The organism is Streptomyces sp. NPDC051315, from assembly GCF_044455165.1.
Lineage (GTDB): Bacteria > Actinomycetota > Actinomycetes > Streptomycetales > Streptomycetaceae > Streptomyces.
In genome coordinates this window covers 1-53,266 of the sequence record NZ_JBITEN010000031.1, presented here as the reverse complement: position 1 = coordinate 53,266, position 53,266 = coordinate 1, and the positions used below count along the sequence as shown (strand labels likewise).

Below are 53,266 nucleotides of genomic sequence, written 5' to 3'. Positions count from 1 at the left end.
CTTCTGACGCTCGTAGGACAGCCCCGGCAGGTAGGGGTGGTGGAGGGTGTGGTTGTTCAGGCCCACTCCCCCGTCCCGCATCTTCTTGAAGTAGCCGTAGTCGTCCTTGATGAGGTAGTCGCTGAGGAAGGCGGTGTACGGGATCTTCAGCTCGGTCGTCATCCGCAGGAACGCCGGGTCCTTCTCGGCGCCGTCGTCGATGGTGAGGAAGACGACCTTGTGCCGGGTGGGGACGGTGGTGAAGACCGGGGGGAGGCCGAGGTCCTCGTGGTCGTCGACCTCGAAGCCGTCGCGGGTGGGGATGTGCGGTTTCCTCGCGGGGGGTGCGGGGGCCCTCAGCGGGACCTTTCTGAGGCCCCAGCGTTTCGCCGCCGCGACCCGGTCCGCGTAGTCGGCGCGCAGCTTGTCCGCGTACGAGTGCAGGGCGCCCTCCGGCAGGTCCTGGCCGGGCTGCTGACCGGGGGCGGGACGGGCGCCGTCGGGGCCGGGGCCGCCGCCCTGTGCACAGCCCGAGGCGATGGCGGTCAGGGCCAGGACGGCGATGCCACCCCTGAGCCTCACCCGCCGTACGGTCTTTTTATCGTTTTGTACTACTGATCTCATGGCGCCGGATCCTCGCAGTCCCCGCCCAGGAACCCCGCCCGACACCGTGAGCGGAGGCGCACCATCCACCGACTGGCCGACAATGAGCCGGTGAACGACCTCGCTCCCCTCCTCACCCCCGAGGGCCGCGCCCTCCTCGACGCCGTGCGCGGCACCGCCGCCGCCGACGAACTCGCCGTCGCCACCCGGCTGCGCCGCGAGCACCCCGCCGAGCTCGTCTCGGCCGCCCTCGGGCAGGCGCGGCTGCGGCAGCGGGCGGTGGCGAAGTTCGGGGCGGACGCCGAACGGATGTTCTTCACGCCCCACGGGGTCGAGCAGTCGACGCGGGCGAGTGTGGCGACCTATCGGGCCGAGTGCTTCCGGTCGCTGGGCATCCGGTCCGTCGCCGATCTGTGCTGCGGGATCGGCGGTGACGCGATCGCGTTCGCCCGCGCCGGGATCCGGGTGCTGGCCGTCGACCGGGATCCGCTGACCTGCGAGACGGCCCGCGCCAACGCCGCCGCGCTCGGCCTCGCCGATCTGATCGAGGTGCGCGAGGCGGATGTGACCGAGGTCGACACGTCCCCGTACGACGCCGTGTTCGTCGACCCTGCCCGGCGTTCCGGCGCGCGCGGCCGGATCTTCGACCCCGAGGCCTACTCCCCGCCCCTGTCCTGGGCCGTCTCCGCCGCGCTCCGGGCCCCGTTCGCCGCCCTGAAGATCGCGCCCGGCATCCCGCACGAGTCGATCCCCGCGGAGGCCGAGGCCGAGTGGATCTCGGACGCGGGGGACGTGAAGGAGGCCGTGCTGTGGTTCGGCACGGGCCGGACGCCCGGGGCGCGGCGGGCGGTGCTGCTGCCCTCGCACGCCGGCATCCTGGCCACGCCCGACGCCATGCTGCCCGACCCGGACGTACGCCCCCTCGGGCGGTACCTGTACGAGCCCGACGGCGCCGTCATCCGGGCCCACCTGGTCGCCGAGGTGGCAGAGGAGCTGGGGGGCGGGCTGATCGACCCCACCATCGCCTACGTGACCGCGGACGAGCTGCGGCCCACGCCGTACGCCACCGCCTACGAGATCACCGACCAGCTCCACTTCAACGTGAAGAAGTTGAAGGCGCTGCTGCGGGAGCGTGAGGTGGGGATCCTGACCGTGAAGAAGCGGGGGTCGGCGGTGGAGCCGGAGGAGCTGCGCAGGAAGGTCAAACCGCAGGGGCCGAACTCGGCGACCGTGTTCCTGACCCGGGTGGCGGGGGCGCCGACGATGCTCGTCGGTCACCCGGCCTGACCGCTCATCCCCTCCGATCCGTCACCTGCCCGTGCGCTCACCCGCCGGACCCGTCACCCGCCCGAACCCTCACCCGCCGGACCCGTCACCCGTCCGAGCCCTCAGCCACTGACCCGTCCCCCGCTTCTGCCGCCCGGCGCAGCAGCAGCTGCCGTTCGCGTTCGTTGGCGGTCAGTTCGGCCGCGCGGGAGAACTCCGCCCGCGCCTGCGCCCTACGGCCCAGGCGCAGCAGCAGGTCGCCGCGGACGCTGGGCAGGAGGTGGTAGTCGCGCAGGGCGGGTTCACCGGCGAGCGCGTCGACGATTTCCAGGGCCGGGGCGGGGCCCTGCACCATGGACACGGCCACCGCGCGGTTGAGTTCGACGACCGCGGACCGGGTGCGGGCCGCCAGGAGGCCGTAGAGGGTGGCGATGGTCGGCCAGTCGGTCTCCTCGTAGGTGTACGCGTGCGCGTGGCAGGCGGCGATGGCGGCCTGGAGGACGTACGGGCCCGGGGCGCCGGATGGGGGTCCCCCCGCCCGAGCGGAGCCGGGGGCGGGGGAAGTGGCCTCGGCGCGGGCCAGGGCGGTGATGCCGCGGGCGATGAGCATGCGGTTCCAGCGGCGGCGGTTCTGGTCCCTGAGGAGGACGGGCGTGCCGTCGGGGTCGGTGCGGGCGGCCGTGCGGGACGCCTGGAACTCCAGCAGCGCCGCGAGGGCGTGCACTTCGGGCTCCTTCGGCATCAGCGCCGCGAGCTGCCGGGCCAGCCGCAGGGCGTCCTCGCACAGCGCGGGACGCAGCAGGTCGTCGCCCGCGGTGGCCGCGTACCCCTCGTTGAAGATCAGGTAGATGACGTCGAGGACCGAGCCGAGCCGGGCCTCGCGGTCCGGGCCGTACGGCACCTCGAAGGCGACGTTCCTCGTCGCGAGGGTGCGCTTGGCGCGGACGATGCGCTGCGCGACCGTCGGTTCCGGCACCAGAAAGGCGCGGGCGATCTCGGCCGTGGTGAGGCCGCCGAGCAGGCGCAGGGTGAGGGCGATGCGGGCGTCCGCGGACAGCACCGGGTGGCAGGCGGTGAAGACGAGGCGCAGGAGGTCGTCGTCGATGTCGTCGGGGGCGGCCGGCTCCTCGAACGGGACCGCCGTCTCCAGGTCGCGTCCGATCTCCGCGAGCTTGCGGGCGTACGCCTCCCGGCGCCGGACCAGGTCGACGGCGCGGTGCTTGGCGGTGGCGGTGAGCCAGGCGCCGGGGTTGTCGGGTACGCCGTCGCGCGGCCACCGCTCCAGGGCGGCGACCAGGGCGTCCTGCGCCAGTTCCTCGGCGAGGCCGACGTCCCGGACGACGCGGGCGACGGCGGCGATGACGCGGGGGGATTCGAGGCGGAAGACGGTCTCGATGGCGGCGCGCGGGTCGGGTCGGGCGGTGGTTCGCGGGTCCGGCCCGGCGTCGGTGGCGTGCGGGTCCGCTGCCGGGGCGGCGCGCCGGTCGTCGTCGTGGGGGCCGGTCCGGGGGCCGGTGGCGGGCTGTTGTTCCACAGCCCACCATCGAACACCCCGGACGGCCTCGGGAGAAGGAACCCTCAGCCTTCCTCGATCTCCCGCACCTCGAGGGTCAGGGTCCACTCGTCGCCGTGCACCTTGAGGAAGCGCTTGGCCCACTCGAGCGCCTCGGCCTTGTCCTTGCACTGCATGATCGCGTAGCCGCCGACGACCTCCTTGGTCTCGGTGAAGGGCCCGTCGGTGGAGGAGATCTCGCCGCCCTTCAGGTGCAGCCGGGTGCCCTGCGCCGTCGGGAGCAGCCCGGCGGTGTCGAGCATGACGCCGGCCTTGGTGATCTCCTCGATCAGCTCGCCCATCCGCTGCATCAGCTCTGGGCTGGGGCCGCCGGCGGGGATGTCGGACTCGTCGATGCGGACGAGCGACAGGTAACGGGGCATGGTGACTCCTCGTGTGCCGTGGCCGGGCTGTCCCCGGCCTCTCACCCTTACGTCGAGTGGGACACGGCCGGATCGACATCCTCACCGGAATCCGCCGAAGGTTTTTTCCGGCGGTCCGCCGCTCCGGGTGTCAGCTCCGGTTCCATGGGCGTTTTTGCAGGTCGTGGGTGTTTCCCGTGGAGCGCACCGGCCGCCAGCGCGCCCGCCGCGAGCAGCGCCGCCGACACCCAGTACGCCGCCGCGTAGCCCTCGACGAGCCCCTGCCGCCCGCCCGCGCCGTCGTGGGCGGCCGCGACCGTGACCAGCACGCCGAGGCCGACCGCCCCGCCGACCTGGCGCGAGCTGTTGAGCAGACCCGACGCCATGCCCGTCTCCTCACCGGCGACCCCGTCCGTGGCCGCCGTGCCCAGCGGTACGAAGCACATGCCGATGCCGACGCCGGCGACGGCCGACGGCAGCAGTACGGAGAGGAGGAAGCCGCCGTCCACCGCGACCGTCGCCGCGAACAGGGCGATGCCGGCGGCCCCGAGCAGTCCGCCGGCCGTCAGCAGCGTCCCGGCGCCGAGCCGGGCCGTCGCCCGGGTCGCGATCACCGTTCCGGCCACGACACCGGCGCAGAACGGCAGGAACGCGGACCCGGCGGCGGTCGGCCCGTAACCGAGGACCTGCTGGAGGTAGAGCGAGGTGAAGTAGAACGCGGCGAACTGGCCGGCCGACATCAGCAGCGCGAAGACGTTGGCCGCGAGCACCGGGCCCCGGGCCAGCAGCCCGAGCCGCAGCAACGGCTGCCGCACCCGGGTCTCGGTCACCGCGAACGCGGCCAGCGAGACCGCCGCGGCGGCCAGCACCCCGGCCGACTGCCAGGCCGTCCAGCCGTACGTCTCCGTCCGCACCAGACCGAACACCAGCAGGGCCGTCCCGGCGGTGACGAGGAGAGCGCCCGCGAGGTCGAGGCGGGAGCCGGAGGAGCGGGGAGCGTCGGCCGGGACGGCGGGCCGGGCGAGGGCCAGGGCCGCGGCCACCACCGGCACGTTGACCAGCATCACCGAACGCCAGCCCGCCCAGTCGGTGAGCAGGCCGCCCGCGAGGACGCCGACCGCTCCGCCCGCCGCGCCGGCCGCGCCCCACAGGCCGAGCGCCCGGGAACGGGCGGGACCGGCCGCGTAGGTGACGGTGACGAGGGCGAGCGCGACCGGCGCGAGCGCGGCCGCGCCGACGCCCTGCACGGCCCGCGCGGCGATCAGCTGGCCCGGTGTCTGCGCGAGCCCGCCGGCCAGGCTCGCGACACCGAACACGGCGAAGCCCGCCACCAGGACCCGGCGCCGCCCGGCGACGTCGGCGAGCCGCCCGCCGAGCATGAGCAGCCCACCGAAGGTCAGCGCGTAGGCGTTGACGACCCAGGCCAGCGACTCGGCGCCGAAGCCGAGCCCGCGCCCGATGTCCGGCAGGGCGACGTTGACGACGGACACGTCGAGGGAGACGAGGAACTGCACGGTGAGCAGCACCGGCAGTAACCAACGAGAGGGCAGGGACCGGGAGTTCATCGGGGAGTCCACCATGCCCGGCAGATTAATATACGCGTACGGAAACTGGCTATACGCGTACGGAAAATCGGGGCGGGAAGGGGGGAGAATGCACCCGTGACAGGCAACGGGCAGAAACGGGCGGTGGGCAGGCCCCCGCGCATCGAGAAGCAGCGGATCGTGGACGTGGCGCGGCGCATCCTCGAGGAGGAGGGCGTCGAGGCGGTCTCCATGCGCCGGATCGCCAAGGAGGTGGGCGCGACCCCGATGGCGCTCTACCACCACGTACGCGACAAGGACGAGCTGCTGATGCTCACGCTGGCGGGCATGGCGTCGACCGTGCCGCGCCCGGAGCTGCCCGATGACCCGCGCGACCGCATCGTCGCCACCGCCGTCCACATGCACGCCGTGCTGAGCGACATGATCTGGGTCATCGACGTGCTGAGCAGGGGCGACCTCACCGACAAGGGCGCCCTGTGGATGGCGGACGAGATCGTCGACTCGGCCATCCGCTGCGGACTGACCCCCCACCAGGCGATCCACGCGTACCGCACCATCTGGTACCTCGTCTACGGCGCCCTGGTCTTCCGGCGCGCCGACGCCCGCCGCGCCGCCGACCCCGGCCGCAAGCCGTTCTTCCCGTCCCTCCTCACGCAGGACGACGCCGGTGACCTCCCGCGTCTGGCGGCCCTGTCGGAGCAGTGGGAGGAGGTGACGGCCGCCTACGACGTGGCCGCGCAGCTGGAGGCGGTGGTGGACGGGCTGCTCGCCCGTGCGGTCAGCCCCGGTTGAGCGACTCCCACAGGTCGCTCGCCGCGGGCTCCCGGGCCACCACCCGGTTGGGGTCCGACGGGGCCGTCACCACCGGCAGGGTCACGGTCGTGACGTTCCGGGCGGACAGGTCCTTCAGGCTCCGGCCGAGTTCCATCAGCTCGGCGAGGGAGTCCAGGCCGGTGTCGGTGGTGAGGCCGCCGGTGACCGCGTCGGCGACCTGGTAGAGCCGGGTGGGGCTGGTCAGCAGGTCGGTGGAGGAGATCTGCTCCAGCAGGGCCTTCACGAGGGTCTGCTGGAGACCTATGCGGCCGAGGTCGCTGCCGTCGCCTATGCCGTGCCGGGTGCGGGCCAGGGCGAGGGCCCGGGTGCCGTCGAGGTGGTGGGTGCCGGCCGCGAGGTGCAGACGGCTGTCCTCGTCGTCGATGTCCTCCTCGGTGGTGACGGTGACCCCGCCGAGCGCGTCGACGAGCCGGGCGAAGCCCGAGAAGTCGACCTCGACGAAGTGGTCCATGCGGACGTTCGTCATCGACTCGACGGTCTTGACCGCGCAGACCGGACCGCCCACCGCGTAGGCGGTGTTGAACATCGCGCCGTACGCCACCGCCGTCGTACCGCCGGAGGGCAGCGGGCAGGACGGGCGGGTGACGAGGGTGTCGCGCGGGATGCTGACGACGGTGGCGCCGGTGCGGCCGGCGTCGATGTGCACGACCATGGCGGTGTCGGAGCGGGCGCCCTCGCTGTCACCGCCGCCGAGCTCCTGGTTCCGCGCGCCGCTGCGCGAGTCCGAGCCGAGGACCAGGATGTTGACGGCCCCCGTCGGCAGCGGGGTCGCCGAGGCGGTGCCGGACGGGGCCGGGGTGGTCACCGCGCGCGCCGGACGGTCGTCGCCGAGCGCGTTGTCGATGTCGACGCCCGTGATGTTGTCGTTCAGGTGCCGGTAGGCCCAGCCCGCCGCGGCGGCGCCCAGCACCAGCGCGCCCGCGAGGGCGAGGCCGACGGCCCTGAGCGCCGCCGACCGCCGGCCCCGTCGTCTGTCCCCGTGCCCGTTCGCCTCGGGCCCCGTCACGTCGTGTCCCGTCACGGGGGAGAACGTAAGTCCGAACCATGAGGGTCTTGTGAGGAACCGGGGCCCGAGGCGGATTTCTTCGGAATTTCTCACCCTGCGCGGCGGCCGGCAGCCCGCGGCCTCAGCCCAGCGTCACCGTCGGCACCGGATTGCTGCCGCTCCACGACCCGTTGAACCCGAAGGTCACCGCACCGCCGTCGGAAACCGTCCCGTTGTACGGGGCGTTGGAACAGGTGACCGTCGCCCCCGACTGGGTGCAGTTCGCGTTCCAGGCCTGCGTGATCCGCTGCCCCGCTCCGTACGTCCAGCTCACCTTCCACGACGTCAGCGCCGCCCCCGAGCAGGCGATCCGCACCTGCCCGGTGAAGCCGGTGTTCCACTGGCTGCCGATGCTGTAGGCCGCCGTGCACGCGTCCGTGGGCGGCGGGGTCGTGGTGCCCCCGAGCGCCTCGGCGATCGCGTGGTACGCCGGTTTCGGCGCGTAGTTCTCGTCGTACGGCGTCGCCGCGCCCTGCCCGGGGAAGGTGCTCGGGATCCAGGAGTCGGAGTCGGTGAAGCCCCAGACGGTGACGCCGGTGCAGCGGCTCACGGCCAGGCAGGCGTTCATGACGGCCTTGTAGTCGGCGGCCTGCTGGGTGAGCTTCGCGCTGTCCGAGGGCAGCTGCATCCGGATGTCCAGCTCGGTGATCGCGACATCGACGCCGAGGTCGGCGAAGCGCTGGATGTTCTGCTGGAGCGTGGACGGGACCTGACCGAGGATCAGGTGGGCCTGGAGGCCGACGCCGTCGATCGGGACGCCCCGCTCCTTCAGGGACCTGACCAGGTTGTACAGGGCGGTGGACTTCGCGTTGACGCCCTCGACGTTGTAGTCGTTGATGTACAGCTTCGCGGCCGGGTCGGCGGCCCGCGCCCGGGTCAGGGCGGTCGCGATGTAGTCCGCGCCGAGGTTGTCGTACCAGAGGGTGGAGCGGTAGGTGCCGTCCTCGTCGAAGGGCTCGTTGACGACGTCCCAGGCGGCGACGCGGCCCTTGTAGCGGCCCACCTCGGTGTCGATGTGGTTCTGGAGCAGGGTGTTCAGCTGGGCGGGCGTCCAGCTGCCGTTGGTCAGCCAGCTCGGGTTCTGGCTGTGCCAGACCAGGGTGTGGCCGCGCACCTCCTGGCCGTGGGCCTCGGCGAAGTCCACGATCTGGTCGGCCTCGGCCCAGTTGAAGCTCCCCTGGGCCGGCTCGACCGAGCCCCACTTCATGGCGTTGCCGGGGGTGAGCCAGTTGAACTCGCGTCCCGCGATGTCGCCGTAGGTCCCGGTGAGCTTGGAGCCGGTGACCGCGGTGCCCATGACCCTGCCCTGGGCGGCGGCGAGGTCGCGCAGTGGTGCGTCGGCGGCGTGGGCGGTGGTGGTGCCGGCGGTGAGCAGGGCACCGAAGGTGGCCGCTCCGGCGAGCAGCGCCCGCACGGTCCTGGATGATCCCGGGGTTCGGGAGGTTCGGGAGGTTCTCATGGCGGGGGGCCTCCGAAAGTTTCGGTTGTGCAACCGATTGACTTCGGAGGAGTGTGGAGGCGTCCTCCACACCCGTCAATACGTCACCTTTCGGCCAGGGGCGGCGCTCCCGTGCTCGTCCGCACCACCAGACTGGTCGCCAGCTCCACCCGGGTCGCCGTCGGCGCCTCGTCCGACCGGCCCAGCTCCAGCACCAGCCGGGCCGCCGCCTCCGCCATCTCCGTCAGCGGCTGGCGCACGGTCGTCAGCGGCGGGCCCACCCAGCGGGCCACCGGCAGGTCGTCGAAGCCGACCACGCTGACGTCCTCGGGAATGCGCAGACCCAGCTCACGGGCGGCCTCGTAGCAGCCCAGGGCCTGGAGGTCGTTGCCGGCGAAGACGGCGGTGGGCCGGTCGGGGCGGGCGAGCAGCTCGCGGCCGAGCCGGTAGCCGGTCTCGTGGTGGAAGTCGCCGGTCTTGATCAGCTCCGGGTCGACCGGCAGCCCGGCCGTCTCCAGGGCCGCGCGGTAGCCGTCGACGCGGGCCCGGCTGCACATCATCTGCGGAGGCCCGCTGATCGCCCCGATCCGCCGGTGCCCCAGTTCGACCAGGTGCCGGGTGGCGGCGAGGCCGCCCTGCCAGTTGGTGGCGCCGATCGAGGGCACGTCGGCGCCCGGGTCGCCCGCCGGGTCCATCACCACGAACGGGATGGACCGGCTGGTGAGCAGCGCGCGCTGGGACTCGTCGAGCCCGGACAGCACCAGCACCACGCCGTGCGGACGGCGGGCGGCGACCTGGTCGGCCCAGGTGCGCCCCGGGGTGAGCCGCCCGGCGCTCTCGCTCAGCACGACGCTCAGCCCGGCGTCCCGCGCGACGTTCTCGACCCCCCGGATGACCTCCATCGCCCACGCGCTCTCCAGTTCGTGGAAGACCAGGTCGATGAGGGGCGAACGGGTCGCCTCGGCGCGCCGGCGCCGGTAGCCGTGGGCGCGCAGCAGCTCCTCTACGCGGGTGCGGGTCGCCGGGGCGACGTCGGCGCGGCCGTTGAGGACCTTCGAAACAGTCGGCGCCGAGACGCCGGCCTCCCGGGCGATCTCCGCGAGCGTCGCGGTCTGCGCCGATCTGGCTTCCATCCGCGCCTTCGGCCCGTCGTTCGGGGTCGTCGGCCGGTCTTCCGTCCGCGTCTCCGCGGGCTCCGAGGGTGTCATGGCGGCGATCGTATCCCCGCACGACCTCTTGACGAACCCATCACCGAGCCATAGGTTCCCGGAACATTCGGAGCTAAGCTCGAAACATTCGTACGGTTGGATTCCCGACTGGTGGCTCACCGACCCCTGACAGGAGTTTCATGACCACCGCCCCCTGGCGTGACCCCGCCCAGCCCGCCGCCGCCCGTGTCGACGACCTCCTCTCCCGGATGACCCTGGAGGAGAAGACCGCCCAGCTGTACGGCGTGTGGGTCGGCGCCGAGACGGACGGCGACGGAGTCGCCCCGCACCAGCACGACATGACCGCCGACTACGACTGGGACGAGCTGATCACCCGGGGGCTCGGCCAGCTGACCCGTTCCTTCGGCACCGCACCCGTGGACCCGGCGCTCGGTGCGCGCGCCCTGGCCCGCGCCCAGCGCCGGATCGCCGAGGCGGGCCGCTTCGGCATCCCGGCCGTCGCGCACGAGGAGTGCCTGGCCGGCTTCACCGCCTGGCGGGCCACCGCCTACCCGGTCCCGCTCGCCTGGGGCGCCGCCTTCGACCCGCCGCTGGTGGAGGAGATGGCCCGGCACATCGGCCGCGACCTGCGCGCGGTCGGCGTCCACCAGGGTCTGGCCCCCGTCCTGGACGTCGTCCGCGACCCGCGCTGGGGACGGGTCGAGGAGACGATCGGCGAGGACCCGTACCTGGTCGGCACGGTCGGCGCGGCCTATGTGCGGGGCCTGGAGTCGGCGGGGATCGTCGCCACGCTCAAGCACTTCGCCGGGTACGCCTCCTCGGCGGGCGCCCGCAACCTGGCCCCCGTCCGGGCGGGCACCCGCGAGTTCGCGGACGTGACGCTGCCGCCGTTCGAGATGGCGCTGCGCGAGGGCGGGGCGCGCTCGGTGATGGCCGCGTACACGGAGCGGGACGGCGTCCCGGCCTCCGCCGACCCGGAGCTGCTGACCGAACTCCTCCGCGAGGAGTGGGGGTTCACCGGCACGGTGGTCGCCGACTACTTCGGCATCGGTTTCCTCCAGACCCTGCACCGGGTGGCGGGCACCCCCGCGGAGACCGCCCGCCTGGCCCTGCACGCCGGCATCGACGTGGAACTGCCGACGGTGAAGTACTACGGCGAGGCCCTGGTCACGGCCGTGCGGGAGGGGCTGGTTTCCGAGGACCTGGTCGACCGGGCGGCCCGCCGCGTGCTCCTCCAGAAGTGCGAACTGGGCCTCCTGGACGAGGACTGGCGACCGGAGCCCGCCGAGTCGGTGCCGATCGACCTGGACTCGGCGGCCAACCGCGCCCTGGCCCGCCGTCTGGCGGAGGAGTCGGTGGTCCTGCTGGACAACCCCGACGGCCTGCTCCCCCTGTCCCCGGACGGCCGGATCGCCGTCGTGGGTCCCAGGGCGGCGGACGCGCTCGCGATGCTCGGCTGCTACTCCTTCCCCTCCCACGTCCTCACCCACCACCCGGGGGTGGAGCTGGGCATCGGCATCCCGACGCTCCTGGAGTCCCTGCGGACCGAACTGCCCGACGCGAAGGTGACGTTCGCGGAGGGCTGCCCGGTCTCCGACCCCGACCCGACGGGCTTCGAGGAGGCGGTGGCGAGGGCCGCGGAGGCGGACGTCTGCGTGGCGGTCCTGGGCGACCGGGCGGGCCTGTTCGGCCGGGGCACCTCGGGCGAGGGCTGCGACGTGGCGGACCTGCGCCTTCCGGGCGTACAGGGCGATCTGCTGGACGCCCTGGTGGCGACGGGCGTCCCGGTGGTGCTCGTCCTGCTCACCGGCCGGCCCTACGCCCTCGGCCGCTGGCAGGGCCGCCTGGGCGCCGTCGTCCAGGCCTTCTTCCCCGGCGAGGAGGGGGGTCCGGCGGTCGCGGGGGTGCTGTCGGGCCGTGTGAACCCCTCGGGCCGTCTGCCCGTGAGCGTGCCCCGCGTGCCGGGCGGCCAGCCGTGGACGTACCTCCAGCCGCCGCTGGGCCTGGCCGGGGAGGTCAGCAGCCTGGACCCGACCCCCCTGTACCCCTTCGGACACGGACGCTCGTACACGAGCTTCGCCTGGGAGGACTTCTCGGCCGGGGACGGGGAGACCGACCTCCCGACGGACGGCTCGTACGACGTGTCGCTGACCGTCCGCAACACCGGCGACCGCCCCGGCTCGGAGGTCGTCCAGCTCTACCTCCACGACCCGGTGGCCTCGGTGACCCGCCCGGACGTCCGCCTCGTCGGCTACCGGCGCGTCACCCTCGAACCGGCCGAGTCGGCCCGTCTGACGTTCCACTTCCACACCGACCTGTCGGCCTTCACCGACCGTGAGGGCCGACGGGTGGTCGAACCCGGGGCGCTGGAGCTGCGGCTGGGCACGTCCAGCGCGGAGGTACGGCACACGGCACGACTGCGGCTCACGGGGTCCGTACGGAAGGTGGGGGCGGACCGGAGGCTGCGGTGCGAGGTGTCACTCGGCTGACCCGCCGCCCGCTTCCTCCGCCACCGCCTCGAACCGCCACCGGTGCACCGCCCGCGTCACCAGTTCCCCGTCCGGCTCCGGCAACTCGGGCAGTACGGCGTCGTAGGCCGCGTCCCACCAGGTGATGACCAGGACGCGGTCCTGCGGGGCCCGGAAGGTCTCCCGGCGCAGGGGGGCGGGGGTGAGGCGCTGCCCGCGGGTCCACGCCAGCAGTTCCTCGCCCCGGCCCCGGGCCGCCCGGGCCTCCCACATCAGCGCGACCGTCATGAGTAGAGGTTGTCCTCGCCGACCTCGTGGACGTGGTCATGGCCGCGGCCGGGGACATGGGGGTCCGTCACCGGCAGGGACGAGTCCGCCGAGAGGTCCCAGTCGGAGGCGGCCCGGCCGCGGGCGACCATCTCCGCGCCCAGGGCGGCGACCATCGCGCCGTTGTCCGTGCACAGCTTGGGGCGGGGGACGCGCAGGCGGATGCCGGCCGCCTCGCAGCGCTCCTGGGCCAGGGCGCGCAGCCGGGAGTTGGCGGCCACCCCGCCGCCGATCATCAGGTGGTCGACGCCCTCGTCGCGGCAGGCCCGTACGGCCTTGCGGGTCAGGACGTCCACGACCGCCTCCTGGAAGGAGGCCGCCACGTCACGCACCGGCACCTCCTCCCCCGCCGCCCGCTTGGCCTCGATCCAGCGGGCGACCGCCGTCTTCAGACCGGAGAAGGAGAAGTCGTACGCCGGGTCGCGCGGGCCGGTCAGGCCGCGCGGGAAGGCGATCGCCTCCGGGTCGCCCTCGCGGGCGTAGCGGTCGATGACCGGGCCGCCCGGGAAGCCGAGGTTCAGCACCCGGGCGATCTTGTCGAAGGCCTCGCCGGCGGCGTCGTCGATGGTGGCGCCCATCGGGCGGACGTCGGAGGTGATGTCCGAGGAGAGCAGCAGGGAGGAGTGGCCGCCGGACACCAGCAGCGCCATCGTCGGCTCCGGCAGCGGGCCGTGCTCCAGCTGGTCCACGCAGATGTGGGAGGCGAGGTGGTTCACGCCGTACAGCGGCTTGCCGAGCGCGTACGCGTACGCCTTCGCCGCCGACACGCCGACCAGCAACGCGCCGGCCAGACCGGGGCCCGCCGTCACCGCGACGCCGTCCAGGTCCTTCGCCGAGACGCCCGCCTCCTTCAGCGCGCGGTCGATGGTCGGGACCATCGCCTCCAGGTGCGCCCGGGAGGCCACCTCCGGCACGACCCCGCCGAAGCGGGCGTGCTCGTCGACGCTGGAGGCGACGGCGTCGGCCAGCAGGGTGGTGCCGCGGACGATGCCGACGCCGGTCTCGTCGCAGGAGGTCTCGATGCCCAGGACGAGCGGTTCGTCAGCCATTGATCTCGGTTCCTTGCACTGATGTCGATTCGGCGGCGGAGCCGCTCTTGGGTGCTGTGGTCAGGCGCATCACCAGGGCGTCCACGTTCCCCGGCTGGTAGTAGCCCCGCCGGAAGCCGATGGGTTCAAAGCCGAAGCGCTCGTACAGCCTCTGGGCGCGGACGTTGTCGACCCGGCACTCCAGCATGACCTCGGAGCACTCGAAGGCGGTCGCCGCGCGCAGCAGTTCGGTGAGCAGACGGGAGCCGAGGCCCGTGCCCTGGTGGTCGCGGGCCACGGCGATGGTCTGGATGTCGGCCAGGTCACCGGAGGAGGCCAGGCCCGCGTAGCCGACGATCCGGTCGCCGGTCTCGGCCACGACATAGCGGCGGGTGGCCTCGGGGCCGCGGGAGTGCGCCAGCTCGGACCAGAACATGCCGCGCGACCAGGCGTCCTCGGGAAAGAGGTTCTTCTCGAGTTCCAGGACGGGGTCGATGTCCCACCAGCGCATCTCGCGCAGCTCGGGGACGGCGGGCGCGGGAGTGTGGGACTCGGTCACTTGGGGGTGACCACCTTGTAGTTCTTGGGGACCTGGGCATCCGGCCGGCGCAGGTACAGCGGGCGCGGCGCCGGGAGGTCCTCGCCGGCCGAGAGCCTCTCGGCTGCCAGCGAGGCGAGGGCCGCGGCGGACACGTGCTCCGGCTCGTGCGCCTTCGGGAAGGTGTCGGGGTAGAGCAGCGCGCCCGCACCGACGGCCGGCAGGCCGGCGACCCGCTCGGCGATGTCCGCGGGGCGGTCGACGGCCGGGTCGGTGACCCGGGTGCGGGAGTCGGCGTAGCGCGCCCAGTAGACCTCCTTGCGGCGGGCGTCGGTCGCCACGACGAAGGGGCTGTCGAGGTCGGTGGCGTAGGCGAGGCCGTCGAGGGTGCACAGGCCGTGCACCGGCACGCCGAGCGCGAGGCCGAAGGTGTCGGCGGTCATCAGGCCGACGCGCAGCCCGGTGTACGGGCCGGGGCCGATGCCCACGACGATCCCGGTGACGGCGTCGAGCGCGTGGCCCGCCTCGGCGAGGAGGCGGTCGACGGCCGGCAGCAGCAGCTCACCGTGTCGGCGCGCGTCCACCTGGCTCGACGAGGCGATGACGTCCGTGCCGTCGTGCAGGGCGACGGTGACGGCGGGAGTGGCGGTATCCAGAGCGAGCAAGAGCACGCCAACAGCCTACGGCTCCGCGGGCCCCTGCCGGACGTCCAGCCACTCCCGCCCGCGGGCCCGGCCCCGCCCCGGCCCCGGCCGCCCGACACGGTCCCCCACCCCGGCCCCGGCCGCCCCGGACGGGGCCCCGCCGACTGCTAACGTCACCGCGAAGCCGACACGCGAAGTACGACGTACGGCAAAGAAGTATGACAAACAGGTACGACAATCAGTACGGCGGTCGACAGGACAGCCAGTACGGCAAAGGAGTGGTCGCCGGTGGCAAGCAGCAGCTCGACTCTCGTGGCCGGGCTCACCGCGGCGGCCGTCGGCACGGTCGGGTTCCTCGCCTACCAGGCGTCGGCGAACGCGCCCGCCACGTTCGGCAGGCCGCAGGCGATCGCGGCCGCGGCCGCGTCGAAGGCGCCCCGCGACAAGAGCAACCCCACCGCGCTGCCGGCCGGCTCCGGCGAGGGCGAGCGGGTGGTGTACTCGATCGACGACGACCGGGTGTGGCTGGTCGGCGAGGACGGCAAAGTCCAGCGGACGTTCAAGGTGACCCCGGGCAGCGTCGACCCCCCGCCGGGCGCCTACGTGGTCACCTCCCGCTCGAACACCACCACCGGCACCGACGGCACCCCCATCGAGCACGTGGTGCGTTTCACCACCGTGGGTGAGGTGGTCATCGGCTTCAGCGCGGCCGTGAACGGCTCGACACGGATGCCCGACCCGGCGGTGCGCACGGGCGGCATCCGGCAGTCCCGCGCGGACGGCAACGCCATGTGGCGGTTCGCGACGATCGGGGAGCGGATCATCGTGATCCGGTAGCCGTGCCGCCTCGGCCGGGCTCCGTTGACCGGGCTCCGTTGACCGGGCTCCGTTGGCCGTGGCCCGGCAGTCGTGATCCCGCAGCCGTGACCCGTTGGCCGGTACGGCCGACCCGGAGGGGCTCGCGGTGCCGGCCGGCAGGAACGGCCGGCGGCGCTCGGGTGCCGCGATGCCGGGACACCTCAGCGGTTTGTCATGTCCGACGTTCGCATGAAGGTTCCGACAAGACGTCGGCAACATGTTGCGTTCGGCGTCCCGGGCGTGGTCACATGGTATCCAGTCCGTAGTTAGGTGTACCTAACTACGCCCGCCCCGGCCCCCAGGAGGCGTCCATGTCGGCCACCGAGCCCAAGGTCCAGCCGCGGCCGTTCGCACTCGCCGGGGTGTCCATGCGCGATCTGCTGGCGTCCTGCGCGGCCGCCGAGGCCGTGTCCCGGCCGCCGCGCGAACCCCACCCCACGGCGCCCGCGCCCGTGCGGCCCACGGCTCCCGGGGAGCCGGTCGCGCACCGGGAAGCCGCGTAAGCGTACGGCCGTCAGGCCGTCAGGCCGCCAGCACACTCAGGTCGGCCGACGCCCACCGCTCCCCGAGCCCGGTGACCGTCACCTGCCGCACCTCGTCCGTCGTGTCGCCGACGGCCCGGTGGATCCGCACCTGGAGCCGCTCGTCCGCCAGTTCCTCGACCTTGCCCTCGCCCCACTCCACGACCACCACCGACTCGGGCAGCGACACGTCGAGGTCGAGGTCCTCCATCTCGTCGAGCCCGCCGGACAGGCGGTAGGCGTCGACGTGGACGAGTGGGGGGCCGTCCCCGAGGGACGGGTGGACGCGGGCGATCACGAAGGTCGGGGAGGTGACCGCGCCCCGCACCCCGAGCCCCTCGCCGAGCCCGCGTGTCAGAGTCGTCTTGCCCGCGCCTAGCTCCCCGCTGAGCATCACGAGGTCGCCGGCGCGCAGCAGCTTGGCCAGGCGACGGCCCAATTCCCGCATCTGGTCGGGAGAGTTGACGATCAGCTCGGTCTCAGCCGGGTTGTGCGGTGCCGCTGGTGCTTCCATAGCCACCCACGGTAGCTCCTGCGGGCACGGCACCCGCGCGGGTGAGCAGGTCGGCGAGGCGGTCGGTGACCACTTCCGGGTGCTCCAGCATCACCAGGTGCCCGGCGTCCGGGACCAGCACCAGTTCGGCGTCCGGCAGCAGGTCGGCGATGGCCTCACTGTGCTCGCTGGGCGTGACCAGGTCCCCGATCCCGGCCAGCACCAGCACCGGCATGTCCTGGAAAAGGCCCAGCGCCTCCGTCTTGTCGTGGTCGTTGAAGGCCGGGTAGAACTCGGCGACCACGTCGATCGGCGTCCCCTCGATCATCCGCTCGGCGAACCGGGCCACGGCCGGGTCGACGTCCCGCGACGCGAACGAGTACCGCTTGATGACCCCGGCGAAGAGATCGGCGGTGGCCCGCCGCCCCTTCTCCACCAGCTCCGCCCGCTGCCCCAGCGCCCTCAGCACACCGGGAAGCACCCGCCGCACGACGTTGACGCCCGCGACCGGAAGGCCGAAGTTGACCTCGCCGAGCCGCCCCGACGACGTACCGACGAACGCGGTGGCGACGACCCGCTCGCGGATCAGCTCGGGGTACTGCGCGGCCAGCGCCATCACCGTCATCCCGCCCATGGAGTGCCCGACGAGCACGAGCGGTCCCTCGGGCGCGGCCGCGTCGATCACGGCCTTCAGGTCGCGCCCCAGCTGGTCGATGCTGACCGGCGCGCCGTCCTGCACCTGGGCGGCCCCGCGAGCGGAGCGGCCGTGGCTGCGCTGGTCCCAGTACACGGTCCGTACGACACCGCGCAGGGCCGCGCGCTGGAAGTGCCAGGAGTCCTGGGTGAGGCAGTAGCCGTGGCTGAAGACGACGGTGACGGGCAGGGGTGCCTTGCGGCCGAAGAGCCGTCGGCGGCGGGGAGCCGTGCCGCCCTCGGGCTCGACGTCGTCGAGCTCGTAGTACAGCTCGGTGCCGTCGTCGGCGTACGCCTTCCCGGGGTTGCCGCGCAGGGCGCCGTACGGACCCGCCGCGTCGAGGGCGAGGCGGGCCTTGGCGCGTATGCCGCGGCCCACCGTCATCCGTTCCAGGGCGACGCCGGCCGCGGCACCCGCGGCGATCACGCCTATCGCGGCGCCGGCGACACCGGTCGCCCGGCGCCACCCCCCGGCCGCCCCCGTGGCGGAGGCGGCGACGGCCGCCGAGGCGGCACTCGCCACTGCCTCCGCACTGCTCTCGCTCACGTACCGCTCCTCTTCGGCCGACGCCTGTGATGCGTGGTCACTCGTGTTGCTGGTGGTGCACGTGGTGCCGATGGTGCGGGTGGTGGGGCGCACGGGTCAGAGTGCACCCGGTCGACGAGTGCTGCTGGGACGCTCCCCCCCCCCCGCTTGCGGGTTACCCGTCCTGTTCCCCATTCACATAGACGCGAGGAACCCGCGCTCCGATGCGCGTGACGATCTCGTACCCGATGGTGCCGGCGGCCTGCGCCCAGTCCTCCGCGGTGGGCTCCCCGCGGTCGCCGGGTCCGAAGAGCACCGCCTCCGCGCCCGGACCGGGCTCGTCGCCGCCGAGGTCGACGACGAACTGGTCCATCGCGATCCGCCCCGCGGCCGTACGCCACTTGCCGTCGACGAGCACCGGGCCGGTGCCGGAGGCGTGCCGCGGGACGCCGTCCGCGTACCCGAGGGGCACGAGGCCGAGGGTGGTAGCGCCGGGGGTCGTGTAGTGGTGGCCGTAGCTCACGCCGTGCCCGCCCGGGACCTGCTTCACGAGGGCCAGGGAGGCGGAGAGGGTCATCACCGGGCGCAGACCGAAGTCGGCGGGGGAGCCCAGCTCGGGGCTGGGCGAGACGCCGTACATCGCGATGCCCGGGCGGACGAGGTCGAAGTGGGTCTCCGGGAGCGTCAGGGTGGCCGGGGAGTTGGCGATGTGCCGCACCTCGGGCCGCACGCCCTGCCGCTCGGCGTACGCCACCATCTCCCGGAAGCGGGAGAGCTGGGCGGCGACGGACGGGTGCCCGGGCTCGTCGGCGCAGGCGAAGTGCGACCACAGCCCGGTGATCCGGACGAGGCCCTCGCGCTCGGCGCGCAGTGCCTCCGCGACCAGTTCGGGCCAGTCGGCGGGCTGGCAGCCGTTGCGCCCCAGACCGGTGTCGGCCTTGAGCTGCATGCGGGCGGTCCGCCCGGCGAGCCGGGCGCCCTCGACGGCCTCGCGCAGCGCCCACATCCCGCTCACGGACACGTCGAGACCGGCCTCGACCGCCTCCCGCCAGGGCCCGCCCGGCGTCCACAGCCAGCACATGATCCGCACGTCCGCCGGCAGCCCGGCCCCGGCGCGCAGCGCGAGCGCCTCCTCGGGCGTGGCGGTGCCGATCCAGGTGGCGCCCGCCTCGACGGCGGCACGCGCACACGCCACCGCGCCGTGGCCGTACCCGTCGGCCTTCACCACGGCCATGAACGCCGCACCCGGGGCCTTGGCCCGCAGGGTCCGCACGTTGGCCCGCAACGCGGCCAGGTCGATCTCGGCGCGGGCGCGCGACGGGTGGGCGGTCGGCTGTGCAGTCTCACTCATCGTGCCCAGTGTCTCAGAGCCCCCGGACACCCCCTAAGAGCCGGGCCAGCGGCCCCGCACATCCACCCGGTCACCCGCCCCCGGGCTCCCTCACCACACGAACACCCCACGCCCCATCACCCCTCCCGCCTCACGCCCCCGCCGCCCCTCCGTCTCACAGGCCTCCGGCACCGCCCCGCCTCACACCCCCGCCACCCCTCGGCCTGACAGGTCGCGGCACCGCCCCGCCTCTCACGCCGCCGGCCCCGCCCCCGCCTCACCCCCGCACCACATCCCGCCAGGCCTCCGCCACGGCCGTGGCCACCTCGTGGGCACCCACCGGTGCGCCGTCCGCCGCGAACCGACCCGCCAGGCCGTGCAGGTACGCCCCCGCGCTTCCCGCGTCCAGCGCGGACAGGCCCGCCGCCAGCAGCGATCCCGCCAGCCCCGACAGCACGTCCCCGCTCCCGGCCGTGGCCAGCCACGACGTGCCCGTCGCGTTCACCCGCACCGCCCCGCCCCCCGCGTCCGCGACCAGGGTCGTCGATCCCTTCAGCAGCACCGTCGCCCGGTACCGCCCGGCCAGCTCCCGCACCGCGGCCAGCCGCCCCGCCTCGACCTCCTCGCGCGCCACCCCCAGCAACGCGGCCGCCTCCCCCGCGTGCGGGGTCATCAACGTCGGCGCCGTCCGCCCGCGCACCGCCCCGGTCTCCGCCAGCCGCAACGCGTCCGCGTCGATCAGCACCGGCACCTCGGCGGCCAGCACCTCCGCGACCGTCCCGGCGTCGTCCCCGACCCCCGGCCCGACGACCCAGGCCTGCACCCGCCCGGCGTGCTTCGGTCCGTGGTCGGACACCAGCGTCTCCGGGAACCGGGCGATGACCGCCTCCCCGGCGGGACCGACGTACCGCACGGCGCCCGCCCCACCCCGCAACGCACCCGCCACGGCCAGCACGGCGGCCCCCGGGTAGCGCGCGGACCCGGCGGCGATTCCCACGACCCCCCGCCGGTACTTGTCGCTCTCCGCGGCCGGCACCGGCAGCAGCGCCGCCACATCCGCGTGCTGCAGCGCCTCCAGCTCGGCCCGCTCGGGCAACTGCAGCCCGATGTCGACCAGCCGCACCGACCCGGCGTGCTCCCGCGCCGGATCGATCAGCAGCCCCGGCTTGTGCGTGCCGAAGGTGACGGTGAGGTCGGCCCGGACGGCCGCTCCCCGCACCTCCCCCGTGTCCGCCTCCACCCCGCTCGGCAGGTCGACGGCGACGACGGCGGCCCCCGACTCGGCGGCGAGCGCCGCCAGCGAGGCCGCGTCCTCCCGCAGGCCACCACGCCCCCCGATGCCGACGATGCCGTCGAGGACGAGGTCGGCCCGCCGCACCGCCTCCCCGGCGGCCCCCGGCGGTACCGTCCGGCCGCCCGCCCGCCGCAGGGCCGCCAGCCCTCCGGCATGGGTCCGCCCGGGCGCGAGCAGCACGGCGGTCACCCCCGCCCCCCGCCGGGCCAGCCGAGCACCGGCGTACAGGGCGTCGCCGCCGTTGTCCCCGCTGCCGACCAGCAGCACGACACGGCGCCCGTACACCCGTCCCAGCAGCTCCGCGCACGCGGCGGCGAGCCCGGCGGCGGCCCGCTGCATGAGCGCGCCTTCCGGAAGCCGCGCCATCAACTCCCGCTCAGCGGCCCTGACGGTGTCCACACAGTAGGCAGTACGCATGGCTCTACCCCTACCCCCACACCTACCCCTCCGCCACCACCACCGCCGAGGCCACTCCCGCGTCATGGCTCAGCGACACGTGCCAGGACCGCACGCCCAGCTCCGCGGCCCGCGCGGCGACACTCCCCTTCACCCGCAGCCGGGGCTGCCCGCTGTCCTCCACGTACACCTCGGCGTCCGTCCAGTGCAGCCCCGCCGGCGCCCCCAGCGCCTTGGCCACCGCCTCCTTCGCCGCGAACCGCGCCGCCAGCGAGGCGACCCCCCGCCGCTCGCCGCTCGGCAGCAGCAACTCGCTGTCCAGGAACAGCCGCCGCGCCAGCCCGGGCGTCCGCTCCAGCGACGCCGCGAACCGGTCGATCTCGGCCACGTCGATGCCGACCCCGATGATGCTCATGCCGAGCACCCTACGGCGGCCCCCCGCCGCCCCGGCCGCCCACACGGCTGTCGGAGGTGACTGCTAGCCTGCGGCGACTCGATCACACCTGTCACAGCAGTCACACAAGTAACCGCCGCGCGCCCTGGGGGGCCAGCCCGCGCGCCGCGGACGGCAACGCCGGGGGGCGGAGGAATGAGCAGTACCAGCAGCGGCAGAACCACAAGCTCCGCGGGACCGACGTTCGATCCGTACGACAACACGCCCGAGCTGATCCCGCTGCGCACCGCCGCGCGGGCCGGTGACTGGCCCGCCGTCCGGGCCTTCATCGCGGGCCTGGACTCCGTCGAGAAGGTCTGCTCGGCCTCGTCCCTGCTGGCCGACATCGCCGACGTCGAGAACGTCCTGGAGCGGGCGGCCGCCGAGCTCCCCGGCGACCCGCTGCCCCGCACGCTGCTCGCCCACCGGTACGTCTACATCGGCTGGGACATCCGCAGCGACGCCCGCGCCAAGCACGTGTCGCGGGACCAGTTCGACCAGTTCCACGCCTGGCTGCGCCGGGCCGAGCAGCTGCTGATCGAGGTGTGCGCCGAGCAGCCGTCGTACGCCCCCGCCTGGGTGGTGCGGCTGATCACCGCGCGCGGTCTCGAGCTGGGACAGGCCGAGGCGCGCCGGCGCTACGACCGGCTGTCCGTCCACCACCCGCACCTCTACCACGCGCAGACGCAACTGCTCCAGCAGGTCTGCCCCAAGTGGGGCGGCTCCTGGGACGCGGCGCACGGCTTCGCCCGGGAGTGCGCGACCGCCGCACCCGACGGTTCGACCGCCGGTGCCGTGGTCGCGCTCGCCCACATCGAGCACTGGCTGGAGCTGGAGGGCAGCGAGCGCGGCGCCTACATGCGGGGCGTGCCGGTCCGCGACGACCTGCGGTTCGCCGCCCAGGTCTCGGTGCTGCACCCGTCCCACCGGCCCGAGTGGAACTCGATCGGTGCGCACAGCGCGTTCGCGTTCGCCTTCTCGATCGGCGGGCACTTCGCGGACGCCGCCCCGCACTTCGCCTTCCTCGGCGACCGCGCCTCGGAGTTCCCGTGGCAGTACATGAACGACCCGAGGGCCTCGTTCCTGAAGTTCCGCACGTCCGCGATGGAAGCCTGAGGGAGCGGGGCACATGACGACCGAGCTGCACGACCACAACGACCTCGCCGCCCTCGACGGCCTGCTCTCCCACACCACCGTCCAGGGCATCCCGACCCTGTACGCCCCCGCCTCCGGCAACGAGATCACCGCCGGTCTCTTCTTCCGGGTGGGCCGCGCCGACGAGACCCTGGCCACCGCCGGGATCACCCACCTCGTCGAACACCTGGCCCTGCACCGCCTCGGCCTGTCCGACCTGCACTACAACGGCGCCACGGCGAACGCGTACACGCTCTTCCACGTCACCGGCGGCGAGGAGGAGGTCGTCTCCTACCTCAACAGCGTGTGCGCGGGCCTGCGGGACCTGCCCATGGACCGGCTGGAGACCGAGAAGGAGATCCTGCGCACGGAGGCGGCGGGCCGCGGTGGCGGCCCCAACTCCCAGCTCCCGCTGTGGCGGTACGGAGCCCAGGGCTACGGCCTGTCCAGCTACAACGAGCTCGGCACCTGGGGTCTGACCCCCGACCAGGTACGGCAGTGGGCGCAGTCCCGCTTCACCCGGGACAACGCGGTGCTGTGGATCACCAGCGGGCACGTGCCCGAGGGTCTGGACCTCACCCTGCCCGGGGGCCGCCGCTTCCCGGCGCCGGCCGCGACCAGCGCGCTGCCCGTCACCCCGGCCTACATCCACGGCGACGACGGTCACGTCGTGCTCACCTCGGTGCTGCGCCGCTCGACCGCCGCCTCCGTCTTCGCGGACGTCCTCGGCCGGGCCCTCTTCCAGGACCTGCGCCAGGAGGGCGGCTACTCGTACTCGGCGGAGGCCGACTACTCCCCGCGCGACGCCGGCTTCGCCACCCTCACCGCGTACGCCGACTCCCTTCCGCAGAAGCAGGACGCGGTGGTCGGCGGCTTCGTCGACACCCTGGCGCGCCTGCGCGCGGGCCGTATCGAGCAGTCGGAGCTGGACTCCGTCCGCGCCAAGCTCCTGAAGCGGTACGACACGCCCGACCTCGGGGCCGCCTCGCTCCCGTCGTACGCCCTGAACCTGCTGCTCGGCCACCGCGTCCTCTCCCCCGAGCAGCACAAGGCCGAGCTGAACGCGGTGACCGTGGCCGACCTGCGCGAGGTGGCCCGGGAGGCGTGGGACACCGCCCTGCTCCAGGTGCCGGGCCGCGGGGTCGACTGGGCGGGGTTCACCCTGGCCCCCCAGTTCTCCCCGACCGCCGTCACCGGCACCCGCCACCAGTCCCTGGAGGACGAGCGGGTCACGCTGGTCATCGGTGCCGAGGGCGTCACCCTGACGACCCCGAGGGGTCCGGTCACCGTCCGCTACGACGCCTGCGCCGCGATGACCACCCGCCCGGACGGCGCCCGTGGCCTCACCGGCCACGACGGTTTCACGGTCACCGTGGAGCCGACCCTCTACCGGGGCGTCACCCCGGAACGGATCGCGGCCCTGGACGCGGCGGTCCCGCCGGTGGCGGTGGTCCGCATGCCCGCCCGCGAACCGGACCACGTCCCGCAGCCCCGCCCGCGCACACCCGCCTCCTCCACCCCCGCCCGCACGACCTGGCCCTGGACCCTGGCCCTGTGGCTCGTCGGCCTCCTCGCGGCGGTCTGGGGCCTGTTGTGCGCGGTGATCACAGCCGACGAGGCGAGCGCCCCCGCCCCGGAGTGGGGCGCGGTGACCGGCGTCTGGATCCTGGAGCTCCCGCTGCTCCTGGTGACCTGGAAGCTGTACACGGCCCGCAGGCGCAGACGGGGCTGAGGAGGGCGGACGCCCGGTCGCCATGGACGATCACGGCCCGGGCGCCCCCGATCGCCGCAGGCGATCAGGGGCGCGGGGAACCGCGCGACCGGCCCCACCCACCCGCACCCGCTCATCTCCCCCACCCCCACCCTCCTGGACGCCCCCGGAAAAGCCCCCGCTCACTCCACCGTGACCGACTTGGCCAGGTTCCGCGGCTGATCCACCTCGTTGCCCCGCGCCGTCGCCAGCTCACAGGCGAACACCTGCAGCGGAACCGTCGCCACCAGCGGCTGCAGCAAGGTCGGCGTCACCGGAATCCGCACCAGATGGTCGGCGTACGGCACGACCGCCTCGTCGCCCTCCTCGGCGATCACGATGGTGCGGGCGCCCCTGGCCCGGATCTCCTGGATGTTGGACACGATCTTGTCGTGGAGGACGGACCGGCCCCGCGGGGACGGCACGACCACGACCACCGGCAGGTCCTCCTCGATGAGCGCGATCGGCCCGTGCTTCAGCTCGCCCGCCGCGAAGCCCTCGGCGTGCATGTACGCCAGTTCCTTCAGCTTGAGCGCGCCCTCCAGCGCGACCGGGTAGCCGACGTGCCGCCCGAGGAACAGCACGGTGTTCTTCGCGGCGAGCGACCGCGCCAGCTCCCGTACCGGCTCCATGGTCTCCAGCACCCGCTCCACGTCACCGGAGATCCGCGCGAGGTCGCGGACGACGGCCCGGATCTCGTCCGCCCACTTGGTGCCCCGCACCTGTCCGAGGTACAGCGCCACCAGGTAACAGGCCACCAGCTGCGTCAGGAACGCCTTCGTCGAGGCGACCGCGACCTCCGGCCCGGCGTGCGTGTACAGCACCGCGTCCGACTCGCGGGGGATCGTCGAACCGTTGGTGTTGCAGATCGCCAGCACCTTGGAGCCCTGCTCACGGGCGTGCCGCAGCGCCATGAGCGTGTCCATGGTCTCGCCTGACTGCGAGATGGCGATGACCAGCGAGCGCGGGCCCAGAATGGGATCCCGGTACCGGAACTCGCTCGCCAGCTCCACCTCGCACGGAATCCGCGTCCAGTGCTCGATGGCGTACTTGGCGATCATCCCCGCGTGGAAGGCCGTACCGCACGCGACGATGACGACCTTGTCCACCTCCCGCAGCTCGGCGGTGGAGATACGGACCTCGTCCAGCGTCAGCGAGCCGGACGCGTCGATGCGCCCCAGCAGCGTGTCGGCGACCGCCTTGGGCTGCTCCGCGATCTCCTTGAGCATGAAGTAGTCATAGCCCCCCTTCTCCGCGGCCGACGCGTCCCAGTCGATGTGATAGGACCGCACGTCCGCCGGCCGGCCGTCGAAGCCGGTCACCGTCACACCGTCCCGGCGCAGCTCCACCACCTGGTTCTGACCCAGCTCGATCGCCGACCGTGTGTGGGCGATGAACGCGGCGACGTCCGAGGCGAGAAAGGCCTCGCCCTCTCCGACGCCCACCACGAGCGGCGAGTTGCGCCGTGCCCCCACGACCACGTCCGGCTCGTCGGCGTGCACCGCCACCAGCGTGAACGCGCCCTCCAGCCGCCGGCACACCAGCCGCATGGCCTCCGCGAGGTCGGCCGTGGCGGAGTACTCCTCGGCGAGCAGATGGGCCACCACCTCGGTGTCGGTCTCGGAGGCCAGTTCGTGCCCCCGCTCGGCCAGTTCCGCCCGCAGCACCGCGAAGTTCTCGATGATCCCGTTGTGCACGACGGCGACGCGCCCGGCGTTGTCGAGGTGCGGATGCGCGTTGGCATCCGTGGGACCTCCGTGAGTGGCCCACCGCGTGTGCCCGATGCCCGTCGTGCCGCTCGGCAGCGGCCGCTCGACGAGTTCCTTCTCCAGGTTGACGAGCTTGCCCGCCTTCTTGGCGGCGGCGAGCCCTCCGTCCGCCGGCACGGCGACACCCGCCGAGTCGTACCCCCGGTACTCCAGCCGCTTCAGCCCGGCCATCACGATCTCGAGCGCCGACTGCGACCCTACGTATCCCACGATTCCGCACATGCGCGGCAGCCTACGACCGAACCGCGCCCCGAAAGGGCCTTCACGTGCCCGATTTCGGAAATTCCCGCCGTGATACGCACGGGTACGCGCGCCCTGCGGCCGACCGCCACGAAAAGCGGTGCGTGACGGAGCCCACCCGCCACGCCGTTCGAACTCCGTTAACAATGGACTGTGATCTCTCCGGTCTCCCCGATGCCCCGGAGCGCCCACCGGCACAGGCCGGAGGCGACTCCCTACGTCGACCTCACCCGCCGCGAGTGGAGCGCGCTGCGTGACAAGACGCCGCTGCCGCTGACCGCCGACGAGGTCGAGAGACTGCGTGGCCTCGGCGACGTCATCGACCTGGACGAGGTACGGGACATCTACCTTCCGCTGTCCCGCCTCCTCAACCTCTACGTCGGCGCCACCGACGGTCTGCGCGGCGCCCTCAACACCTTCCTGGGCGAGCAGGGCTCGCAGGCCGGCACCCCCTTCGTCATAGGAGTCGCCGGCTCCGTGGCGGTGGGCAAGTCGACGGTCGCCCGCCTCTTGCAGGCCCTGCTGTCCCGCTGGCCGGAGCACCCCCGCGTCGAACTGGTCACCACCGACGGCTTCCTGCTCCCCACCAGGGAACTGCAGGCCCGCGGCCTGATGTCGCGGAAAGGTTTCCCCGAGTCCTACGACCGCCGCGCCCTCACCCGCTTCGTGGCCGACATCAAGGCCGGCAAGGCCGAGGTCACGGCCCCCGTCTACTCCCACCTCATCTACGACATCGTCCCCGACCAGCGGCTCACCGTCCGCCGTCCGGACATCCTGATCGTCGAGGGCCTGAACGTCCTCCAGCCCGCCCTCCCCGGCAAGGACGGCCGCACCCGCGTCGGCCTCGCCGACTACTTCGACTTCAGCGTGTACGTCGACGCCCGCACCGAGGACATCGAGCGCTGGTACCTCAACCGCTTCCGCAGGCTGCGCGAGACGGCCTTCCAGGACCCGTCCTCCTACTTCAGGAAGTACACCCAGGTCTCCGAGGAGGAGGCCCTGGACTACGCCCGCACGATGTGGCGCACCATCAACAAGCCCAACCTGGTGGAGAACATCGCCCCCACCCGCGGCCGCGCCACCCTCGTCGTCCGCAAGGGCCCCGACCACAAGGTGCAGCGACTCAGCCTCCGCAAGCTGTGAGGAGGCCTGTTAGAAAGGCGTCATGCTGCATCTGCGCCTGATCACTCCGGCCGAGACGACCGACGACGTGGTCCGCCTGATCGAGAACACCGTCGGCACCACCCACCTGGTGGTGGTGCCGGGCGCCGCCCGCACCCCTCCCGGCGACGTGGTCCTGTGCGACGTGGCGCGCGAGGCGGGTGACGAACTCCTCGGCCGCCTGCGGGAACTGGGTCTGGACGAGAGCGGTTCGATCGCCGTCGAGAACATCGACCTGTCGCTGTCCCAGCGCGCCGACAAGGCCCAGGACGAGGCACCGGGCGAGGGCGCGGACGCGGTCCTGTGGGAGCACCTGACCGACGCGACGCACGAGGAGTCGACGCTCTCCGTCACCTACCTCGCGTTCATCACGCTGGCGACGATGATCGCGGCCTGCGGTGTCGTGCTCGACAACGCGGTCCTCATCGTGGGCGCGATGGCGGTCGGCCCCGAGTTCGGTCCGCTGGCCGGCATCTCCACGGCGGTCGTGCGCCGCGCCCCGCGCCTGGCGATACGCTCGCTCGTCGCCCTGCTGGCCGGCTTCGCGCTGGCCATGGCGGTGACAGTGGGCTTCAGCCTCTTCATGGACTGGATCGGCCTGTTCAGCGAGGAGCAACTGGAGGCGGACCGCCCGCAGACGAGCTTCGTCTACGCCCCCGACGCGTTCTCCTTCATCGTGGCCGTCCTGGCGGGCGCCGCCGGCACCCTCTCCCTGACGTCGGCCAAGTCCGGGGCCCTGGTGGGCGTGGCCATCTCGGTCACCACGGTCCCGGCAGCCGCCAACGCCGCCGTGGCCCTGAGCTACGGCGACACCGGACAGACCTGGGGCTCCACGGAACAACTCCTGCTGAACCTGCTGGGCATCATCCTGGCCGGCACCCTGACCCTGCTGGTCCAGAAGTGGCTCTGGTCGAGGCAGCCGACGCGATCCGCCGCCGGGTAGAACAGCTCGCCTCCAGCGGCGCGGGGAACCGCTCGAGGAACCACGACGAGCCCGGAGTCCGGAGCCCACGGCCCGCAGCCCGCAGCCCCCGACCGACAGCCCGCAACGCACAGAACCCCAGCACCCGGAACCCCGGAACCGCCAAACCCCCGACCCGAGCCCGCCCCCGCTCTCAGCCCAGCGCGGACTTCACCGCATCGGCCAACCGACTGGCGACAGACCGGGCCTGATCGATGTCCGCCGCCTCGACCATCACCCGCACCAACGGCTCGGTCCCGGACGGCCGGAGAAGAACCCGCCCGGTCGCCCCCAGCTCCCGCTCCGCCTCGCCCACGGCGGCGGCGAGCTCGGCCGACTCCCCGACCCGGGACCTGTCCACGTCCGGCACGTTGATCAGCACCTGCGGCAACCGCTCCATGACGGACGCCAGTTCGCGAAGCGTCTTCCCGCTCTGAGCGACCCGGGCCGCGAGCATCAGGCCCGTCAGCGTGCCGTCCCCGGTCGTCGCGTGATCGAGGATGATCACGTGCCCGGACTGCTCGCCACCGAGCGCGTACCCGTGCTGCTTCATCTCCTCCAGCACGTACCGGTCGCCGACGGCGGCCTGGACGAGGTGAATGCCCTCCCGCTCCATGGCCAGCTTGAAGCCGAGGTTGGACATGACGGTCGCGACGACGGTGTCCGAGCGCAGCGCGCCCCGCTCCCGCAGGGCGAGGGCGAGCACGGCCAGGATCTGGTCGCCGTCCACTTCCTCACCGGTGTGGTCCACGGCCAGGCACCGGTCGGCGTCGCCGTCGTGCGCGATGCCGAAGTCGGCCCCGTTCTCCACGACCGCGGCCTTCAGCTTGTCCAGGTGCGTGGAGCCGCAGCCGTCGTTGATGTTCAGCCCGTCCGGCGACGCGCCGATGGTGATGATCTCCGCGCCGGCCCGCGTGAACGCCTCCGGCGAGACCCGGGCGGCCGCGCCGTGCGCCTCGTCGAGGACGATCTTCAGCCCGTCGAGCCGGTTGGGCAGGACGGCGATGAGGTGGGCGACGTACCGGTCGAACCCCTCGTCGTAGGACCGCACCCGCCCGACGTCCGCGCCGGTCGGCCGCTCCCACGGCTCACCGTGGCGGTGCTCGTCGTAGACGGACTCGATCCTGTCCTCGAGGTCGTCGGCGAGCTTGTGGCCGCCGCGGGCGAAGAACTTGATGCCGTTGTCGGGCATGGCGTTGTGGCTGGCGGAGAGCATCACGCCGAGGTCGGCGCCGAGCGCGCCGGTCAGGTACGCCACGGCCGGGGTGGGCAGCACACCGACCCGCAGCACGTCGACGCCGGCACTGGCCAGACCGGCCACCACGGCGGCCTCCAGGAACTCCCCGGACGCGCGCGGGTCCCGTCCGACCACCGCCACCGGCCGGTGGCCCTCGAAGGTGCCCGCCTCGGCCAGCACATGCGCCGCCGCGACGGAGAGGCCGAGCGCCATCTCGGCCGTGAGATCCGCGTTGGCGACACCGCGCACGCCGTCCGTGCCGAAGAGTCGTCCCACTTGTCCTCCTGAGGAAGCGTCGGTTTCGGTAGCCGTGCGGGCGTTCCGGATGGTCGGCGCGGCTCCCGCGTTCAGGCATTTGATGCCCTGAACATCCGATCACACAAGCCTTTGAGCACCTTGTGCCGTTATACGCCCACGGCTGCGAGAAAACGAACGCCCCGACGGCACTGTGGCGTGCCGCCGGGGCGTTCGGAGTACGTACGAGGCGAGCCGACCGCCCGCCCTACGTACGAGCAGGCAGCGAAGCTTAGCGCTTGCTGTACTGCGGAGCCTTGCGGGCCTTCTTGAGACCGGCCTTCTTGCGCTCGACCGCACGGTCGTCACGCTTGAGGAAGCCGGCCTTCTTCAGCGGGCCGCGGTTGTTGTCGACGTCCGCCTCGTTCAGCGCGCGGGCGACACCGAGACGGAGCGCACCGGCCTGACCGGAGACACCGCCACCGGCGATGCGGGCGACGACGTCGTAACGGCCCTCGAGCTCGAGAACCTTGAACGGCTCGTTGACTTCCTGCTGGTGCACCTTGTTCGGGAAGTAGTCCTCGAGGGTGCGACCGTTGATCTTCCACTTGCCGGTGCCCGGGACGATCCGGACGCGGGCGATGGCGTTCTTGCGGCGGCCCAGGCCGGCGGCCGGCTGGGGCTCACCGAAGCGGGAGGCCAGGGACTCCGAGGTGTACTCACCCTCGACGGGGACCTCGGACTCGGTGGTGTAGCTGTCGATGTCAAGCTCTTCGAGCGGCTGCTCGGCAGTGGTCTCGGCCACGGTTCTCCTCAGATTCTCTTCAGCTCGGGGTGGTGTGGCCGGACTTACTGCGCGACCTGGGTGATCTCGAACGGCTGCGGCTGCTGCGCGCCGTGCGGGTGCTGGTCACCCTTGTAGACCTTCAGCTTCGAGAGCATCTGACGGCCCAGCGAGTTCTTCGGGAGCATGCCCTTGACGGCCTTCTCGATGGCCTTCTCGGGGTTCTTGTCCAGCAGCTCGTCGTAACGGACGGAGCGCAGACCACCCGGGTAGCCGGAGTGGCGGTACGCCATCTTCTGGGTCCGCTTGTTGCCGGAGAGGTGCACCTTGTCGGCGTTGATGATGATGACGAAGTCACCAGCGTCGACGTGCGGCGCGTAGATCGGCTTGTGCTTGCCGCGGAGCAGGGTGGCGGCAGTGGTGGCCAGACGGCCCAGGACGACGTCCTGAGCGTCGATGACGTGCCACTGGCGCGTCACATCGCCGGGCTTGGGGCTGTACGTACGCACGGTTCGTAGCCTTCGCTTCGAGTGAGTGGTCCTGACAAGGTCACCGAAGACGATCACGACAGCCCTGACCGCACTGCGGTGACGCAAACCGCGTGCTGGTCGCTGGTCATCGGCCCGGTGGACCGGTGTAAGGGCCCGTCCCGTGAGAATGAGCAAGCCAATACACAACGAAGATGCAGGATACCTGCGGTGCGGCGACCGGGTCAAAACGAGGTCGGCCGACACCGGGGTCCGCCGCTCTTCTCACCCAGTGTAGGCGGGGCCGTCGCCGGGGGCCGCCACCCTCGGACCCCCGCCTCGGCCCTGGACGGGCCTCGTCCTCAGCCGCCGGACGGACCGGGACGCCACCGTCACCGCCAAGGCGCACAGGGTGAACGCGTCCTTGAAGGCCCGCCGTCGTCCCGTCTCCAGATAGGGCCAGGTCAGCCCCGGAAACTGCGGCACCAGCGCCAGCCAGAACCACGGTCCCCGCGCCACCGCCCCCGGGTACGTCAGCCCGGCCAGCAGCAGCGGGACGACGACCAGCAGGTAGTGGTCGTACGACGGCCGGGAGACCAGGAACGCCGACAGCATCAGCCCGGCGGCGGTCTCGGCGAGCCGCAGCGGACCGGGGTCGGCGCGGCGCCAGCGCCGGTAGGCGCAGGCCACCCCGGCGGCGCAGCCCGCCAGCGCGAGGGCCCGGGCGGCGGGCGACGGCACCCCCAGCCGGGGCAGCACCGCCCCCGGCGAGGCCTCGTAGAGCCGTACGAAGCTGTCCTGGCCGTGCAGCAGGAAGGGCAGGGTCCGGGTGAGGAAACCCGCCGGGTCGGGCAGCAGCAGGGCGCAGGCGCCGGAGGCCAGCACCGGCACCCCGGCCAGCACGGCCAGCGCCCGCCAGCGGCGGGCGAAGAGGAACAGCAGCGCCAGCGGGGCCAGCAGCGGTTTCAGGGCCAGGGCCGCGCCGAGCACCGCGCCCGCCGCCGTCCACCGGCCCCGGCTCACCAGCAGCAGCGCCAGCGGCAGGGCCAGGACCGCCGTCGCCGTCCAGTTGCCCAGCCGGACCAGGTGCCCGAAGGGCGCGAAGCCGGCCGCCAGCCCGGCCAGGCCGAGGACCGCGAGCCTGCTGTCCCACGGCACCCGGTGCAACCGCAGCGCGCACGCCCAGCCGACCGCCAGGCAGGCCGTCATCGCGAGCGGCACCAGCACGCGCAGTACCGCCTGCGGCAGGAGCGCCTGCGGGGCGGCGGCGAGCACCGCGCTCGGCAGATAGAGGAAGTGCGGATCGTCGTACGGGGAGCGGCCCGCCAGCCAGGCCCGCGCCGCCCCGACGACGATCGCGTTGTCCATCCCGCCGTCCGAGGTGGCCCGCGCCACATGCCCCACCGTGGCACCGAGCACCGCCGCGAGCCCCCACCACAGTGGCCAGGGAGAACGCCGCACCAACCACCCGGAGATGTCGTGTTTGCCCGTACTCATTCCTGGAACGCTAGGCGCTCCGGCCTCCGTTGAGGCGGAACAGCACACCCGTCGCCGCGTCTAAGATGCGGCCCATGAGCTATGGGCAGGGGGGACCTCAGTCCCAGTGGGATCCCTGGAAACCGAACTCCGAGCAGCCGTGGAGCAGCGGCGCCACGGACGCGTCTCCCGACTGGGCCGCGCTGGCCGAGGCGTCCGAGACGCGCAACAGGCGCCGCCGCCTGCTGTTCATAGGCGGGGGCGCGCTGGCGACGATCGCGGTCGGCACCGCCGTGGCCATGGCCGTGGTGTCGGCGAACGGCGAGGACGAGGCGAGCCGCCCCACCTCCTCCCTGCCCGCCACCGCCGACCTGCCGAGCGCGTCCGCCACCCCGTCCTTCGCCCCGACCAGCGCCCCGCCGCCGCTGGATCCGAAGGAGTTCATCTCCAGCAAGGCCAAGGACACGGCCCCCAACGGGCCGGACCTCCTCTTCCCGGGCCGGCAGCTGACGATGGGCTCGACCGTCTACCAGAAGGTCACCAAGGCCGACACCACCGACTGCTCCACCGGCGTGCAGGGCACCCTGCCCAAGGTCCTGGCCGCCAACGACTGCACCCGCCTGATGCGCGTCACGTACGTCAAGGACACCATCGCGGTGACGGTCGGCGTGGCCGTCTTCGACACCGAGGCCCAGGCCCTCAAGGCCAAGGAGCAGGCCGACAAGAAGAGCTTCGTCAAAGCCCTCACCGGCGAGGGCGCCAAGACGTTCTGCAACGGCGCGGTCTGCCGCTCGACGACCAACTCCTACGGCCGCTACGCCTACTTCACCATCACCGGCTTCACCGACGGCAAGGACGTGACGACGAAGGACACGCAGGTCTTCACCACCGGTGACGACCTCGCCGGGTTCACGTTCCAGCAGATCCAGCGCCGGGGCGAGGCCCAGGCCTCGGCCGCAGCGAACGGCTGACCGCACGGACAGGCGCGTGAGAGTCCCCCGTTCCGATCACCGCTGATCCCTGGGGGACTCGTCATGAGCGGCCCGCCCCGCACCTCCGGACGCCACCTGCTCGCGGGTGCCGCGAGCGGTGACGTGACCGATCGTCGAACCCGTCGACCAGGGTCCGCCCCGGCGAGGGGTCAGCAGCACCCGGCCGTCCCGGGCAGCGTCCGCTTGTTCCGCGCCTCCCTGGTGCGGGCGGCGAGCAACTCGTCGGCCGGGTAGCCGACCTCCTCCAACGTCAGCCCGTGCGGCCGTACGACGTGCACGGCCGAGTCCCGTACACCCGCCGCGAGCACCTTCCCCGGCCACTCCGGCCCCCGGTGCCCGTCCCCCACGAACAGCAGCGCCCCGATGAGCGAACGCACCATGTTGTGGCAGAAGGCGTCGGCCCGCACGGTCGCGGTGATGATCCCGTCGTCGCCCTTGCGCAGACTCAGCTCCTGCAAGGTACGGATCGTCGTCGCGCCCTCCCGCTTCTTGCAGTAGGCGGCGAAGTCGTGCTCGCCGAGCAGCCGCCGCGCGGCCTCGTTCATGGCGTCGACGTCCAGCGGCCAGTCGTGCCACAGGACGTGGTTGCGCAGCAGGGGGTCCACGCCACCGGGATTGTCGGTGACCCGGTACGCGTACCTCCGCCAGATCGCCGAGAAGCGGGCGTTGAAGCCGCTGGGAGCCTCCCGCAGCGCCCACACGCGCACGTCCCTGGGCAGCCGCCCGGCGAGCCGCTTCAGCAGCTTCTCGTGGTGCTCGGCCCACACCTCGCGCGGCAGATCGACATGGGCGACCTGTCCTCGCGCGTGCACCCCGGCATCGGTACGCCCGGCCACGGTCAGCTCGTACGTCTCCGTCGACCGCGTGACCGTCCGCAGGGCGTCCTCGATCTCCCCCTGCACGGTCCGCCGTCCGCCGGCCTGCTTGGCCCACCCGGAGAACTCGGTGCCGTCGTAGGAAAGGTCCAGCCGCACCCGTACGCACCCGGGCCGTACTTCGTCACTCACCCCTAGATCCTCTCAGCAACGCGAGAGCGGGCCCGCCCCAAAAGGGCGGACCCGCTCGACGCAAGGCAGTGCCTCAGGCGTCCTTCGACTCCTCGGCGGGAGCCTCGTCGGCCTTGGCGTCCTCGGCCGGGGTCTCCTCGGCCTTGGTCTCCTCGGCGGCCTTGGTCTCCTCGGCCTCCTTGACCGCGCGCTTGGTGGCGGCCTCGGCCTCGCCGGTCGCCTCCTGCGCCACCGTCAGCGCCTCGACCAGCTCGATGACGGCCATGGGCGCGTTGTCGCCACGACGGTTACCGATCTTGGTGATGCGGGTGTAGCCACCCGGACGGTTCTCGTAGCGCGGGCCGATCTCGGTGAAGAGCGTGTGGACGACGCCCTTGTCCGTGATGACCTGGAGCACCTGGCGGCGGTTGTGAAGGTCGCCCTTCTTCGCCTTGGTGATCAGACGCTCGGCGTACGGGCGCAGGCGGCGGGCCTTCGCCTCGGTGGTGGTGATACGACCGTGCTCGAACAGCGACTTCGCGAGGTTCGCGAGGAGCAGCTTCTCGTGCGCGGCACTGCCGCCCAGACGGGCACCCTTGGTGGGCTTCGGCATGGTTCTTCTCCTGTGTGTCTGCCCCGGCCGTATCAGGTACCGGGGTCAGTATCCGAGCAGGCGGTCGCCTGTCGGAGATCCGGGGCGTCCCCGAAGGGAGCCCCGGAAGGGGCGCGGAGAGCCGGGCGGCAAGCCACGGCCCACCCGCACCCGAGTAAGGACCGTCCGGTCCGAACTCTCAGTACTGCTCGGTCTCGACGAATCCGGCGTCGGCGTCGTCGTCCGCGCCGAACGCGTCCGCGGCGGCGGTCGGGTCGAATCCGGGCGGGCTGTCCTTCAGGGCCAGGCCCATGCCGGCCAGCTTCGCCTTGACCTCGTCGATGGACTTCGCACCGAAGTTGCGGATGTCCAGCAGGTCGGCCTCGGAGCGGGCGACGAGCTCACCCACGGAGTGGATGCCCTCACGCTTGAGGCAGTTGTACGACCGAACGGTGAGCTCCAGCTCCTCGATCGGCAGCGCCAGGTCGGCGGCGAGCGCGGCGTCCGTCGGGGACGGACCCATGTCGATGCCCTCGGCGTCGATGTTCAGCTCACGGGCGAGACCGAACAGCTCGACCAGCGTCTTACCGGCGGAGGCCATGGCGTCACGCGGACGCATCGCCTGCTTGGTCTCGACGTCGACGATCAGCTTGTCGAAGTCGGTGCGCTGCTCGACACGCGTGGCCTCGACCTTGTACGTGACCTTCAGGACCGGCGAGTAGATCGAGTCGACCGGGATCCGGCCGATCTCCTGGCCGACCTGCTTGTTCTGCACGGCGGAGACGTAGCCGCGACCGCGCTCGACGGTCAGCTCCATCTCCAGCTTGCCCTTGCCGTTGAGCGTGGCGAGGACGAGGTCGGGGTTGTGCACCTCGACACCGGCCGGCGGCGCGATGTCGGCGGCGGTGACCAGACCCGGGCCCTGCTTGCGCAGGTACATCACGACCGGCTCGTCGTGCTCCGAGGAGACGACCAGCTGCTTGATGTTGAGGATCAGGTCGGTGACGTCCTCCTTGACGCCCGGCACGGTGGTGAACTCGTGCAGGACACCGTCGATGCGGATGCTGGTGACAGCCGCACCGGGGATGGAGGACAGAAGGGTCCGGCGCAGGGAGTTGCCGAGGGTGTAGCCGAAGCCCGGCTCCAGCGGCTCGATCACGAACCGGGAGCGGAACTCGTCGACGACCTCTTCGGTCAACGAGGGACGCTGAGCGATCAGCATGTGTGGATCAGATCCTTCTTTCGTGGACGCCCGCTATTTGACGCCCGACGGAAACCGCACCCTGAGAGGTACGGGTACTGCAAGGGTACGGGCGGCACGGCCCGAAAGAGCCGTACCGCCCGGACAACCGTGGTGCCGTGAAGGCGACGCGTCAGACGCGGCGGCGCTTCGGCGGACGGCAGCCGTACTGCGACATGTGGGGGACGACCCCCACACCCCCAGCCGGAAGCCGAGCCGCCGTGGGCCGGTGCGTCAGACGCGGCGGCGCTTCGGCGGACGGCAGCCGTTGTGCGGGGTCGGGGTGACGTCCTGGATGGAGCCGACCTCGAGGCCCGTGGCCTGCAGGGAACGGATGGCGGTCTCACGACCGGCGCCCGGGCCCTTGACGAAGACGTCGACCTTGCGCATGCCGTGCTCCTGAGCGCGACGGGCAGCCGACTCGGCGGCCATCTGCGCGGCGAACGGCGTGGACTTGCGCGAGCCCTTGAAACCGACGTGGCCGGCGGAGGCCCACGAGATCACGTTGCCGGCCGGGTCCGTGATGGACACGATCGTGTTGTTGAACGTGCTCTTGATGTGCGCCTGGCCGTGCGCGACGTTCTTCTTTTCCTTGCGGCGCACCTTCTTGGCAGCGCCCTGACGTCCCTTGGGGGGCATCTATTTACTCCTACGGGAGGTGGTCGGTCCTACAGCGAAGACCGCTGATGAGCGTCCGCTGAGGACTACTTCTTGCCCGGCTTCTTCTTGCCGGCGATGGCGCGACGCGGGCCCTTGCGGGTACGAGCGTTCGTGCTGGTGCGCTGACCGCGGACGGGCAGACCACGACGGTGACGGAGACCCTGGTAGGTGCCGATCTCGACCTTGCGGCGGATGTCGGCCTGGATCTCGCGACGGAGGTCACCCTCGGTCTTGATGTTGTTGTCGACGTACTCGCGGATCGCGACGAGCTGCTCTTCGGTGAGGTCACGAACACGGGTGTTCGGGTCCACGCCGGTGGCAGCGAGCGTCTGCTGCGAGAGGGTCCGGCCGATGCCGAACACGTAGGTGAGGGCGATCTCCACGCGCTTTTCGCGCGGGATGTCAACACCGGAAACGCGTGCCATTCAATGGCTCCTGGTGATCTTCGGAGGTCTTCCACAGAACCGGCTCCCAGCCGCCGTACCAGGTACGAACTGGGTCCCCGGCCTCCGAACCGGGGGTGTCAGGCGCGATGAAACGCCTGGGTCCTGCGTATGAACATATTCAGCTCGCGTCGCGCGAAGTCTCTGCGATATCGATGCAGAGGGTGTGATCCGTGTGCGATCAGCCCTGGCGCTGCTTGTGGCGCGGGTTCTCGCAGATGATCATGACCCGACCGTGACGGCGGATCACCCTGCACTTGTCGCAGATCTTCTTGACGCTCGGCTTGACCTTCATGGGATGTGAGGTTCTCCGGGTCAGTTGCCGGCAACCCCGTGCACAGGGAGAGCACGGGGTTCGGGCAAGATCTACTTGTACCGGTAGACGATCCGGCCACGCGTCAGGTCGTACGGAGACAGCTCCACCACGACCCGGTCGTCAGGGAGGATGCGGATGTAGTGCATACGCATCTTGCCGCTGATGTGTGCCAGGACCTGGTGGCCGTTCTGGAGCTCGACCTTGAACATGGCGTTCGGAAGAGACTCGACGACAGTGCCCTCGATCTCGATGGCACCTTGCTTCTTGGCCACGCTTCGCCCTTCGAATCGACTACCTTGATCGACTCCTGGGCTTTCCCTTACGGGCGCATGCAGACATGCGGGTGCACAAGAGCCGACGAGTCAGTCTACGTCAGCGCACCCGGAAAAACGAATCGGGGAAGCCTGCCCCACGGGGGAGATCATCATGCGACCGCGCACAGGAGCCCGGTCCCGGCCGACCCAGCCCGCCCGCACTGGAGGACGAGGCCCGTTCAGGGCCGAAGCGCGGCGCCGGGGCGGCAACACCCGGGCTTACAGGACGCGAAGGAGCGGCGGGTGGCGAGATCCCCCGCAGCCCCCGCAGCCCCCGCCGGGAGAACCTCAGGCCAGCGGATCCGGCGCCGCCACGATCCCGTGCTCCGCCAGCTTCGCCTTACCGCCGTCGGGGGCGGTGAGCACCAGCGGGCCCTGCTCCGTCAGCGCCACCGAGTGCTCCCAGTGGGAGGACCACGTGCCGTCCGTCGTGATGACCGTCCAGTCGTCCTCGAGGACCTCGGTCCGGGGAGTGCCGAGGGACACCATCGGCTCGATGGCCAGGCAGAAACCGGGGACCAGCTTGGGCCCCTTGCCGCGGCGACGGTCGACGTAGTTCAGCAGGTGCGGGTCCATGTGCATCTCGGTGCCGATGCCGTGGCCGCCGTAGTCCTCGATGATGCCGTAGCGGCCGCCGCCGGGCTTCGGCTGGCGGCGGATGTACGTCTCGATGGCGCGGGAGACGTCCACGAGCCGGTTGCCCTGCTTCATGGCCGCGATACCGGCCCACATCGACTCCTCGGTGACCCGGGAGAGCTCGATGAGCTCCGGGGAGTGACCGGAGCCCACGAAGGCCGTGTAGGCGGCGTCACCGTGCCAGCCGTCGACGATCGCGCCGCAGTCGATGGAGATGATGTCCCCGTCCTTGAGGACGACCTCGTCGGAGGGGATGCCGTGGACGACGACGTCGTTCACGGAGGTGCAGATCGTCGCGGGGAAACCGCCGTAGCCGAGGAAGTTCGACTTGGCGCCGTGCTCCGCGAGCACCTTGCGGGCGACCTCGTCCAGGTCCTTCGTCGTCGCCCCCGGCACGGCCGCTTCCCGTGTCGCCGCGTGGATGGCGGCGACGACCAGCCCCGCCGCGCGCATCTTGGCGATCTGCTCGGGGCTCTTGATCTGCACCATGGGGACTACGGCCTTTCTTGGACCGGCGACACGACGAAACGAACGCTTCAACGATACGGGGGAAACGACCACCCCCACACAGCGGCCGCGGTCCCCCGAGAGGAACCGCGGCCACGGAGACGTACCCGACTACTGGTCGTCGCCCTCGCGCTTCAGCGCGGCCAGCGCACGGGCCGTGACCTCGTCCACCGGGCCCATGGCCTCGATGGTCACGACCAGGCCCTGGGCCTTGTAGTAGTCGATGATCGGCTCGGTCTGCGTGTGGTAGACCTCAAGCCGCGTACGGACCGTCTCCTCGGAGTCGTCGTCGCGCTGGTACAGCTCACCGCCGCAGACGTCGCAGACGCCCTCCTTCGCCGGCTTCTTGTACGTCACGTGGAAGACGTGCGAGGAGTCGTTGCGGCAGATGCGCCGGCCGGCGATCCGCTTGACGACCTCCTCCTCCGGGGCCTCCAGGTCCAGTACCGCGTCCAGTGTGATGCCCTCGGTGGTGAGGAGCTCGTCCAGCGCCTCGGCCTGCGAGACGTTGCGCGGGAAACCGTCCAGCAGGAAGCCGCCCTCGGCGTCCGGCTGCTCCATGCGGTCCTTGGCCATGGCGATGGTCACCTCGTCGGGGACGAGGTTGCCGGCGTCCATGTAGGACTTCGCGAGTTTCCCGAGCTCCGTCTGCTGGCTGATGTTGGCGCGGAACAGGTCGCCCGTGGAGATGTGGGGTACGCGCAGCTTCTCGGCAAGGCGAGTGGCCTGCGTTCCCTTACCGGCACCCGGCGGCCCGACGAGGACGATACGCATCAGCGGAGGAACCCTTCGTAATTGCGCTGCTGGAGCTGGCTCTCGATCTGCTTCACCGTCTCGAGGCCCACACCCACGATGATGAGGATGCTGGTGCCGCCGAACGGGAAGTTCTGGTTTGCCCCGAAACCAGCCAACGCCATCGTCGGGACGAGAGCGATCAGGCCCAGATACAGCGAACCCGGCCAGGTGATCCGGTTGAGTACGTAGCTGAGGTACTCAGCGGTCGGTCGGCCAGCCCGGATGCCCGGGATGAAGCCACCATACTTCTTCATGTTGTCCGCGACTTCCTCGGGGTTGAACGAGATGGCCACGTAGAAGAACGCGAAGAAGACAATCAGGAAGAAGTAGAGAGTGATGTGCGCCGGCGCCGCCGTGTCGGCCAGGTTCTGCGTGATCCAGGTCGCCCAACCCGCCTGCGAGTTGGAGAACTGGACGATCAGAGCCGGGATGTAGAGCAGCGACGAGGCGAAGATGACGGGGATCACACCCGCCTGGTTCACCTTCAGCGGGATGTACGTCGAGGTTCCGCCGTAGGAGCGGCGGCCGATCATGCGCTTCGCGTACTGCACGGGGATACGGCGCTGAGCCTGCTCGACGAAGACCACCAGGGCGACCATGACCAGACCGACGGCGATGACCGTGCCGAACTCGATCCAGCCGCCCGCCAGGGAACCCTGCTTCTTGATGGCCCACAGCGCGGAGGGGAAGGTGGCGGCGATCGAGATGAACATCAGGATCGACATGCCGTTGCCGATGCCGCGGTCGGTGATGAGCTCACCGAGCCACATGACGACGGCCGTGCCGGCGGTCATGCAGATGACCATGGTGATGGTCGTGAAGATCGCGCGGTCGGGGACGATGTTCGACGCGACGGTGCAACCGGAGAAGAGGGCGCCGCTGCGGGCGGTGGCCACCAGGCCGGTGCCCTGCAGGATGGCGAGCGCCACCGTGAGGTAACGGGTGTACTGCGTGATCTTCGCCGTGCCGGACTGGCCCTCCTTCTTGAGGGCCTCCAGGCGCGGGATGACCACGGTCAGCAGCTGAAGGATGATGCTCGCCGTGATGTACGGCATGATGCCCAGCGCGAAGACCGTGATCTGCAGCAGCGCACCGCCGCTGAACATGTTGACCAGACCGAAGAGGCCCTGGTTGCCGGAGGCCTCGTCCACACAGATCTGGACGCTCTTGTAGTCGACACCCGGGATCGGGATGTGGGTGCCGACCCGGTAGACCACGATGATGCCGAGCGTGAAGAGCAGCTTCTTGCGCAGGTCGGGCGTCTTGAACGCCCGGGCGAACGCGGTGAGCACGGTGCCTCCTGCGACCCCCGCGCATCTGCGTCAAGGGTGACGGTCTTGAGGGATAAGAACAACGACATGTGTAACGGTCCACTGCCGCTCAAGGTGCCCCATGGGAAGCATCTTGTGAAAGTGGGCAGTGGAGGTCACCTTACCGGCGACACCACCGCCCTAGGAACGACCGACCGGGGATACCCCATTTGTGGGGTATCCCCGGTCGGGATCGCTCACGTCATCGAGGCGCCTGTGGTGTTCAGACGAGCTCGGTGACCGTACCGCCGGCGGCGGTGATCTTCTCCTTGGCGGAGCCGGAGACGGCGTCGACCGTCACCTGCAGCGCCACGGAGATCTCGCCCTGGCCGAGGACCTTGACGAGGCTGTTCTTGCGCACGGCACCCTTGGCCACGAGGGACTCGACCGTGACCTCGCCACCCTCGGGGTAGAGCGCGGCCAGCTTGTCGAGGTTCACGACCTGGTACTCGGTCTTGAACGGGTTCTTGAAGCCCTTCAGCTTCGGGAGGCGCATGTGCAGCGGCATCTGGCCGCCCTCGAAGCGCTCCGGAACCTGGTAGCGGGCCTTCGTGCCCTTGGTACCACGACCGGCCGTCTTACCCTTCGACGCCTCACCACGACCCACACGGGTCTTGGCGGTCTTGGCGCCCGGGGCGGGACGGAGGTTGTGGATCTTGAGCGGGTTGTTCTCCGCCATGATCAGTCGACCTCCTCGACCGTCACGAGGTGGCGGACGGTGTGCACCATGCCGCGGAACTCGGGGCGGTCCTCCTTGACGACCACGTCACCCAGGCGCTTGAGGCCCAGGGAACGCAGGGTGTCGCGGTGGTTCTGCTTGCTGCCGATGTAGGACTTCGTCTGCGTGATCTTGAGCTGCGCCATGATTACGCACCCACCCCGGCACGCGCACGAAGGAGAGCCGCGGGGGCGACGTCCTCGAGCGGCAGACCACGGCGGGCCGCGATCTCCTCGGGACGCTGCAGGCCCTTCAGGGCCTCCACGGTCGCGTGCACGATGTTGATGGCGTTGTCGGAGCCGAGCGACTTCGACAGCACGTCGTGGATACCGGCGCACTCGAGCACGGCGCGCACCGGACCACCGGCGATAACACCGGTACCGGGGGACGCGGGCTTGAGCAGCACGACGCCGGCAGCCTTCTCACCCTGGATGGGGTGCGGGATGGTGCCCTGGATACGGGGGACCTTGAAGAAGTGCTTCTTGGCCTCCTCAACGCCCTTGGCGATGGCGGCCGGCACCTCCTTGGCCTTGCCGTAACCGACACCCACGGTGCCGTCACCGTCGCCCACCACGACCAGCGCGGTGAAGCTGAAGCGACGACCACCCTTCACAACCTTGGCGACGCGGTTGATCGCGACGACGCGCTCAACGTACGCGGTCTTCTCGGCGGCAGCTGCGCCGCCGTCACGGCCCTTCCGGTCCCGCCGCTCGCCGCCACCGGCACCGCCACCGCGGCGCTGGGGTCCAGCCATTGGAATTACCTCTCTCTGTCTCCGCTAGCTACGGAACCAGGACTCAGAACTTGAGTCCGGCCTCGCGGGCGGCGTCCGCCAGGGCGGCGATGCGCCCGGCGTACTGGTTACCACCACGGTCGAACACGACGGCCTCGACACCGGCGGCCTTGGCGCGCTCGGCGACCAGGGCGCCGACCTGCTTGGCCTGCGCGGACTTGTCGCCCTCGCCACCGCGGATCGAAGCGTCCAGCGTGGACGCCGACGCCAGGGTGTGGCCCTTCAGGTCGTCGATCACCTGCGCCACGATGTGGCGGTTGGAGCGGGTCACGACCAGACGGGGGCGCTCCGCCGTACCGTTGATCCGCTTGCGGATCCGGATGTGACGGCGCTTGATCGCGGCGCGCTTGTAGGCGTCGCCCTTCAGGATCTTCTGCCCGTATGCCATGGCTTACTTACCCGCCTTTCCGACCTTGCGGCGGATGACTTCGCCCTCGTACTTGACGCCCTTGGCCTTGTACGGGTCGGGCTTGCGCAGCTTGCGGATGTTGGCCGCAACCTCGCCGACCTTCTGCTTGTCGATGCCCTCGACCGAGAAACGGGTCGGGGTCTCCACCTTGAAGGTGATGCCCTCGGGGGCCTCGACGACGATCGGGTGGCTGTAACCGAGCGCGAACTCGAGGTTCGAGCCCTTGGCGGTCACGCGGTAACCGACACCACTGATCTCGAGCTTCTTCACGTAACCCTGGGTCACGCCGGTGATCATGTTCGCCACCAGCGTGCGGGACAGGCCGTGCAGGGCCTTGCTCTGACGCTCGTCGTTGGGGCGGGTCACCTGCAGGGTGCCGTCCTCGCCCTTGGCGATCTCGATCGGCGCCACGACGGTGTGGGTCAGCGAGCCCTTGGGGCCCTTGACCGAAACCGTACGGCCGTCGATGGTGACGTCCACGCCGGCGGGAACCGCGATGGGGAGCTTGCCGATGCGCGACATAGCTGTTTCCTCCGTTCCCTTCTGCTACCAGACGTAGGCGAGGACTTCCCCACCCACGCCCTTCTTGCCGGCCTGCTTGTCGGTGAGGAGCCCGTGCGACGTGGAGATGATCGCCACGCCGAGGCCGCCCAGCACCTTCGGCAGGTTGGTGGACTTCGCGTACACCCGGAGACCGGGCTTGGAGATCCGCTTGATGCCCGCGATGGAGCGCTCACGGTTGGGGCCGAACTTGAGCTCGAGGACGAGGTTCTTGCCGACCTCGGCGTCCTCGACCTTCCAGCCCGTGATGAAGCCCTCCTGCTGGAGGATCTCCGCGATGTGAGACTTGATCTTGGAGTGCGGCATCGACACCGAGTCGTGGTACGCCGAGTTCGCGTTCCGCAGACGCGTCAGCATGTCTGCGATCGGATCAGTCATGGTCATGAATTGGCCTGTGGCCTCTCTCGCCGGGGTTTCCTGGTGCGCCATCCCTCTCCCCGATCCGAGACGGGACGGGTGCGGCGCGGTGGACCTACGGCGTAGTAAGTCGTACGGGCGGCAGACGCCCAACCCTGCAAGCCTAAGGCATGCGGAGGTGGGCCCCTGCCGACCCAGATGCTTACCGAGAGCCCGGTGAATCCCTAAATGCGGGATCTACCAGGAGCTCTTGGTCACGCCCGGCAGCTCGCCACGGTGAGCCATCTCACGAAGGCACACGCGGCACAGGCCGAACTTGCGGTACACGGAGTGCGGACGACCGCAGCGCTGGCAGCGGGTGTAGCCACGCACACCGAACTTGGGCTTGCGAGCAGCCTTCGCGATGAGAGCCTTCTTCGCCATCTCGCTCACGCCTCCTTGAACGGGAAGCCGAGGTGACGCAGAAGGGCACGGCCCTCTTCGTCGTTGGTCGCCGTGGTGACCACGGTGATGTCCATACCCCGGACGCGGTCGATCTTGTCCTGGTCGATCTCGTGGAACATGACCTGCTCCGTGAGACCGAAGGTGTAGTTGCCACGGCCGTCGAACTGCTTGGGGGACAGGCCGCGGAAGTCGCGGATGCGCGGCAGCGCGAGCGACAGGGTGCGGTCCAGGAACTCCCACATGCGGTCGCCACGGAGCGTGACGTGGGCACCGATCGGCTGACCCTCACGCAGCTTGAACTGCGCGATGGACTTGCGGGCCTTGGTGACGGCCGGCTTCTGACCGGTGATCGTGGTGAGGTCGCGGATGGCGCCCTCGATCAGCTTGGAGTCGCGGGCGGCGTCGCCCACACCCATGTTGACCACAATCTTGACGAGGCCCGGGATCTGCATGACGTTCTCGTACTTGAACTCGTCACGCAGCTTGCCCGCGATCTCCTCGCGGTACTTCTGCTTCAGACGCGGGGTCGTGGTGGTAGCCATCAGATGTCCTCACCCGTCCGCTTGGCAACGCGGATCTTGTTGCCCTCGTCGTCGAAGCGGTAACCGACACGCGTGACGACCTTCTTGCCGTCCTTCTCCACGACCAGCTGGACGTTGGAGACGTGGATCGGCGCCTCGGTGGTCACGATGCCGCCGGCCTGGGAACCGCGCGCGGTCGGGCCGGCCTTCGTGTGCTTCTTGACCCGGTTGACACCCTCGACCAGGACGCGCTCCTCGCGCGGGAAAGCGGCAATGACCTTGCCCTGCTTGCCCTTGTCCTTACCGGTGATGACCTGGACCAGGTCGCCCTTCTTGATCTTCATGCTTACAGCACCTCCGGCGCGAGCGAGATGATCTTCATGAACTTCTTCTCGCGCAGCTCACGGCCGACCGGGCCGAAGATGCGGGTGCCGCGAGGGTCGCCGTCGTTCTTCAGAATGACGGCGGCGTTCTCGTCGAAGCGGATGTACGAGCCGTCCGGACGGCGACGCTCCTTGACGGTGCGAACGATGACCGCCTTGACGACGTCACCCTTCTTCACGTTGCCACCGGGGATCGCGTCCTTGACGGTGGCGACGATGACGTCACCGATGCCCGCGTAGCGGCGACCGGAGCCACCGAGCACACGGATGCAAAGGATCTCCTTCGCACCAGTGTTGTCGGCGACACGCAGTCGCGACTCCTGCTGGATCACGTCTATCTCCTGATCGTCTGCCGGTTCCCCAACGGGGCTGAGTCAACAGCCCCGTTGGAGCCTGGCGGAACTGACCTGCGGGGTTTGCCCCGCAGGAATTACTTGGCCTTCTCGAGGATCTCGACGACGCGCCAGCGCTTCGTCGCGGACAGCGGCCGGGTCTCCATCAGGAGGACGCGGTCGCCGACACCCGCGGCGTTCTGCTCGTCGTGCGCCTTGAGCTTGTTGGTACGGCGGATGACCTTGCCGTACAGCGCGTGCTTGACGCGGTCCTCGACGGCGACGACGACGGTCTTGTCCATCTTGTCGCTGACGACAAGGCCCTCACGGGTCTTGCGGAAGCCGCGCGCTTCGGTGTTCTCAGTCACGTTGTTCTCGCTCATGCGTTCTCCACCGTTTCGATGCCCAGCTCACGCTCGCGCATCAGGGTGTAGATCCGCGCGATGTCCTTGCGGACCGCCTTCAGACGGCCATGGTTCTCGAGCTGACCGGTCGCCGCCTGGAAGCGGAGGTTGAACAGCTCTTCCTTGGCCTCGCGGAGCTTCGCCAGAAGCTCCTCGTTGCCCAGCTCGCGCAGCTCGGACGCCTTGGTACCGGCCGACATCACGCTTCACCTGCCTCGCGCTTGACGATCCGGCACTTCATCGGCAGCTTGTGGGCCGCACGGGTCAGCGCCTCACGGGCGATCTTCTCGTTGGGGTACGACAGCTCGAACATCACGCGTCCGGGCTTGACGTTCGCGATCCACCACTCCGGAGAACCCTTACCGGAACCCATGCGGGTCTCGGCCGGCTTCTTGGTGAGGGGACGGTCCGGGTAGATGTTGATCCAGACCTTGCCGCCACGCTTGATGTGACGGGTCATCGCGATACGAGCCGCCTCGATCTGGCGGTTCGTCACGTAGGCCGGGGTCAGCGCCTGGATGCCGTACTCGCCGAACGCAACCTGCGTTCCACCCTTGGACATACCGTTGCGCTTCGGGTGGTGCTGCTTGCGGTGCTTGACCCTACGGGGGATCAGCATGTCGGTCAGGCCTCCGTTCCGGTGCTCTCAGCCGGAGCGGCGGCACCGGCCTCGGCCTGGGGGGCCTCGGCGGCGGGAGCCTGCTGCTGCGGCTTACGACCGCGCCGCTCGCCACCACGGCCACCACGGGCCGGGCGGTCGGCGCCACCGCGAGCCGGGCGGTTACCCGCACGGGCGGCAGCGTTCTCGGCGCGGACCTCGGCGATGTTCTTGACGTCGCCCTTGTAGATCCAGACCTTCACACCGATGCGGCCGAAGGTCGTCTTGGCCTCGAAGAAGCCGTAGTCCACGTTCGCGCGGAGCGTGTGCAGGGGCACGCGGCCCTCGCGGTAGAACTCCGAGCGGGACATCTCGGCGCCGCCGAGGCGGCCACCGCACTGGATCTTGATGCCCTTGGCGCCGGCCTTCATGGCGGACTGCATGCTCTTGCGCATGGCCCGACGGAAGGAGACGCGGGAGGAGAGCTGCTCGGCGACGGCCTGGGCAACCAGCTGAGCGTCGGTCTCGGGGTTCTTGACCTCGAGGATGTTCAGCTGGACCTGCTTGCCGGTGAGCTTCTCGAGGTCACCGCGGATGCGGTCGGCCTCGGCGCCACGGCGGCCGATGACGATGCCCGGACGCGCGGTGTGGATGTCCACACGCACACGGTCACGGGTGCGCTCGATCTCGACCTTGGAGATGCCGGCGCGCTCCATGCCGGACGTCATCATCCGACGGATGGCGACGTCTTCCTTGACGTAGTCCTTGTACAGCTTGTCGGCGTACCAACGCGACTTGAAGTCGGTGGTGATGCCGAGCCGGAACCCGTGCGGGTTTACCTTCTGGCCCATTACCGGGTTCCTTCCTTGCTGCTGACGACCACGGTGATGTGGCTGGTCCGCTTGCGGATCCGGTAGGCACGGCCCTGGGCGCGCGGCCGGAACCGCTTCAGGGTCGGACCCTCGTCGACGTAGGCCTCGGAGACGAAGAGGCTGTCGACATCGGTGTGGTCGTAGTTGTGCGCGGCGTTGGCGATGGCGCTGTCCAGCACCTTGCCGACCGGCACGCTCGCGGCCTGCGGGGCGAAACGCAGGACCGCCTGAGCCTCCGTGGCGTCCATGCCACGGATAAGGTCCACCACGCGGCGGGCCTTCATGGGCGTGACGCGGATGTACCGCGCCTGGGCCCTGGCTTCCATGGTTGTCCTTCCAGTGTCTGTCATGGTCATTCCACCCCGCTGCTAGCGGCGCTTCGACTTCCGGTCTTCCTTGACGTGGCCCCGGAAGGTGCGCGTCGGCGAGAACTCGCCGAGCTTGTGGCCGACCATCGACTCGGTGACAAACACCGGGATGTGGGTCTTGCCGTTGTGCACCGCGATCGTGTGGCCCAGCATGCTGGGGACGATCATCGAGCGACGGGACCAGGTCTTGATGACGTTCTTGGTGCCGGCTTCGTTCTGGGCGTCCACCTTCTTGATCAGGTGGTCGTCGACGAAGGGCCCCTTCTTGAGACTGCGCGGCATCTAAACCCGCTCCTAGCGCTTCTTGTTCGTCTTGCGGCGGCGGACGATGTACTTGTTCGAAGCCTTCTTCGGCGAACGAGTACGACCCTCCTTCTGACCCCAGGGGCTGACCGGGTGGCGACCACCGGAGGTCTTGCCCTCACCACCACCGTGGGGGTGGTCAACCGGGTTCATCGCCACACCGCGAACGGTCGGGCGGACGCCCAGCCAGCGCTTGCGGCCGGCCTTGCCCCAGTTGATGTTGCTCTGCTCGGCGTTGCCGACCTCGCCGACCGTGGCGCGGCAGCGCTGGTCGACCAGGCGGATCTCACCGGACGGCATGCGGAGGTGGGCCATCGAGCCCTCCTTCGCGAGCAGCTGCACGGAGGCACCGGCGGAGCGGGCGAACTTGGCACCGCCACCGGGACGGAGCTCGATCGCGTGGATCGTGGTACCGACCGGGATGTTGCGGAGGGCCAGGTTGTTGCCCGGCTTGATGTCGGCCCCGGGACCGTTCTCCACACGGTCGCCCTGCTGCAGGTTGCGCGGGGCGAGGATGTAGCGCTTCTCGCCGTCGGCGTAGTGCAGCAGCGCGATGCGCGCGGTGCGGTTGGGGTCGTACTCGATGTGCGCGACCTTCGCCGGCACGCCGTCCTTGTCGTGACGACGGAAGTCGATCACGCGGTAGGCGCGCTTGTGGCCACCACCCTGGTGGCGCACGGTCACACGACCGGAATTGTTACGGCCGCCCTTGCTGTGCAGGGGACGGACCAGCGACTTCTCCGGCGTGGACCGCGTGACCTCGACGAAGTCGGCGACGCTGGAGCCACGACGGCCCGGAGTCGTCGGCTTGTACTTGCGGATACCCATTTCTCAGTCCTCGTCCGATATCGGACGATCCGGACCGCCGTCAGGCGGTCGGACCGCCGAAGATGTCGATACGGTCGCCCTCGGCGAGGGTCACGATCGCGCGCTTGGTCGCCGCACGCTGGCCGAAGCCGGTACGGGTCCGCTTGCGCTTGCCCTGGCGGTTGATCGTGTTGACCCCGGTGACCTTGACCGAGAAGACCGCCTGGACGGCCTGCTTGATCTGGGTCTTGTTGGCGTTCGGGTCGACGATGAACGTGTACTTGTTCTCGTCGAGGAGCGCGTAGCTCTTCTCCGACACGACCGGCTTCAGCAGGACGTCACGGGGGTCCGTGTACGCCTTGCTCACCGGGGTGACGACGGTGTTCTTGCCCTCGGCCTCGTGGCGGCGAGCCTTGGCGACGCGCGCGGCCTTGGCGGCCTTGGCGGCCTTGGAGGCGATGCTCGGGTGACGCGTAGCCATCAGGCGTCACTCCCTTCGGTGTCGTTGGCCTTCGGGCCGGCGACGAAGGACTCGAGAGCGGCCTGGGTGAAGACCACGTCGTCCGAGACGATCACGTCGTACGTGTTCAGCTGGCCCGGCTCCAGGATGTGGACCTGGGGCAGGTTGCGGGCGGACAGCCACGCGGCCTCGTCGGCGCGGTCGACGACCAGGAGCAGGTTCTTGCGCTCCGAGATCTTGCCGAACAGCGTCCTGGCGGCCTTCGTGGAGGGGGTCTCGCCCTCGACCACGCCGGTGACGACGTGGATGCGGTTGTGGCGGGCCCGGTCGGTGAGGGCGTGACGCAGAGCGGCAGCCTTCATCTTCTTCGGGGTCCGCTGCGAGTAGTCGCGCGGCACGGGACCGTGCACGACGCCACCACCGGCGAACTGCGGCGCGCGGGTCGAGCCCTGACGGGCGCGGCCGGTGCCCTTCTGGCGGTACGGCTTCTTGCCGCCACCGCGGACTTCACCGCGGGTCTTGGTCTTGTGCGTGCCCTGGCGGGCCGCGGCGTTCTGCGCGACGACGACCTGGTGGATCAGCGGGATGCTGACCTTCTCCACGCCGAAGATCTCCGCGGGGAGTTCGACGCTACCGGTCTTCTCGCCGGCAGGCGAAAGGATGTCAACAGTGCTCATCGGTTACCTCAGGCCCCCTTGGCCGCGGTGCGGACCAGGACGAGGCCGCCGTTCGGACCGGGAACCGCGCCCTTGATGAGCAGCAGACCCTTCTCCGCGTCAACGGCGTGGACGGTCAGGTTCTGGGTGGTGACCCGCTCGTTGCCCATGCGACCCGCCATGCGGAGGCCCTTGAACACGCGGCCCGGGGTGGCGCAGCCACCGATGGAACCGGGCGAGCGGTGCTTGCGCTGGGTGCCGTGTCCGGCGCCGAGGCCACCGAAGTTGTGGCGCTTCATGACACCGGCGAAGCCCTTGCCCTTGCTCTTGCCGGTCACGTCGACCTTCACGCCGGCCTCGAACACCTCAGCGGTGATCTCCTGGCCGAGCGTGTACTCGGAGGCGTCCGCGGTGCGGATCTCGACGAGGTGGCGACGGGGGGTGACGTCGGCCTTGGCGAAGTGGCCCTTGAGGGGCTTGTTCACCTTGCGCGGGTCGATCTCGCCGAAGGCGATCTGGACGGACTCGTAGCCGTCGACGTCGTTCGTGCGGACCTGGGTCACGACATTCGGGCCGGCCTTGACGACGGTGACCGGAACAACGCGGTTGTTCTCGTCCCACACCTGCGTCATGCCGAGCTTCTCGCCCAGGATGCCCTTGATCTGCTTAGCCATTCTCAGATCACCGGCCTCAGAGCTTGATCTCGATGTCGACACCGGCCGGGAGGTCGAGTCGCATCAGAGAGTCAACGGTCTTGGGGGTCGGGTCGAGGATGTCGATCAGGCGCTTGTGCGTGCGCATCTCGAAGTGCTCGCGCGAGTCCTTGTACTTGTGCGGCGACTTGATGACGCAGTACACGTTCTTCTCAGTGGGCAGCGGCACCGGGCCCGCGACCGACGCACCAGTGCGGGTCACCGTCTCGACGATCTTCTTCGCCGAGGAGTCGATGACCTCGTGGTCGTAGGCCTTGAGCCGGATGCGGATCTTCTGTCCCGCCATGGCTACTCAGTAGTCCTGTCTCTTCTAACGCTCTGGAACCTGGTGTTCCCCTACCCGATCCTCCGACCCACGCGGTCGGGCGTGTCGCGGTCCCGCTGACACGAATGTCCCTTGTTCGAACATCCCTGCGGGGAATGCGCACGGCCCTACCGGAACCGCAGACCGGGGGCGGAAGGCCCACCGGGTGCCTGGCCGGTGCCGCGCCCACGCTTCCCGGAAGATTCCCGTACGTCCGCCCCAGCGCTGCCGTGTGGCAGTTAGGGCGACGAGTACTGTGGGACTCGCTTCCGGTCCTCCCGGCGGGAGGCGCGCAGCATCAACACTCGACCGAGCAACTCGGACAGTCTGCCATATGGGGCAGGGTGTCCGCCAATCGAGCCGGAGAGAATACCCCGAACGTGATGTAGGTCAAACGTGGGGTGCGAGGCGCCCGCCCGCTCCGGGATGTGTCGGCCGTCTGGACGTCCCGTGGGAACGCTGTGCGTGCGGGGTGCGCGCCCCGGGAACGGCATCGGGCCGGTGATCCACTGCCGCCATAATCATCCGCATGTCTGAATACGGGGGCGGATCGAGCGAACCGCCGGAGAGCAACGTTCCCAGATCCCGACTCGCCGACTACGCGGAGATGACGGCACCGCGACGCGAGTCCGCCGAAGTACCGCTGTCGAAGCCGATCACCCAGCCGCCGCCCGAGCCGGAACCGGCGCCCGAGCCCGCGCTCGACCCCGAGTCCGAGGCCCGGCGGCAGCGGTTCACCGAGGTGCTGGAGGAGTTCCGCAACACGGCGGTGCTGGTGCCGCTGGGCGAAGGCCCCGGCCCGGACAGCGAGCGGGGTCTGCTCACCGCCGACTGGAACGGCGTCCGGTTCATCCTGGCCTTCTCCGACGGCCCGGCCCTGGCCCGCTACGCCGAGGCACGCGGCGAGTTCCACCGCGAGTGGGCCTACCAGACGATCCTCGGCGCACGCCTGCTCGATGTGGCGGTGCCCGCGGCGGGGGTGCCCTGCGGGGTGGCGCTGGACTGCGCGGACGGCCCGGACGGCGTGGTGTTCCCGCCGGTGCGGGGCGTCGTACCGGACGAGGTCGCTCTCGACCGTGAAGAGGGGGATGCCATATGACCGTCGACGGGGAGGCGGTGACCGGCGGAGGCGTGCCGGTGGCCAGCGACATCCTGCCGCTGCTGATGGGCGGTGGAGCTCCGGACCTGAAGACCGAGGGCATGGCCCTGGTCGCCAAGGGACTGACCGACGCGCTGAGCGAGCTCAAGGAACTCGGCATGGTCGGCATGGCCGGGGCCGGTCGCGGCTTCGGCGACATCGCCCTCAACGGGCTGGAACTGGGCCACGAGGGGCTGACCGAGACGTTCGGGTCGTTCTGCGAGCGCTGGGAGTGGGGGGTGCGCTCGCTCATCAACGAAGGCAACGGTTTCGCGATCAAGACGGGCCTGGCCGCCGGCACCCTCTACGAGACCGAGCAGTACGTCGAGGGCTCGTTCAAGGTCGTGGCGAACGCCGCCATCGGCAACCCGTACGCCACCGAGGACGAGGTCACGCAGATGGGCTGGGGTGACATCGCCAAGTCCGGTGTGTGGGGCGGCAACGTCGACTACAGCCAGGAGTCCTGGGACCGGGCGGGCGAGAACATCCGGCAGGGCTGGAAGGACGCCGGCCGGGACGTGATGACCTCGAGCACCGTCGGGCCCCTCGGCCTCAACCCGCAGAACATGCACGAGCAGTTCGGTGTGTCCGAAGCCGAGTACAACCAGATGCTCGACAACACGTTCGGACCCTCGCCCGAGGCCCGCGCGGAGGAAGCCGCCCGGCAGCAGGGCGGGGGTGAGCAGTAGTGGGCATCGTCGACGACATCAAGGGCGGCCTCAACACCGGCCTGGAAATCGGCGAGAACCTCATCGACGAGGGCAAGAAGAAGCTCGGCGA

General features: G+C 70.9%; 64 protein-coding genes (1 of these 64 cut by a window edge). 12 read left to right on the top strand and 52 right to left on the bottom strand.

All coding sequences use genetic code 11. The features are described from left to right. On the bottom strand, window positions 1-603 hold the 5' portion of the coding sequence (locus tag ACIBBD_RS37520; protein WP_399424312.1) for a polysaccharide deacetylase family protein. 333 nt of this gene lie to the left of the window's left edge; the window shows 603 of its 936 coding nt (coding positions 1-603); it begins with the start codon at window positions 601-603; its stop codon lies off the left edge, out of view. Between the two features lie 90 nt (window positions 604-693). On the opposite strand from ACIBBD_RS37520, the gene ACIBBD_RS37515 reads away from it, so the two are divergent. Then, on the top strand, window positions 694-1,869 hold the full coding sequence (locus tag ACIBBD_RS37515) for a methyltransferase domain-containing protein (protein ID WP_399424311.1): 1,176 nt from the start codon (window positions 694-696) through the stop codon (window positions 1,867-1,869). Window positions 1,870-1,954: 85 nt separating this feature from the next. Here the strand turns inward: ACIBBD_RS37515 and ACIBBD_RS37510 are convergent, their stop codons facing one another. Genes ACIBBD_RS37510 through ACIBBD_RS37500 form a run of 3 tightly spaced genes read right to left on the bottom strand, consistent with a single transcriptional unit; the run spans window position 1,955 to window position 5,342 of the window. Further along, window positions 1,955-3,382, bottom strand: a complete 1,428-nt coding sequence (locus ACIBBD_RS37510) for an RNA polymerase sigma factor (protein WP_399424309.1) — start codon at window positions 3,380-3,382, stop codon at window positions 1,955-1,957. Window positions 3,383-3,426: 44 nt separating this feature from the next. Next, window positions 3,427-3,783, bottom strand: a complete 357-nt coding sequence (locus ACIBBD_RS37505; protein WP_399424307.1) for a YciI family protein — start codon at window positions 3,781-3,783, stop codon at window positions 3,427-3,429. Between the two features lie 47 nt (window positions 3,784-3,830). Further along, window positions 3,831-5,342, bottom strand: a complete 1,512-nt coding sequence (locus ACIBBD_RS37500) for an MFS transporter (protein WP_399424305.1) — start codon at window positions 5,340-5,342, stop codon at window positions 3,831-3,833. An 81-nt stretch (window positions 5,343-5,423) separates the two neighbouring features. Here ACIBBD_RS37500 and ACIBBD_RS37495 point away from each other — a divergent pair, with 81 nt between their 5' ends. Then, window positions 5,424-6,098: a TetR/AcrR family transcriptional regulator gene (locus ACIBBD_RS37495; RefSeq protein WP_399424304.1), complete on the top strand. Its 675-nt coding sequence runs from the start codon at window positions 5,424-5,426 to the stop codon at window positions 6,096-6,098. Here ACIBBD_RS37495 and ACIBBD_RS37490 read toward each other — a convergent pair. From ACIBBD_RS37490 to ACIBBD_RS37480, 3 genes are all read right to left on the bottom strand, one after another. Then, the gene (locus ACIBBD_RS37490) at window positions 6,085-7,161 is read right to left on the bottom strand and encodes an LCP family protein (RefSeq protein WP_399424302.1); all 1,077 of its coding nucleotides are present in this window, start codon (window positions 7,159-7,161) and stop codon (window positions 6,085-6,087) included. The two genes, ACIBBD_RS37495 and ACIBBD_RS37490, sit on opposite strands and share 14 nt — an antisense overlap. A gap of 106 nt (window positions 7,162-7,267) precedes the next feature. After that, entirely contained in the window at window positions 7,268-8,644 is a 1,377-nt protein-coding gene (locus tag ACIBBD_RS37485) for an endo-1,4-beta-xylanase (protein WP_399424300.1), read from the bottom strand. 83 nt (window positions 8,645-8,727) lie between these two features. Then, window positions 8,728-9,831, bottom strand: coding sequence for a LacI family DNA-binding transcriptional regulator (locus ACIBBD_RS37480; protein WP_399424298.1), 1,104 nt, complete (start codon window positions 9,829-9,831; stop codon window positions 8,728-8,730). A gap of 140 nt (window positions 9,832-9,971) precedes the next feature. Between ACIBBD_RS37480 and ACIBBD_RS37475 the strand changes: the two genes are divergently transcribed. After that, window positions 9,972-12,281, top strand: coding sequence for a glycoside hydrolase family 3 N-terminal domain-containing protein (locus ACIBBD_RS37475; protein WP_399424297.1), 2,310 nt, complete (start codon window positions 9,972-9,974; stop codon window positions 12,279-12,281). Here the strand turns inward: ACIBBD_RS37475 and ACIBBD_RS37470 are convergent. From ACIBBD_RS37470 to tsaB, 4 genes are read right to left on the bottom strand one after another with little or no spacing between them, the layout of a single operon-like run. Then, window positions 12,270-12,548, bottom strand: a complete 279-nt coding sequence (locus ACIBBD_RS37470; RefSeq protein WP_399424296.1) for a hypothetical protein — start codon at window positions 12,546-12,548, stop codon at window positions 12,270-12,272. The genes ACIBBD_RS37475 and ACIBBD_RS37470 overlap by 12 nt on opposite strands. Next, complete coding sequence (tsaD, locus tag ACIBBD_RS37465) at window positions 12,545-13,636, bottom strand: tRNA (adenosine(37)-N6)-threonylcarbamoyltransferase complex transferase subunit TsaD (RefSeq protein ID WP_399424295.1); 1,092 nt, start codon at window positions 13,634-13,636, stop codon at window positions 12,545-12,547. Before tsaD ends, ACIBBD_RS37470 begins: the two co-directional genes overlap by 4 nt. After that, complete coding sequence (rimI, locus tag ACIBBD_RS37460) at window positions 13,629-14,126, bottom strand: ribosomal protein S18-alanine N-acetyltransferase (RefSeq protein ID WP_399424337.1); 498 nt, start codon at window positions 14,124-14,126, stop codon at window positions 13,629-13,631. Before rimI ends, tsaD begins: the two co-directional genes overlap by 8 nt. A gap of 44 nt (window positions 14,127-14,170) precedes the next feature. Further along, window positions 14,171-14,824, bottom strand: a complete 654-nt coding sequence (gene tsaB / locus ACIBBD_RS37455) for a tRNA (adenosine(37)-N6)-threonylcarbamoyltransferase complex dimerization subunit type 1 TsaB (RefSeq protein ID WP_399424293.1) — start codon at window positions 14,822-14,824, stop codon at window positions 14,171-14,173. A gap of 261 nt (window positions 14,825-15,085) precedes the next feature. Here tsaB and ACIBBD_RS37450 point away from each other — a divergent pair, with 261 nt between their 5' ends. Together ACIBBD_RS37450 and ACIBBD_RS37445 are read left to right on the top strand one after the other, a co-directional pair. Further along, window positions 15,086-15,634 (top strand): hypothetical protein, encoded by a 549-nt coding sequence (locus tag ACIBBD_RS37450; RefSeq protein WP_399424291.1) that lies wholly within the window; start codon window positions 15,086-15,088, stop codon window positions 15,632-15,634. Between the two features lie 332 nt (window positions 15,635-15,966). Next, the gene (locus ACIBBD_RS37445; protein WP_399424289.1) at window positions 15,967-16,158 is read left to right on the top strand and encodes a hypothetical protein; all 192 of its coding nucleotides are present in this window, start codon (window positions 15,967-15,969) and stop codon (window positions 16,156-16,158) included. Between the two features lie 19 nt (window positions 16,159-16,177). On the opposite strand, the gene tsaE is transcribed toward ACIBBD_RS37445, so the two are convergent. The 5 genes from tsaE to ACIBBD_RS37420 form a co-directional block, all read right to left on the bottom strand. Continuing rightward, window positions 16,178-16,690, bottom strand: coding sequence for a tRNA (adenosine(37)-N6)-threonylcarbamoyltransferase complex ATPase subunit type 1 TsaE (gene tsaE, locus ACIBBD_RS37440; protein ID WP_391998765.1), 513 nt, complete (start codon window positions 16,688-16,690; stop codon window positions 16,178-16,180). Next, window positions 16,656-17,909 (bottom strand): alpha/beta fold hydrolase, encoded by a 1,254-nt coding sequence (locus ACIBBD_RS37435; RefSeq protein WP_399424335.1) that lies wholly within the window; start codon window positions 17,907-17,909, stop codon window positions 16,656-16,658. Before ACIBBD_RS37435 ends, tsaE begins: the two co-directional genes overlap by 35 nt. 154 nt (window positions 17,910-18,063) lie before the next feature. Beyond that, complete coding sequence (alr, locus tag ACIBBD_RS37430) at window positions 18,064-19,239, bottom strand: alanine racemase (RefSeq protein ID WP_399424287.1); 1,176 nt, start codon at window positions 19,237-19,239, stop codon at window positions 18,064-18,066. Between the two features lie 256 nt (window positions 19,240-19,495). After that, window positions 19,496-20,929 carry an NAD(P)H-hydrate dehydratase gene (locus ACIBBD_RS37425; protein WP_399424286.1) on the bottom strand — a complete coding sequence of 478 codons (1,434 nt, stop codon included), beginning with the start codon at window positions 20,927-20,929 and terminating at the stop codon, window positions 19,496-19,498. A gap of 22 nt (window positions 20,930-20,951) precedes the next feature. Beyond that, window positions 20,952-21,323, bottom strand: a complete 372-nt coding sequence (locus tag ACIBBD_RS37420; protein WP_399424285.1) for a holo-ACP synthase — start codon at window positions 21,321-21,323, stop codon at window positions 20,952-20,954. Window positions 21,324-21,497: 174 nt separating this feature from the next. On the opposite strand from ACIBBD_RS37420, the gene ACIBBD_RS37415 reads away from it, so the two are divergent. Together ACIBBD_RS37415 and ACIBBD_RS37410 are read left to right on the top strand one after the other, a co-directional pair. Beyond that, a complete protein-coding gene (locus ACIBBD_RS37415; protein WP_399424284.1) occupies window positions 21,498-22,457 on the top strand; it encodes a hypothetical protein in 960 nt (319 codons plus the stop codon). A gap of 13 nt (window positions 22,458-22,470) precedes the next feature. Then, window positions 22,471-24,207 carry a M16 family metallopeptidase gene (locus ACIBBD_RS37410; protein ID WP_399424283.1) on the top strand — a complete coding sequence of 579 codons (1,737 nt, stop codon included), beginning with the start codon at window positions 22,471-22,473 and terminating at the stop codon, window positions 24,205-24,207. Window positions 24,208-24,368: 161 nt separating this feature from the next. Here the strand turns inward: ACIBBD_RS37410 and glmS are convergent, their stop codons facing one another. Continuing rightward, window positions 24,369-26,216, bottom strand: coding sequence for a glutamine--fructose-6-phosphate transaminase (isomerizing) (gene glmS / locus ACIBBD_RS37405; RefSeq protein WP_399424281.1), 1,848 nt, complete (start codon window positions 26,214-26,216; stop codon window positions 24,369-24,371). A 192-nt stretch (window positions 26,217-26,408) separates the two neighbouring features. On the opposite strand from glmS, the gene coaA reads away from it, so the two are divergent. Continuing rightward, window positions 26,409-27,377: a type I pantothenate kinase gene (gene coaA / locus ACIBBD_RS37400; RefSeq protein WP_399424333.1), complete on the top strand. Its 969-nt coding sequence runs from the start codon at window positions 26,409-26,411 to the stop codon at window positions 27,375-27,377. Window positions 27,378-27,399: 22 nt separating this feature from the next. Beyond that, complete coding sequence (locus ACIBBD_RS37395) at window positions 27,400-28,338, top strand: DUF389 domain-containing protein (RefSeq protein WP_399424279.1); 939 nt, start codon at window positions 27,400-27,402, stop codon at window positions 28,336-28,338. A gap of 172 nt (window positions 28,339-28,510) precedes the next feature. Here ACIBBD_RS37395 and glmM read toward each other — a convergent pair whose 3' ends face one another. The 4 genes from glmM to ACIBBD_RS37375 form a co-directional block, all read right to left on the bottom strand. Then, window positions 28,511-29,869 (bottom strand): phosphoglucosamine mutase, encoded by a 1,359-nt coding sequence (gene glmM / locus ACIBBD_RS37390; RefSeq protein WP_399424278.1) that lies wholly within the window; start codon window positions 29,867-29,869, stop codon window positions 28,511-28,513. Between the two features lie 250 nt (window positions 29,870-30,119). After that, complete coding sequence (rpsI, locus tag ACIBBD_RS37385) at window positions 30,120-30,632, bottom strand: 30S ribosomal protein S9 (protein ID WP_019754544.1); 513 nt, start codon at window positions 30,630-30,632, stop codon at window positions 30,120-30,122. A gap of 44 nt (window positions 30,633-30,676) precedes the next feature. Continuing rightward, entirely contained in the window at window positions 30,677-31,120 is a 444-nt protein-coding gene (gene rplM, locus ACIBBD_RS37380; RefSeq protein WP_019329618.1) for a 50S ribosomal protein L13, read from the bottom strand. Window positions 31,121-31,363: 243 nt separating this feature from the next. Further along, window positions 31,364-32,575, bottom strand: coding sequence for a glycosyltransferase 87 family protein (locus tag ACIBBD_RS37375; RefSeq protein WP_399424276.1), 1,212 nt, complete (start codon window positions 32,573-32,575; stop codon window positions 31,364-31,366). 74 nt (window positions 32,576-32,649) lie between these two features. Here ACIBBD_RS37375 and ACIBBD_RS37370 point away from each other — a divergent pair, with 74 nt between their 5' ends. After that, window positions 32,650-33,525, top strand: coding sequence for a hypothetical protein (locus ACIBBD_RS37370; protein WP_399424274.1), 876 nt, complete (start codon window positions 32,650-32,652; stop codon window positions 33,523-33,525). Window positions 33,526-33,695: 170 nt separating this feature from the next. Here ACIBBD_RS37370 and truA read toward each other — a convergent pair whose 3' ends face one another. The 31 genes from truA to rpsJ form a co-directional block, all read right to left on the bottom strand. Continuing rightward, window positions 33,696-34,553 carry a tRNA pseudouridine(38-40) synthase TruA gene (gene truA / locus ACIBBD_RS37365; RefSeq protein WP_399424272.1) on the bottom strand — a complete coding sequence of 286 codons (858 nt, stop codon included), beginning with the start codon at window positions 34,551-34,553 and terminating at the stop codon, window positions 33,696-33,698. A gap of 73 nt (window positions 34,554-34,626) precedes the next feature. Next, window positions 34,627-35,145, bottom strand: a complete 519-nt coding sequence (rplQ, locus tag ACIBBD_RS37360) for a 50S ribosomal protein L17 (RefSeq protein WP_399424270.1) — start codon at window positions 35,143-35,145, stop codon at window positions 34,627-34,629. Window positions 35,146-35,323: 178 nt separating this feature from the next. Then, a complete protein-coding gene (locus ACIBBD_RS37355; protein ID WP_003966937.1) occupies window positions 35,324-36,346 on the bottom strand; it encodes a DNA-directed RNA polymerase subunit alpha in 1,023 nt (340 codons plus the stop codon). Between the two features lie 252 nt (window positions 36,347-36,598). Continuing rightward, a complete protein-coding gene (gene rpsK / locus ACIBBD_RS37350; protein ID WP_010354218.1) occupies window positions 36,599-37,003 on the bottom strand; it encodes a 30S ribosomal protein S11 in 405 nt (134 codons plus the stop codon). Between the two features lie 65 nt (window positions 37,004-37,068). Beyond that, a complete protein-coding gene (gene rpsM / locus ACIBBD_RS37345; RefSeq protein ID WP_006130767.1) occupies window positions 37,069-37,449 on the bottom strand; it encodes a 30S ribosomal protein S13 in 381 nt (126 codons plus the stop codon). 199 nt (window positions 37,450-37,648) lie between these two features. Beyond that, entirely contained in the window at window positions 37,649-37,762 is a 114-nt protein-coding gene (gene rpmJ, locus ACIBBD_RS37340) for a 50S ribosomal protein L36 (protein ID WP_004984509.1), read from the bottom strand. Between the two features lie 71 nt (window positions 37,763-37,833). After that, window positions 37,834-38,055: a translation initiation factor IF-1 gene (gene infA / locus ACIBBD_RS37335; protein ID WP_003948620.1), complete on the bottom strand. Its 222-nt coding sequence runs from the start codon at window positions 38,053-38,055 to the stop codon at window positions 37,834-37,836. A gap of 330 nt (window positions 38,056-38,385) precedes the next feature. After that, on the bottom strand, window positions 38,386-39,222 hold the full coding sequence (gene map, locus ACIBBD_RS37330) for a type I methionyl aminopeptidase (protein ID WP_399424267.1): 837 nt from the start codon (window positions 39,220-39,222) through the stop codon (window positions 38,386-38,388). 129 nt (window positions 39,223-39,351) lie between these two features. Further along, window positions 39,352-40,014, bottom strand: coding sequence for an adenylate kinase (locus ACIBBD_RS37325; protein ID WP_399424266.1), 663 nt, complete (start codon window positions 40,012-40,014; stop codon window positions 39,352-39,354). Next, window positions 40,014-41,327, bottom strand: a complete 1,314-nt coding sequence (secY, locus tag ACIBBD_RS37320) for a preprotein translocase subunit SecY (RefSeq protein ID WP_399424264.1) — start codon at window positions 41,325-41,327, stop codon at window positions 40,014-40,016. The genes ACIBBD_RS37325 and secY overlap by 1 nt, the downstream gene beginning before the upstream one ends. 241 nt (window positions 41,328-41,568) lie before the next feature. Continuing rightward, entirely contained in the window at window positions 41,569-42,024 is a 456-nt protein-coding gene (gene rplO / locus ACIBBD_RS37315; RefSeq protein WP_030601181.1) for a 50S ribosomal protein L15, read from the bottom strand. 2 nt (window positions 42,025-42,026) lie between these two features. Then, the gene (gene rpmD, locus ACIBBD_RS37310) at window positions 42,027-42,209 is read right to left on the bottom strand and encodes a 50S ribosomal protein L30 (RefSeq protein WP_009190145.1); all 183 of its coding nucleotides are present in this window, start codon (window positions 42,207-42,209) and stop codon (window positions 42,027-42,029) included. A 2-nt stretch (window positions 42,210-42,211) separates the two neighbouring features. After that, the gene (rpsE, locus tag ACIBBD_RS37305; protein ID WP_003998815.1) at window positions 42,212-42,817 is read right to left on the bottom strand and encodes a 30S ribosomal protein S5; all 606 of its coding nucleotides are present in this window, start codon (window positions 42,815-42,817) and stop codon (window positions 42,212-42,214) included. A gap of 43 nt (window positions 42,818-42,860) precedes the next feature. Further along, window positions 42,861-43,244, bottom strand: a complete 384-nt coding sequence (gene rplR / locus ACIBBD_RS37300) for a 50S ribosomal protein L18 (protein WP_031118787.1) — start codon at window positions 43,242-43,244, stop codon at window positions 42,861-42,863. A 3-nt stretch (window positions 43,245-43,247) separates the two neighbouring features. Next, window positions 43,248-43,787, bottom strand: coding sequence for a 50S ribosomal protein L6 (rplF, locus tag ACIBBD_RS37295; RefSeq protein WP_399424261.1), 540 nt, complete (start codon window positions 43,785-43,787; stop codon window positions 43,248-43,250). A gap of 24 nt (window positions 43,788-43,811) precedes the next feature. After that, entirely contained in the window at window positions 43,812-44,210 is a 399-nt protein-coding gene (gene rpsH, locus ACIBBD_RS37290) for a 30S ribosomal protein S8 (RefSeq protein ID WP_014674378.1), read from the bottom strand. Window positions 44,211-44,420: 210 nt separating this feature from the next. Continuing rightward, window positions 44,421-44,606 carry a type Z 30S ribosomal protein S14 gene (locus ACIBBD_RS37285; RefSeq protein WP_003948630.1) on the bottom strand — a complete coding sequence of 62 codons (186 nt, stop codon included), beginning with the start codon at window positions 44,604-44,606 and terminating at the stop codon, window positions 44,421-44,423. Window positions 44,607-44,611: 5 nt separating this feature from the next. After that, window positions 44,612-45,169 (bottom strand): 50S ribosomal protein L5, encoded by a 558-nt coding sequence (gene rplE / locus ACIBBD_RS37280; RefSeq protein ID WP_309095770.1) that lies wholly within the window; start codon window positions 45,167-45,169, stop codon window positions 44,612-44,614. Then, window positions 45,169-45,492 (bottom strand): 50S ribosomal protein L24, encoded by a 324-nt coding sequence (rplX, locus tag ACIBBD_RS37275; RefSeq protein ID WP_399424259.1) that lies wholly within the window; start codon window positions 45,490-45,492, stop codon window positions 45,169-45,171. Before rplX ends, rplE begins: the two co-directional genes overlap by 1 nt. A gap of 2 nt (window positions 45,493-45,494) precedes the next feature. Continuing rightward, a complete protein-coding gene (rplN, locus tag ACIBBD_RS37270) occupies window positions 45,495-45,863 on the bottom strand; it encodes a 50S ribosomal protein L14 (RefSeq protein WP_003998823.1) in 369 nt (122 codons plus the stop codon). A 98-nt stretch (window positions 45,864-45,961) separates the two neighbouring features. Then, complete coding sequence (rpsQ, locus tag ACIBBD_RS37265) at window positions 45,962-46,246, bottom strand: 30S ribosomal protein S17 (protein WP_004984524.1); 285 nt, start codon at window positions 46,244-46,246, stop codon at window positions 45,962-45,964. Beyond that, the gene (rpmC, locus tag ACIBBD_RS37260; protein ID WP_007494763.1) at window positions 46,243-46,467 is read right to left on the bottom strand and encodes a 50S ribosomal protein L29; all 225 of its coding nucleotides are present in this window, start codon (window positions 46,465-46,467) and stop codon (window positions 46,243-46,245) included. The genes rpsQ and rpmC overlap by 4 nt, the downstream gene beginning before the upstream one ends. Further along, a complete protein-coding gene (gene rplP, locus ACIBBD_RS37255) occupies window positions 46,467-46,886 on the bottom strand; it encodes a 50S ribosomal protein L16 (protein WP_009190136.1) in 420 nt (139 codons plus the stop codon). Before rplP ends, rpmC begins: the two co-directional genes overlap by 1 nt. A gap of 5 nt (window positions 46,887-46,891) precedes the next feature. Next, entirely contained in the window at window positions 46,892-47,716 is an 825-nt protein-coding gene (rpsC, locus tag ACIBBD_RS37250; RefSeq protein ID WP_391998786.1) for a 30S ribosomal protein S3, read from the bottom strand. Continuing rightward, a complete protein-coding gene (gene rplV / locus ACIBBD_RS37245; protein WP_030778516.1) occupies window positions 47,716-48,063 on the bottom strand; it encodes a 50S ribosomal protein L22 in 348 nt (115 codons plus the stop codon). The genes rpsC and rplV overlap by 1 nt, the downstream gene beginning before the upstream one ends. A 42-nt stretch (window positions 48,064-48,105) precedes the next feature. Beyond that, window positions 48,106-48,387, bottom strand: coding sequence for a 30S ribosomal protein S19 (gene rpsS, locus ACIBBD_RS37240; RefSeq protein ID WP_365467793.1), 282 nt, complete (start codon window positions 48,385-48,387; stop codon window positions 48,106-48,108). Between the two features lie 12 nt (window positions 48,388-48,399). Beyond that, window positions 48,400-49,236: a 50S ribosomal protein L2 gene (rplB, locus tag ACIBBD_RS37235; protein WP_030788280.1), complete on the bottom strand. Its 837-nt coding sequence runs from the start codon at window positions 49,234-49,236 to the stop codon at window positions 48,400-48,402. A gap of 40 nt (window positions 49,237-49,276) precedes the next feature. Next, window positions 49,277-49,696: a 50S ribosomal protein L23 gene (gene rplW, locus ACIBBD_RS37230; protein WP_399424256.1), complete on the bottom strand. Its 420-nt coding sequence runs from the start codon at window positions 49,694-49,696 to the stop codon at window positions 49,277-49,279. Then, window positions 49,696-50,352: a 50S ribosomal protein L4 gene (gene rplD, locus ACIBBD_RS37225; protein ID WP_399424255.1), complete on the bottom strand. Its 657-nt coding sequence runs from the start codon at window positions 50,350-50,352 to the stop codon at window positions 49,696-49,698. Before rplD ends, rplW begins: the two co-directional genes overlap by 1 nt. 8 nt (window positions 50,353-50,360) lie before the next feature. After that, window positions 50,361-51,005, bottom strand: coding sequence for a 50S ribosomal protein L3 (gene rplC / locus ACIBBD_RS37220; RefSeq protein ID WP_103781446.1), 645 nt, complete (start codon window positions 51,003-51,005; stop codon window positions 50,361-50,363). Window positions 51,006-51,021: 16 nt separating this feature from the next. After that, complete coding sequence (rpsJ, locus tag ACIBBD_RS37215; protein WP_003948644.1) at window positions 51,022-51,330, bottom strand: 30S ribosomal protein S10; 309 nt, start codon at window positions 51,328-51,330, stop codon at window positions 51,022-51,024. Between the two features lie 547 nt (window positions 51,331-51,877). Here rpsJ and ACIBBD_RS37210 point away from each other — a divergent pair. After that, on the top strand, window positions 51,878-52,447 hold the full coding sequence (locus ACIBBD_RS37210; RefSeq protein ID WP_399424253.1) for a hypothetical protein: 570 nt from the start codon (window positions 51,878-51,880) through the stop codon (window positions 52,445-52,447). Then, window positions 52,444-53,175, top strand: a complete 732-nt coding sequence (locus ACIBBD_RS37205; RefSeq protein WP_399424252.1) for a hypothetical protein — start codon at window positions 52,444-52,446, stop codon at window positions 53,173-53,175. Before ACIBBD_RS37210 ends, ACIBBD_RS37205 begins: the two co-directional genes overlap by 4 nt. The last annotated feature ends 91 nt before the right edge of the window (window positions 53,176-53,266 follow it).

Bases quoted from the DNA above. Each gene is read 5' to 3' on its own strand.
- rplC (WP_103781446.1), bottom strand. From the start codon at position 51,005: ATGGCTAAGCAGATCAAGGGCATCCTGGGCGAGAAGCTCGGCATGACG.
- ACIBBD_RS37285 (WP_003948630.1), bottom strand. From the start codon at position 44,606: ATGGCGAAGAAGGCTCTCATCGCGAAGGCTGCTCGCAAGCCCAAGTTC.
- ACIBBD_RS37205 (WP_399424252.1), top strand. From the start codon at position 52,444: ATGACCGTCGACGGGGAGGCGGTGACCGGCGGAGGCGTGCCGGTGGCC.
- rplD (WP_399424255.1), bottom strand. From the start codon at position 50,352: ATGAGCACTGTTGACATCCTTTCGCCTGCCGGCGAGAAGACCGGTAGC.
- ACIBBD_RS37325 (WP_399424266.1), bottom strand. From the start codon at position 40,014: ATGCGTATCGTCCTCGTCGGGCCGCCGGGTGCCGGTAAGGGAACGCAG.
- map (WP_399424267.1), bottom strand. From the start codon at position 39,222: ATGGTGCAGATCAAGAGCCCCGAGCAGATCGCCAAGATGCGCGCGGCG.
- ACIBBD_RS37470 (WP_399424296.1), bottom strand. From the start codon at position 12,548: ATGACGGTCGCGCTGATGTGGGAGGCCCGGGCGGCCCGGGGCCGGGGC.
- tsaE (WP_391998765.1), bottom strand. From the start codon at position 16,690: ATGGAAGCACCAGCGGCACCGCACAACCCGGCTGAGACCGAGCTGATC.
- rplE (WP_309095770.1), bottom strand. From the start codon at position 45,169: ATGGCTACCACCACGACCCCGCGTCTGAAGCAGAAGTACCGCGAGGAG.
- ACIBBD_RS37410 (WP_399424283.1), top strand. From the start codon at position 22,471: ATGACGACCGAGCTGCACGACCACAACGACCTCGCCGCCCTCGACGGC.
- ACIBBD_RS37375 (WP_399424276.1), bottom strand. From the start codon at position 32,575: ATGAGTACGGGCAAACACGACATCTCCGGGTGGTTGGTGCGGCGTTCT.
- ACIBBD_RS37500 (WP_399424305.1), bottom strand. From the start codon at position 5,342: ATGGTGGACTCCCCGATGAACTCCCGGTCCCTGCCCTCTCGTTGGTTA.
- rpsH (WP_014674378.1), bottom strand. From the start codon at position 44,210: ATGACCATGACTGATCCGATCGCAGACATGCTGACGCGTCTGCGGAAC.
- ACIBBD_RS37480 (WP_399424298.1), bottom strand. From the start codon at position 9,831: ATGACACCCTCGGAGCCCGCGGAGACGCGGACGGAAGACCGGCCGACG.
- rplQ (WP_399424270.1), bottom strand. From the start codon at position 35,145: ATGCCGAAGCCCACCAAGGGTGCCCGTCTGGGCGGCAGTGCCGCGCAC.
- ACIBBD_RS37370 (WP_399424274.1), top strand. From the start codon at position 32,650: ATGAGCTATGGGCAGGGGGGACCTCAGTCCCAGTGGGATCCCTGGAAA.
- ACIBBD_RS37485 (WP_399424300.1), bottom strand. From the start codon at position 8,644: ATGAGAACCTCCCGAACCTCCCGAACCCCGGGATCATCCAGGACCGTG.
- ACIBBD_RS37425 (WP_399424286.1), bottom strand. From the start codon at position 20,929: ATGCGTACTGCCTACTGTGTGGACACCGTCAGGGCCGCTGAGCGGGAG.
- alr (WP_399424287.1), bottom strand. From the start codon at position 19,239: ATGAGTGAGACTGCACAGCCGACCGCCCACCCGTCGCGCGCCCGCGCC.
- ACIBBD_RS37210 (WP_399424253.1), top strand. From the start codon at position 51,878: ATGTCTGAATACGGGGGCGGATCGAGCGAACCGCCGGAGAGCAACGTT.
- rplW (WP_399424256.1), bottom strand. From the start codon at position 49,696: ATGGCTACGCGTCACCCGAGCATCGCCTCCAAGGCCGCCAAGGCCGCC.
- ACIBBD_RS37395 (WP_399424279.1), top strand. From the start codon at position 27,400: ATGCTGCATCTGCGCCTGATCACTCCGGCCGAGACGACCGACGACGTG.
- rpsC (WP_391998786.1), bottom strand. From the start codon at position 47,716: ATGGGCCAGAAGGTAAACCCGCACGGGTTCCGGCTCGGCATCACCACC.
- ACIBBD_RS37475 (WP_399424297.1), top strand. From the start codon at position 9,972: ATGACCACCGCCCCCTGGCGTGACCCCGCCCAGCCCGCCGCCGCCCGT.
- rpmJ (WP_004984509.1), bottom strand. From the start codon at position 37,762: ATGAAGGTCAAGCCGAGCGTCAAGAAGATCTGCGACAAGTGCAGGGTG.
- rplF (WP_399424261.1), bottom strand. From the start codon at position 43,787: ATGTCGCGCATCGGCAAGCTCCCCATCGCGGTTCCCGCCGGCGTGGAC.
- ACIBBD_RS37445 (WP_399424289.1), top strand. From the start codon at position 15,967: ATGTCGGCCACCGAGCCCAAGGTCCAGCCGCGGCCGTTCGCACTCGCC.
- ACIBBD_RS37415 (WP_399424284.1), top strand. From the start codon at position 21,498: ATGAGCAGTACCAGCAGCGGCAGAACCACAAGCTCCGCGGGACCGACG.
- rplB (WP_030788280.1), bottom strand. From the start codon at position 49,236: ATGGGTATCCGCAAGTACAAGCCGACGACTCCGGGCCGTCGTGGCTCC.
- rpsQ (WP_004984524.1), bottom strand. From the start codon at position 46,246: ATGAGCGAGAACAACGTGACTGAGAACACCGAAGCGCGCGGCTTCCGC.
- rpmD (WP_009190145.1), bottom strand. From the start codon at position 42,209: ATGGCGCAGCTCAAGATCACGCAGACGAAGTCCTACATCGGCAGCAAG.
- rplR (WP_031118787.1), bottom strand. From the start codon at position 43,244: ATGGCATACGGGCAGAAGATCCTGAAGGGCGACGCCTACAAGCGCGCC.
- rpsK (WP_010354218.1), bottom strand. From the start codon at position 37,003: ATGCCCCCCAAGGGACGTCAGGGCGCTGCCAAGAAGGTGCGCCGCAAG.
- glmS (WP_399424281.1), bottom strand. From the start codon at position 26,216: ATGTGCGGAATCGTGGGATACGTAGGGTCGCAGTCGGCGCTCGAGATC.
- rpsM (WP_006130767.1), bottom strand. From the start codon at position 37,449: ATGGCACGCGTTTCCGGTGTTGACATCCCGCGCGAAAAGCGCGTGGAG.
- rimI (WP_399424337.1), bottom strand. From the start codon at position 14,126: ATGCGCTGGTGGGACATCGACCCCGTCCTGGAACTCGAGAAGAACCTC.
- rpmC (WP_007494763.1), bottom strand. From the start codon at position 46,467: ATGTCGGCCGGTACCAAGGCGTCCGAGCTGCGCGAGCTGGGCAACGAG.
- rpsJ (WP_003948644.1), bottom strand. From the start codon at position 51,330: ATGGCGGGACAGAAGATCCGCATCCGGCTCAAGGCCTACGACCACGAG.
- rpsE (WP_003998815.1), bottom strand. From the start codon at position 42,817: ATGGCTGGACCCCAGCGCCGCGGTGGCGGTGCCGGTGGCGGCGAGCGG.
- rplP (WP_009190136.1), bottom strand. From the start codon at position 46,886: ATGCTGATCCCCCGTAGGGTCAAGCACCGCAAGCAGCACCACCCGAAG.
- tsaD (WP_399424295.1), bottom strand. From the start codon at position 13,636: ATGGCTGACGAACCGCTCGTCCTGGGCATCGAGACCTCCTGCGACGAG.
- ACIBBD_RS37355 (WP_003966937.1), bottom strand. From the start codon at position 36,346: ATGCTGATCGCTCAGCGTCCCTCGTTGACCGAAGAGGTCGTCGACGAG.
- rplO (WP_030601181.1), bottom strand. From the start codon at position 42,024: ATGGCGGAGAACAACCCGCTCAAGATCCACAACCTCCGTCCCGCCCCG.
- rplX (WP_399424259.1), bottom strand. From the start codon at position 45,492: ATGAAGATCAAGAAGGGCGACCTGGTCCAGGTCATCACCGGTAAGGAC.
- rpsS (WP_365467793.1), bottom strand. From the start codon at position 48,387: ATGCCGCGCAGTCTCAAGAAGGGGCCCTTCGTCGACGACCACCTGATC.
- coaA (WP_399424333.1), top strand. From the start codon at position 26,409: ATGCCCCGGAGCGCCCACCGGCACAGGCCGGAGGCGACTCCCTACGTC.
- ACIBBD_RS37505 (WP_399424307.1), bottom strand. From the start codon at position 3,783: ATGCCCCGTTACCTGTCGCTCGTCCGCATCGACGAGTCCGACATCCCC.
- rplV (WP_030778516.1), bottom strand. From the start codon at position 48,063: ATGGAAGCCAGGGCCCAGGCGCGGTACATCCGCGTCACGCCCATGAAG.
- ACIBBD_RS37420 (WP_399424285.1), bottom strand. From the start codon at position 21,323: ATGAGCATCATCGGGGTCGGCATCGACGTGGCCGAGATCGACCGGTTC.